Source organism: Achromobacter sp. SIMBA_011 (assembly GCF_046535435.1).
Taxonomy (GTDB): Bacteria; Pseudomonadota; Gammaproteobacteria; order Burkholderiales; family Burkholderiaceae_B; genus Achromobacter; species Achromobacter dolens.
In genome coordinates this window covers 624049-680156 of sequence record NZ_JAWRWN010000001.1, presented here as the reverse complement: position 1 = coordinate 680156, position 56108 = coordinate 624049, and the positions used below count along the sequence as shown (strand labels likewise).

57 protein-coding genes (2 of these 57 only partly in view) are annotated in these 56108 nt (G+C 63.6%); 28 read left to right on the top strand and 29 right to left on the bottom strand.

The annotated features are described in order from the left end of the window. Positions 1 to 126: the beginning of a rod shape-determining protein MreC gene (gene mreC, locus SB816_RS03205; RefSeq protein WP_049076925.1), read on the bottom strand. The gene continues 759 nt to the left of window position 1, outside the view; 126 of the gene's 885 nt are visible here — the first part of the coding sequence; it begins with the start codon at positions 124 to 126; its stop codon lies off the left edge, out of view. Between the two features lie 84 nt (positions 127 to 210). Next, entirely contained in the window at positions 211 to 1254 is a 1044-nt protein-coding gene (locus SB816_RS03200; protein ID WP_006391829.1) for a rod shape-determining protein, read from the bottom strand. A 226-nt stretch (positions 1255 to 1480) separates the two neighbouring features. On the opposite strand from SB816_RS03200, the gene gatC reads away from it, so the two are divergent. The 5 genes from gatC (at position 1481) to SB816_RS03175 (ending at position 5739) form a co-directional block, all read left to right on the top strand. Further along, positions 1481 to 1789 carry an Asp-tRNA(Asn)/Glu-tRNA(Gln) amidotransferase subunit GatC gene (gene gatC / locus SB816_RS03195; RefSeq protein ID WP_054500381.1) on the top strand — a complete coding sequence of 103 codons (309 nt, stop codon included), beginning with the start codon at positions 1481 to 1483 and terminating at the stop codon, positions 1787 to 1789. Positions 1790 to 1792: 3 nt separating this feature from the next. Next, on the top strand, positions 1793 to 3331 hold the full coding sequence (gatA, locus tag SB816_RS03190; protein WP_054500380.1) for an Asp-tRNA(Asn)/Glu-tRNA(Gln) amidotransferase subunit GatA: 1539 nt from the start codon (positions 1793 to 1795) through the stop codon (positions 3329 to 3331). A 2-nt stretch (positions 3332 to 3333) separates the two neighbouring features. Beyond that, positions 3334 to 4791 carry an Asp-tRNA(Asn)/Glu-tRNA(Gln) amidotransferase subunit GatB gene (gatB, locus tag SB816_RS03185; RefSeq protein WP_410546492.1) on the top strand — a complete coding sequence of 486 codons (1458 nt, stop codon included), beginning with the start codon at positions 3334 to 3336 and terminating at the stop codon, positions 4789 to 4791. A 127-nt stretch (positions 4792 to 4918) separates the two neighbouring features. Beyond that, entirely contained in the window at positions 4919 to 5170 is a 252-nt protein-coding gene (locus tag SB816_RS03180; protein WP_054500378.1) for a hypothetical protein, read from the top strand. Continuing rightward, on the top strand, positions 5167 to 5739 hold the full coding sequence (locus SB816_RS03175; RefSeq protein ID WP_081273661.1) for a type II toxin-antitoxin system VapC family toxin: 573 nt from the start codon (positions 5167 to 5169) through the stop codon (positions 5737 to 5739). Before SB816_RS03180 ends, SB816_RS03175 begins: the two co-directional genes overlap by 4 nt. Here SB816_RS03175 and pyrE read toward each other — a convergent pair. After that, on the bottom strand, positions 5654 to 6343 hold the full coding sequence (pyrE, locus tag SB816_RS03170; protein WP_064528428.1) for an orotate phosphoribosyltransferase: 690 nt from the start codon (positions 6341 to 6343) through the stop codon (positions 5654 to 5656). The genes SB816_RS03175 and pyrE overlap by 86 nt on opposite strands. 134 nt (positions 6344 to 6477) lie before the next feature. Between pyrE and SB816_RS03165 the strand changes: the two genes are divergently transcribed. Together SB816_RS03165 and gdhA are read left to right on the top strand one after the other, a co-directional pair. Then, on the top strand, positions 6478 to 7266 hold the full coding sequence (locus tag SB816_RS03165; protein WP_049076940.1) for an exodeoxyribonuclease III: 789 nt from the start codon (positions 6478 to 6480) through the stop codon (positions 7264 to 7266). 451 nt (positions 7267 to 7717) lie between these two features. Further along, positions 7718 to 9064 carry an NADP-specific glutamate dehydrogenase gene (gene gdhA / locus SB816_RS03160; protein ID WP_054500375.1) on the top strand — a complete coding sequence of 449 codons (1347 nt, stop codon included), beginning with the start codon at positions 7718 to 7720 and terminating at the stop codon, positions 9062 to 9064. 98 nt (positions 9065 to 9162) lie between these two features. On the opposite strand, the gene SB816_RS03155 is transcribed toward gdhA, so the two are convergent. Both SB816_RS03155 and SB816_RS03150 read right to left on the bottom strand, forming a co-directional pair. Next, entirely contained in the window at positions 9163 to 9654 is a 492-nt protein-coding gene (locus SB816_RS03155) for a copper chaperone PCu(A)C (RefSeq protein ID WP_054500374.1), read from the bottom strand. A gap of 19 nt (positions 9655 to 9673) precedes the next feature. Then, positions 9674 to 10573, bottom strand: a complete 900-nt coding sequence (locus tag SB816_RS03150) for a LysR family transcriptional regulator ArgP (RefSeq protein ID WP_064528424.1) — start codon at positions 10571 to 10573, stop codon at positions 9674 to 9676. Positions 10574 to 10722: 149 nt separating this feature from the next. Between SB816_RS03150 and SB816_RS03145 the strand changes: the two genes are divergently transcribed. From SB816_RS03145 to SB816_RS03115, 7 genes are all read left to right on the top strand, one after another. Further along, positions 10723 to 11355: a LysE/ArgO family amino acid transporter gene (locus SB816_RS03145; protein ID WP_054500373.1), complete on the top strand. Its 633-nt coding sequence runs from the start codon at positions 10723 to 10725 to the stop codon at positions 11353 to 11355. A 5-nt stretch (positions 11356 to 11360) separates the two neighbouring features. Beyond that, complete coding sequence (locus SB816_RS03140) at positions 11361 to 11726, top strand: antibiotic biosynthesis monooxygenase family protein (RefSeq protein ID WP_064528422.1); 366 nt, start codon at positions 11361 to 11363, stop codon at positions 11724 to 11726. 52 nt (positions 11727 to 11778) lie between these two features. Then, entirely contained in the window at positions 11779 to 12720 is a 942-nt protein-coding gene (locus tag SB816_RS03135; RefSeq protein WP_063569609.1) for a LysR substrate-binding domain-containing protein, read from the top strand. A 333-nt stretch (positions 12721 to 13053) separates the two neighbouring features. Further along, positions 13054 to 14217, top strand: coding sequence for an ABC transporter substrate-binding protein (locus SB816_RS03130; RefSeq protein WP_049076952.1), 1164 nt, complete (start codon positions 13054 to 13056; stop codon positions 14215 to 14217). Positions 14218 to 14359: 142 nt separating this feature from the next. Continuing rightward, entirely contained in the window at positions 14360 to 15232 is an 873-nt protein-coding gene (locus SB816_RS03125) for a branched-chain amino acid ABC transporter permease (RefSeq protein WP_049076953.1), read from the top strand. 3 nt (positions 15233 to 15235) lie between these two features. Continuing rightward, complete coding sequence (locus SB816_RS03120) at positions 15236 to 17161, top strand: branched-chain amino acid ABC transporter ATP-binding protein/permease (RefSeq protein ID WP_054500370.1); 1926 nt, start codon at positions 15236 to 15238, stop codon at positions 17159 to 17161. A 16-nt stretch (positions 17162 to 17177) separates the two neighbouring features. Continuing rightward, positions 17178 to 17900: an ABC transporter ATP-binding protein gene (locus SB816_RS03115; protein WP_175168403.1), complete on the top strand. Its 723-nt coding sequence runs from the start codon at positions 17178 to 17180 to the stop codon at positions 17898 to 17900. Positions 17901 to 18383: 483 nt separating this feature from the next. On the opposite strand, the gene SB816_RS03110 is transcribed toward SB816_RS03115, so the two are convergent. The 3 genes from SB816_RS03110 to SB816_RS03100 all read right to left on the bottom strand — a co-directional run bounded on the left by SB816_RS03110 (position 18384) and on the right by SB816_RS03100 (position 20340). Beyond that, a complete protein-coding gene (locus SB816_RS03110) occupies positions 18384 to 18812 on the bottom strand; it encodes an organic hydroperoxide resistance protein (protein WP_024070675.1) in 429 nt (142 codons plus the stop codon). Between the two features lie 155 nt (positions 18813 to 18967). Beyond that, positions 18968 to 19429: a MarR family winged helix-turn-helix transcriptional regulator gene (locus SB816_RS03105; protein ID WP_054500368.1), complete on the bottom strand. Its 462-nt coding sequence runs from the start codon at positions 19427 to 19429 to the stop codon at positions 18968 to 18970. Between the two features lie 203 nt (positions 19430 to 19632). Next, entirely contained in the window at positions 19633 to 20340 is a 708-nt protein-coding gene (locus SB816_RS03100) for a Crp/Fnr family transcriptional regulator (protein ID WP_054419840.1), read from the bottom strand. A gap of 169 nt (positions 20341 to 20509) precedes the next feature. Here SB816_RS03100 and SB816_RS03095 point away from each other — a divergent pair, with 169 nt between their 5' ends. The 7 genes from SB816_RS03095 (at position 20510) to SB816_RS03065 (ending at position 29236) form a co-directional block, all read left to right on the top strand. Further along, positions 20510 to 22486, top strand: a complete 1977-nt coding sequence (locus SB816_RS03095; RefSeq protein ID WP_410546491.1) for an AMP-dependent synthetase/ligase — start codon at positions 20510 to 20512, stop codon at positions 22484 to 22486. Positions 22487 to 22491: 5 nt separating this feature from the next. Further along, a complete protein-coding gene (locus tag SB816_RS03090; protein WP_054419837.1) occupies positions 22492 to 23388 on the top strand; it encodes an ABC transporter ATP-binding protein in 897 nt (298 codons plus the stop codon). A 10-nt stretch (positions 23389 to 23398) separates the two neighbouring features. Further along, a complete protein-coding gene (locus SB816_RS03085; protein WP_049078187.1) occupies positions 23399 to 24328 on the top strand; it encodes a branched-chain amino acid ABC transporter permease in 930 nt (309 codons plus the stop codon). Positions 24329 to 24351: 23 nt separating this feature from the next. Continuing rightward, complete coding sequence (locus tag SB816_RS03080) at positions 24352 to 25416, top strand: branched-chain amino acid ABC transporter permease (RefSeq protein ID WP_049076964.1); 1065 nt, start codon at positions 24352 to 24354, stop codon at positions 25414 to 25416. 227 nt (positions 25417 to 25643) lie between these two features. Continuing rightward, positions 25644 to 26984, top strand: coding sequence for an ABC transporter substrate-binding protein (locus SB816_RS03075; RefSeq protein WP_080977525.1), 1341 nt, complete (start codon positions 25644 to 25646; stop codon positions 26982 to 26984). Positions 26985 to 27042: 58 nt separating this feature from the next. Beyond that, a complete protein-coding gene (locus tag SB816_RS03070; RefSeq protein ID WP_049076966.1) occupies positions 27043 to 27885 on the top strand; it encodes an ABC transporter ATP-binding protein in 843 nt (280 codons plus the stop codon). Positions 27886 to 27967: 82 nt separating this feature from the next. After that, complete coding sequence (locus SB816_RS03065; RefSeq protein ID WP_410546490.1) at positions 27968 to 29236, top strand: phenylacetate--CoA ligase family protein; 1269 nt, start codon at positions 27968 to 27970, stop codon at positions 29234 to 29236. A 77-nt stretch (positions 29237 to 29313) separates the two neighbouring features. Here the strand turns inward: SB816_RS03065 and SB816_RS03060 are convergent, their stop codons facing one another. Genes SB816_RS03060 through SB816_RS03045 form a run of 4 tightly spaced genes read right to left on the bottom strand, consistent with a single transcriptional unit; the run spans position 29314 to position 31768 of the window. Further along, positions 29314 to 30552, bottom strand: coding sequence for an FAD/NAD(P)-binding oxidoreductase (locus SB816_RS03060; RefSeq protein WP_410546489.1), 1239 nt, complete (start codon positions 30550 to 30552; stop codon positions 29314 to 29316). A 13-nt stretch (positions 30553 to 30565) separates the two neighbouring features. Next, the gene (locus SB816_RS03055; RefSeq protein ID WP_054500364.1) at positions 30566 to 31003 is read right to left on the bottom strand and encodes a YeeE/YedE family protein; all 438 of its coding nucleotides are present in this window, start codon (positions 31001 to 31003) and stop codon (positions 30566 to 30568) included. A 1-nt stretch (position 31004) separates the two neighbouring features. After that, positions 31005 to 31433 carry a YeeE/YedE family protein gene (locus SB816_RS03050; RefSeq protein ID WP_064527756.1) on the bottom strand — a complete coding sequence of 143 codons (429 nt, stop codon included), beginning with the start codon at positions 31431 to 31433 and terminating at the stop codon, positions 31005 to 31007. Then, positions 31430 to 31768, bottom strand: coding sequence for an ArsR/SmtB family transcription factor (locus SB816_RS03045; protein ID WP_006389825.1), 339 nt, complete (start codon positions 31766 to 31768; stop codon positions 31430 to 31432). Before SB816_RS03045 ends, SB816_RS03050 begins: the two co-directional genes overlap by 4 nt. Before the next feature lie 121 nt (positions 31769 to 31889). On the opposite strand from SB816_RS03045, the gene SB816_RS03040 reads away from it, so the two are divergent. The 5 genes from SB816_RS03040 to nhaA all read left to right on the top strand — a co-directional run bounded on the left by SB816_RS03040 (position 31890) and on the right by nhaA (position 36587). Beyond that, complete coding sequence (locus SB816_RS03040) at positions 31890 to 32753, top strand: MBL fold metallo-hydrolase (protein WP_410546488.1); 864 nt, start codon at positions 31890 to 31892, stop codon at positions 32751 to 32753. Positions 32754 to 32851: 98 nt separating this feature from the next. Next, the gene (gene pap, locus SB816_RS03035; protein WP_054500361.1) at positions 32852 to 34318 is read left to right on the top strand and encodes a polyphosphate:AMP phosphotransferase; all 1467 of its coding nucleotides are present in this window, start codon (positions 32852 to 32854) and stop codon (positions 34316 to 34318) included. A gap of 19 nt (positions 34319 to 34337) precedes the next feature. Beyond that, positions 34338 to 34787: a GNAT family N-acetyltransferase gene (locus SB816_RS03030; RefSeq protein WP_054500360.1), complete on the top strand. Its 450-nt coding sequence runs from the start codon at positions 34338 to 34340 to the stop codon at positions 34785 to 34787. Next, positions 34784 to 35248, top strand: coding sequence for an HIT family protein (locus tag SB816_RS03025; RefSeq protein WP_054500359.1), 465 nt, complete (start codon positions 34784 to 34786; stop codon positions 35246 to 35248). The genes SB816_RS03030 and SB816_RS03025 overlap by 4 nt, the downstream gene beginning before the upstream one ends. 118 nt (positions 35249 to 35366) lie before the next feature. Further along, entirely contained in the window at positions 35367 to 36587 is a 1221-nt protein-coding gene (nhaA, locus tag SB816_RS03020) for a Na+/H+ antiporter NhaA (protein WP_410546487.1), read from the top strand. A 75-nt stretch (positions 36588 to 36662) separates the two neighbouring features. On the opposite strand, the gene SB816_RS03015 is transcribed toward nhaA, so the two are convergent. The 3 genes from SB816_RS03015 to SB816_RS03005 all read right to left on the bottom strand — a co-directional run bounded on the left by SB816_RS03015 (position 36663) and on the right by SB816_RS03005 (position 39605). Continuing rightward, positions 36663 to 37511 (bottom strand): lysozyme inhibitor LprI family protein, encoded by an 849-nt coding sequence (locus SB816_RS03015; RefSeq protein WP_410546486.1) that lies wholly within the window; start codon positions 37509 to 37511, stop codon positions 36663 to 36665. Between the two features lie 30 nt (positions 37512 to 37541). Next, entirely contained in the window at positions 37542 to 38735 is a 1194-nt protein-coding gene (locus SB816_RS03010) for a hypothetical protein (RefSeq protein ID WP_240317338.1), read from the bottom strand. Between the two features lie 159 nt (positions 38736 to 38894). Then, a complete protein-coding gene (locus tag SB816_RS03005; RefSeq protein ID WP_175188811.1) occupies positions 38895 to 39605 on the bottom strand; it encodes an N-acetylmuramoyl-L-alanine amidase in 711 nt (236 codons plus the stop codon). Between the two features lie 368 nt (positions 39606 to 39973). On the opposite strand from SB816_RS03005, the gene SB816_RS03000 reads away from it, so the two are divergent. Beyond that, positions 39974 to 40759 (top strand): 3-hydroxybutyrate dehydrogenase, encoded by a 786-nt coding sequence (locus tag SB816_RS03000; RefSeq protein WP_049076994.1) that lies wholly within the window; start codon positions 39974 to 39976, stop codon positions 40757 to 40759. Positions 40760 to 40936: 177 nt separating this feature from the next. Further along, positions 40937 to 41599: a thiaminase II gene (tenA, locus tag SB816_RS02995; RefSeq protein ID WP_269872907.1), complete on the top strand. Its 663-nt coding sequence runs from the start codon at positions 40937 to 40939 to the stop codon at positions 41597 to 41599. Positions 41600 to 41645: 46 nt separating this feature from the next. Here the strand turns inward: tenA and SB816_RS02990 are convergent, their stop codons facing one another. From SB816_RS02990 to SB816_RS02925, 14 genes are all read right to left on the bottom strand, one after another. Continuing rightward, positions 41646 to 41993, bottom strand: a complete 348-nt coding sequence (locus tag SB816_RS02990) for a CZB domain-containing protein (protein ID WP_269872905.1) — start codon at positions 41991 to 41993, stop codon at positions 41646 to 41648. 515 nt (positions 41994 to 42508) lie between these two features. Next, positions 42509 to 43966 carry a TonB family protein gene (locus tag SB816_RS02985; protein ID WP_410546485.1) on the bottom strand — a complete coding sequence of 486 codons (1458 nt, stop codon included), beginning with the start codon at positions 43964 to 43966 and terminating at the stop codon, positions 42509 to 42511. Positions 43967 to 43970: 4 nt separating this feature from the next. Then, entirely contained in the window at positions 43971 to 45701 is a 1731-nt protein-coding gene (locus tag SB816_RS02980; protein ID WP_410546484.1) for an Hsp70 family protein, read from the bottom strand. A gap of 87 nt (positions 45702 to 45788) precedes the next feature. Next, the gene (locus tag SB816_RS02975; protein ID WP_410546483.1) at positions 45789 to 46181 is read right to left on the bottom strand and encodes a hypothetical protein; all 393 of its coding nucleotides are present in this window, start codon (positions 46179 to 46181) and stop codon (positions 45789 to 45791) included. A gap of 439 nt (positions 46182 to 46620) precedes the next feature. Further along, positions 46621 to 46860: a hypothetical protein gene (locus SB816_RS02970; protein WP_410546482.1), complete on the bottom strand. Its 240-nt coding sequence runs from the start codon at positions 46858 to 46860 to the stop codon at positions 46621 to 46623. Positions 46861 to 47178: 318 nt separating this feature from the next. After that, positions 47179 to 47559, bottom strand: a complete 381-nt coding sequence (locus SB816_RS02965; RefSeq protein WP_410546481.1) for a hypothetical protein — start codon at positions 47557 to 47559, stop codon at positions 47179 to 47181. Between the two features lie 471 nt (positions 47560 to 48030). After that, positions 48031 to 48420: a hypothetical protein gene (locus SB816_RS02960; RefSeq protein WP_410546480.1), complete on the bottom strand. Its 390-nt coding sequence runs from the start codon at positions 48418 to 48420 to the stop codon at positions 48031 to 48033. A 163-nt stretch (positions 48421 to 48583) separates the two neighbouring features. Further along, entirely contained in the window at positions 48584 to 48841 is a 258-nt protein-coding gene (locus SB816_RS02955) for a colicin immunity protein (protein ID WP_269872962.1), read from the bottom strand. A gap of 75 nt (positions 48842 to 48916) precedes the next feature. Further along, the gene (locus SB816_RS02950; protein WP_410546709.1) at positions 48917 to 52111 is read right to left on the bottom strand and encodes a hemagglutinin repeat-containing protein; all 3195 of its coding nucleotides are present in this window, start codon (positions 52109 to 52111) and stop codon (positions 48917 to 48919) included. A gap of 73 nt (positions 52112 to 52184) precedes the next feature. Further along, entirely contained in the window at positions 52185 to 52775 is a 591-nt protein-coding gene (locus SB816_RS02945; protein WP_410546479.1) for a hypothetical protein, read from the bottom strand. A 48-nt stretch (positions 52776 to 52823) separates the two neighbouring features. Further along, positions 52824 to 53504, bottom strand: coding sequence for a hypothetical protein (locus SB816_RS02940; RefSeq protein ID WP_336236189.1), 681 nt, complete (start codon positions 53502 to 53504; stop codon positions 52824 to 52826). 584 nt (positions 53505 to 54088) lie between these two features. After that, positions 54089 to 54274 carry a hypothetical protein gene (locus SB816_RS02935; RefSeq protein ID WP_336236188.1) on the bottom strand — a complete coding sequence of 62 codons (186 nt, stop codon included), beginning with the start codon at positions 54272 to 54274 and terminating at the stop codon, positions 54089 to 54091. Positions 54275 to 54344: 70 nt separating this feature from the next. After that, positions 54345 to 54764, bottom strand: a complete 420-nt coding sequence (gene cdiI / locus SB816_RS02930) for a ribonuclease toxin immunity protein CdiI (protein ID WP_336236187.1) — start codon at positions 54762 to 54764, stop codon at positions 54345 to 54347. Between the two features lie 8 nt (positions 54765 to 54772). Continuing rightward, positions 54773 to 56108, bottom strand: partial view of a hemagglutinin repeat-containing protein gene (locus SB816_RS02925; RefSeq protein WP_410546478.1) — the 3' portion only. Its footprint extends 7004 nt past the window's final position; the window shows 1336 of its 8340 coding nt (coding positions 7005-8340); its start codon lies beyond the right edge, outside the window; it ends in the stop codon at positions 54773 to 54775.

Genomic DNA, 56108 nt, shown 5'->3' with positions numbered 1-56108 from the left:
CGGTTCCAGCATGCGCCACTGCGAATCCATGATGATCAGAGCCAGTGCCAGGACGACCAGGATGACCAGCCGCACCTCCGCGGGAGGGCCGCGCCTGAATAGGGGGGGAGTCCCTTGTCGTTGCATGAATCTCAGCCCGGGCGCCCGCGCCCGCAGCCCCCGCAGCGGCCGGAGCCTGGAAAAAGCGGGGCTCCGGGCTGGCGGGCGGAATTAGTCGTTGATGAAGATCGCGCCCAGTTTCTCAAGATGTTCCAGCGCCTCGCCGCAGCCGCGCACGACGCAGGTCAGGGGATCATCGGCGACCACCACCGGCAGGCCGGTCTCTTCCTGCAGCAGGCGGTCGAGGTCGCGCAGCAGCGCGCCACCGCCGGTCAGGGCAATGCCCTTGTCGGTGATGTCGGCGCCGAGTTCGGGCGGGGTCTGCTCCAGGGCGATCTTGACGGCCGAGACGATCTGGTTGAGCGGATCGGTGAGCGATTCCAGGATTTCGTTGGACGACACCGTGAAACTGCGCGGCACGCCTTCGGCCAGGTTGCGGCCCTTGACTTCGATTTCGCGGACCTCGGAACCCGGGAATGCCGAGCCGATTTCCTTCTTGATGAGTTCGGCGGTGGGTTCGCCGATCAGCATGCCGTAGTTGCGGCGGATGTAGTTGACGATGGCCTCGTCGAACTTGTCGCCGCCGACGCGCACCGAACCCTTGTAGACCATGCCGCCCAGCGAGATGACCGCCACTTCGGTGGTGCCCCCGCCGATGTCCACGACCATGGAGCCGCTGGCGTCGGAGACGGCCAGGCCGGCGCCGATGGCCGCGGCCATGGGTTCTTCGATCAGGAACACGTGCGAGGCGCCGGCGCCGAGAGCCGATTCGCGGATGGCGCGGCGTTCAACCTGGGTGGAACCGCAGGGCACGCAGACGATGATGCGCGGGCTGGGCGCCAGCATGTTGCGCGGGTGCACCATGCGGATGAACTGCTTGAGCATCTGCTCGGTGACCGTGAAGTCGGCGATAACGCCGTCCTTCATGGGCCGGATGGCCTCGATGTTGCCGGGCACGCGACCCAGCATCTGCTTGGCCTCCTGGCCGACGGCCTGGATGATTTTCTTGCCGTGCGGCCCGCCTTCATGACGGATAGCGACCACGGAGGGCTCATCGAGCACGATGCCCTTGCCGCGGACGTAGATCAGCGTATTGGCGGTACCGAGGTCGATCGCCATATCGCTGGAAAAATAACTGCGCAGGAATCCGAACATGGGAGCTCAGCTAAATTCTGGGGGGAATTGGGGTCATGCCGCGGGGCGTACGGCCCAGGAAAGCCTGGGTGCGCCTGTCATCACGGCGATTAAACCGTGAATCATAACTTATAATTTCCCCGGAAATAGCGCATAAATGCAGGCTATTCAAGCTTTGTAACGGGTTTGGCATGTGCATACTGCCCAGTCCCCCCTCGGCCTCCGCTTCTCTATATTTGCAATCCCCATGGCGCTCAATGACACAGATGTGGCCCGCATTGCCAGGCTGGCCAGAATCGAACTGACCCCGGACCAGCGCGGCCACGCGCAGGCCGAGCTCAATGGCATCCTCCACCTGATCGAACGGCTGCAGGCCGTCGACACCCAGGGCGTCGAACCCCTCGCCCACCCGCTGTCGGCCCACGAGGACATCGTGCTGCGCCTGCGCCAGGACGCCGTGACCGAATCCGCCTCGGAGGCCCGCCGCGCCGAACTGCTGGCCAACGCCCCCGATGCCCAGGACGGTCTTTTCCTGGTCCCCAAGGTTCTCGATTAAGCCATGACCCAACCCGCCCTGCACACCCAATTCGAGGGGATCGCCGCCCTGCGCGCGGCCCTCGCCCAACGCCAGGTCAGCGCCGTCGAGCTGGCGCAAAGCTCGCTCGCGGCCGCCGAAGCGGCCAGCGGCCTGAACGCCTTCTTACATATTGACGCCGAATTAACGCTGGCCCAGGCCCGCGCCGCCGACGCCGCGCTGGCTGCCGGCAATGCCGGCCCGCTGGCCGGCGTGCCCATCGCCCACAAGGACGCCTTCGTCACCCGCGGCTGGCGCACCACCGCCGGCAGCAAGATGCTGGACGGCTACGTCAGCCCGTTCGACGCCACCGTGGTCGAGCGCCTGCAGGCCGCCGGCGCCGTGTCGCTGGGCAAGCTCAACTGCGACGAGTTCGCCATGGGCTCGGGCAACGAGAACTCGGCCTACGGCGCGGTCCGCAACCCCTGGGATCCGGCCGCCGTGCCCGGCGGCTCGTCGGGCGGTTCGGCCGCGGCCGTCGCCGCCCGCCTGGTGGCCGCCACCACGGGCACCGACACCGGTGGCTCGGTCCGCCAGCCCGCCGCGCTGTGCGGCGTCAGCGGCATCAAGCCGACCTACGGCACCGTGTCGCGCTACGGCATGGTCGCCTTCGGCTCCAGCCTGGACCAGGCCGGCCCGCTGGCCCCCAGCAGCCGCGATCTGCTCGAACTGCTGGACGTCATCAGCGGCTTCGACCCGCGCGACGCCACCAGCCTCGAGAAATGCGACGCCGCCATCAACGAACCGGGCCGCGTGCGGCGCGATTTCGACGCCGCGCAAGGCAAGTTCGACGCCGCCGGCAGCCAGCCCCTGAAGGGCCTGCGCATCGGCGTACCCGAGGAATACTTCGGCGCCGGCCTGGCCCCGGACGTGGCCGCCGCGGTGCAGGCCGCTCTGGCCCAGTTCGAAGCCCTGGGCGCGGTGCGCGTGCCGGTGTCGCTGCCGCGCACCGAGCTGGCCATCCCCGCCTACTACGTCATCGCCCCCGCCGAAGCGTCGAGCAACCTGGCGCGCTACGACGGCGTGCGCTACGGCCACCGCGCCAAGCAGTACGGCGACCTGAACGAGATGATCAGCCGCTCGCGCGCCGAAGGTTTCGGCGACGAGGTCAAGCGCCGCATCCTGATCGGCACCTACGTGCTGTCGCACGGCTATTACGACGCCTATTATCTGCAGGCCCAGCGCCTGCGCCGCATGATCGCCCAGGACTTCCAGCGCGCCTTCGCCGGCCAGTGCGACGTCATCATGGGCCCGGTGACCCCGACGGTGGCCAAGAACATCGGCGACAACCGCGACGACCCCACCGCCGACTGGCTGGCCGACGTCTACACGCTGGGCGTCAGCCTGGCGGGCCTGCCGGCCATGTCGGTTCCGTGCGGTTTCGGAGGAAGCGAGAATCTCCGCCCCGTCGGCCTGCAGATCATCGGCAATTACTTCGACGAAGGCCGCCTCCTGGCCATCGCCGACCGCTACCAACAAGTCACGACGTGGCACAAGGCCACGCCGGCCCAGCAGGACGCCTAAGCATGAACTGGGAAATCGTCATCGGCCTGGAAACGCATACCCAGCTTTCCACCGACTCCAAGATCTTTTCGGGCAGCAGCACCGAGTTCGGCGCCGCGCCCAACACCCACGCCAACGAAGTCGACCTGGCCTTGCCGGGCAGCCTGCCGGTCATGAACCGCGGCGCCGCCGAACGCGCCATCCGCTTCGGCCTGGCGGTCGGCGCCGAGATCGCGCCGCGTTCGGTGTTCGCCCGCAAGAACTACTTCTACCCCGACCTGCCCAAGGGCTACCAGATCAGCCAGTACGAACTGCCGGTGGTGGTGGGCGGTTCGCTGTCGTTCTTCGTCGGCGAGGAAGAAAAGACCGTCAACCTGACGCGCGCGCACCTGGAAGAAGACGCGGGCAAGTCCTCGCACGACAATTTCACCCTGGCCAACGGCTCGCCGGCCAGCGGCATCGACCTGAACCGCGCCGGCACGCCGCTGCTGGAAATCGTCACCGAACCGGAAATGCGCTCGGCCGCCGAGGCCGTGGCCTACGCCCGCGCCCTGCACAGCCTGGTGGTGTGGCTCGGCATCTGCGACGGCAACATGCAGGAAGGCTCGTTCCGCTGCGACGCCAACGTCTCCGTGCGTCCGGTCGGCCAAAAGGAATTCGGCACCCGCACCGAGATCAAGAACGTCAACTCGTTCCGCTTCCTGGAACGCGCCATCACGTATGAAGCGCGGCGCCAGATCGAGCTGATCGAGGACGGCGGCACCGTGGTCCAGGAAACCCGCCTGTACGACGCCGACCGCGACGAAACCCGCAGCATGCGCAGCAAGGAAGACGCGCACGACTACCGTTACTTCCCCGATCCCGACCTGCCCACGCTCGTGATCTCGCGCGAATGGGTCGACCAGGTCCGCGCCGCCATGCCCGAACTGCCGGCCGCCCAGCGCGCCCGCTTCGAGTCCGAGTATGGCCTGCCGGCCTACGACGCCGCGCAACTGACCGTCAGCCGCGATCTGGCCGCCTATTTCGAGGCCGTGGCGCACGCGCTGCCGGCCGGCCAGGCCAAGCTGGCCGCCAACTGGATCATGGGCGAAGTGGCCGCCACGCTGAACAAGGAAGAAAAGGCCATCGCCGATTCGCCGGTGCAGGCCCCTGCCCTGGCCGCGCTGATCAACCGCATCATCGACGGCACGATCTCCAACAAGATCGCGCGCGAAGTGTTCGGCGCCATGTGGGCAGGCGAAAACGGCGGCCAGCCCGACGCCATCATCGAGGCCCGCGGCCTGAAGCAGATCAGCGACACCGGCGCCATCGGCGCCATGATCGACGAGGTGCTGGCGGCCAATCCGGCCATCGTCGAGGAATACCGCGCCGGCAAGCAGAAGGCGTTCAACTCGCTGGTCGGCCAGATCATGAAGGCCGCGCGCGGCAAGGCCAACCCGCAGCAGGTCAACGACCTGCTCAAGCAGAAGCTGGACAACTGATCCCTCTGCGCCACCCCGACCTCGAGGCGGCGCGCAAGATCAGACCACTCCTATGGCCGCGGCATCTTGTCGCGGCCTTTTGCTTGGCCAAGAATGATCCGGTCAATTCCGACTGGAGATTTCGGCCATGAACGCCCCCTACCTATCCATCCCACGCGAACAAGTTGCGGATCGACTCGACGAAATGATCCAAGCCGCAAACGATGGTGTGTTCGTTGTCATCACCCATGACGGTCTGGCGCAAGCGCAGCTCAGGCGGGTCAATCCCCTGATGACCGAAGCGGGTCACAATGCGATAGAAGAACTGAAACGGTTCCCGGCCATCCCGTACACCGACGAAGCCACCTGGTGGTACGCCGTCAAAGGGGTCCGCGAATGAAGCTCGTGCTCGATGCCTCGGTTGCGTTGAGCTGGCTGCGATTGCCCAGTCAAACCTGCAGCGAACAGGCGTTTGCCATCCTGGACGACCTGAACGGCGAAGCCATCCTTGTCCCGCAGATCTGGCCAATGGAAGTGGCTCAAGGCACCTTGCGCGTCGAGCGGCAGCAACAGGCCACGGCAGCCATATTGGCCAAATTCTCTGCCGTGCTGAACAGCGTACCCGTCGTCAACGAATCGCGCCCCTCTACCGCCTGGTTGCCTCAATGCGAGCGGCTCGCCCGCGAACACGGGCTTACCGTTTACGACGCCTCGTACCTGGAACTCGCGTTATGGCGCGGTGCGGCGCTGGCCACGTTCGACAAACGTCTGGCGCAAGCGGCACATGCGAGCGGCGTGTTGGTCGTTGGGCATGAGCCGACCCACAGGCTTGACGAGCCTGTCGCGCGATACGGTGGCCGGCAATGCCTTGGCCGACTCGCGCTTACTTCACCCCGTACTTCGTCCGGTACGCCTGCACCGCCTCGCGGTGCTCGGCGAACGCGGCGTCGTCCTGCAGCAACGCCATGATGTCCGCCAGCGATGCAATCGCCACCACCGGAATGCCATAGGTCTTGGCCACGTCCTGCACCGCCGAGTGCGCCGACAGCGCGTCGTCGGCGCCCGCGCGTTCCATGCGGTCCATGGCGATCAGCACCGCGGCCGGCTCGGCGCCGGCGCTGCGGATGATCTCCACCGACTCGCGCACCGAGGTGCCCGCAGTGATCACATCGTCGATGATGACGACCTTGCCCTTGAGCGGCGCGCCCACCAGGGTGCCGCCTTCGCCGTGGTCCTTGGCTTCCTTGCGGTTGTAGGCAAACGGCACGTCGCTGCGGCCCTGCATCTCGGGATGGCTGGCCAGCGCGACAGCGGTTGCCGTGGCCAGCGGGATGCCCTTGTAGGCCGGGCCGAACAGCATGTCGAAGGCCACGCCCGAATCCAGGAGCGCCTGGGCGTAGAAACCCGCCAGCTTGCCGACCGATGCGCCGCTGTTGAACAGGCCCGCATTAAAGAAATAGGGACTGATACGACCGGACTTCACCTTGAAGCTGCCAAAGCGCAGCACGCCTTCGTTCAGGGCGAAGCGGACAAAGTCGAGCGAGGTGGCGGAGGCGGTGTGGGCGGCAGACATGCGAAGAGGATCCGGGAGGTGGCAAACCCCGGCATTTTATCCGCTGTCGGGGCCTTTCCCGGACAACGTCGCCCAGTCGGTTAAATTCCTGGCATTGTTCCGGCCGTTTCCGGCCGCTCTACAGGAGTCCCGCTTTGCTGCGCATCACGTCGATCAACCTCAATGGCATCCGGTCCGCCTTCCGCAAGGGCCTGCAACCCTGGATGGAAAAGCACGCCGCCGACGTGCTGTGCCTGCAGGAAATCAAGGTGTCCGACGAGGACCTGACCGACGACCTGCGCCACCCGCCGGGCTACACCGGCCACTTCCACCATGCCGTCAAGAAAGGCTACAGCGGCGTCGGCATCTACCTGCGCGACGCGGCCGAGCGCGTCAACATCGGCCTGGGCTGCGAGGAGTTCGACCCGGAAGGCCGCGTCATCCGCGCCGACTGGAAAAACCTGTCCGTGATCAGCGCCTACCTGCCCTCCGGCTCCAGCGGCGACGAACGCCAGCAGGCCAAGTACCGCTTCCTGGACCGCTTCGGCCCATGGATCGACGAGTTGATGCACGAACACAAGAAGACCGGCCGCGAATTCATCATCTGTGGCGATTGGAACATCGCCCACAAGGAGATCGACCTCAAGAACTGGAAGGGCAACCTGAAGAACTCCGGCTTCCTGCCCGAGGAACGCGCCTGGCTGACCGACGTCTTCGACAAGCGCGGCTTTGTGGACGTGTTCCGCACCATCGACGACCGCCCCGACCAATACACCTGGTGGAGCAACCGAGGCCAGGCCTGGGCCAAGAACGTCGGGTGGCGCATCGACTACCAGATCGCCACGCCGGGCATCGCCGCCCGCGCGCGCAGCGTCGCCATCTACAAGGACGAACGCTTTTCCGACCACGCGCCGCTGACCATCGACTACGACGCCACGCTCTGAAGACGCGGGCGGCGGGGAGCCGAAGTCCGCCGCCCGAGCATGATTCTGTTCAAAATAAAATTAGGGACATATAAAGCAGAACTGACCTCGCAAGATGAGGACCATATCCCGCCAAAAGGCCGGATTCCCCTATGAGGCGGCGATCCCACACCGCGCCCGAGATCTCAATTATATTGGGGACATATAAATTTTCCCTGTGAATTCAATGCCCCATGGCTTCACCTATGAAATCTCGGGTTCTCCGCCCACTCGCCAAAGTCTAATGCGACCCCAATAAAGTAAGAAAAAAGTGCTTTGATATCAAGATGATGGCGCGCCTCCCGGCTTTGCGCAGGGCAACAAATTAGCCCTACAATCTCGCACCAAGCCGGTGCGTATTGCACCAATCCGGAGATTAGACGCCCCAAAAAAGCGCATCTCCGCACTCATTCGAAGCGCCCCCAAGGAGATCATGTTGAAAGTGCAGCGTCTGGACGACTTCCTGCGTAGCGTCGCCGTGCGCGATCCGCAGCAACCGGAATTCATGCAAGCCGTCCAGGAGGTGATGCTGAGTCTGTGGCCTTTCATCGAAAAGCACCCCCACTACGCCGAGCACGCCCTGCTCGAGCGCCTGGTGGAACCGGAACGCGTGATCCAGTTCCGCGTGTGCTGGACCGACGACAAGGGCCAGGCGCAGGTCAACCGCGCTTTCCGCATCCAGCACAGCTCGGCCATCGGCCCGTTCAAGGGCGGCATGCGTTTCCACCCCTCGGTGAACCTGTCGATCCTGAAGTTCCTGGCGTTCGAGCAGACCCTGAAGAACTCGCTGACCACGCTGCCCATGGGCGGCGGCAAGGGCGGCTCCGACTTCGACCCCAAGGGCAAGTCCGACGCCGAAGTCATGCGCTTCTGCCAGGCCCTGATGATCGAGCTGTACCGCCACCTGGGCCCGGACACCGACGTGCCGGCCGGCGACATCGGCGTGGGCGCGCGTGAAGTCGGCTTCATGGCCGGCATGATGAAGAAGCTGTCGAACTCCACCGCCAGCGTCTTCACCGGCAAGGGTCTGACCTTCGGCGGCAGCCTGATCCGCCCCGAAGCCACCGGCTACGGCACCGTCTACTTCGCCGAGGAAATGCTCAAGCGCGTCGGCAAGTCGTTCGACGGCCTGCGCGTGTCGGTCTCGGGCTCGGGCAACGTGGCCCAGTACGCCATCGAGAAGGCCATGGCGCTGGGCGCCAAGGTCGTGACGGTGTCCGACTCGAACGGCACGGTGGTCGACGAAGCCGGCTTCAACCACGAGAAGCTGGTGGCGCTGATGCACGTCAAGAATGACCTGCGCGGCCGCCTGGACGCCTACGCACGCCAATTCGGCCTGGTCTACGAACCCGGCAAGCGCCCGTGGCACGTGCCCGTGGACGTGGCCCTGCCCTGCGCCACCCAGAATGAGCTGGAACTGGCCGACGCCGAAACGCTGATCAAGAACGGCGTGCAATGCGTGGCCGAAGGCGCCAACATGCCCGCCACCCTGGACGCCGCCAAGGCCTTCATCGCCGCCCGCGTGCTGTACGCCCCGGGCAAGGCCAGCAACGCTGGCGGCGTGGCCGTGTCGGGCCTGGAGATGGCCCAGAACTCGGCCCGCCTGGCGTGGACCCGCGAAGAAGTGGACACGCGCCTGCACGCCATCATGCGCGACATCCACGAGAATTGCGTGCGCCACGGCCACAGCGAGCGCGAATACGTGAACTACCTGGACGGCGCCAACATCGCCGGCTTCGTCAAGGTCGCCGACGCGATGCGCCAGCAAGGGCTGTATTGATCGACATGCCGGCGCCCCGTGCGCCGGCTGGCGGCAAAAGAAAGGCGGCAGGCTCGAACAGCCTGCCGCCTTTCTTTATTCCGGACCGCCTGGCGGGATCAGTGCTTCATCGCCCCGTGGTCATGGCTCATGCCGGGATTGTGCGAAGCCGGCTTGACCTTGAACTGCACCGCCACCTCGCCCGCCTTTTCAAACTTGAGCGTGGCTGGCACGGTGGCGCCCTCGGCGAACGGCGCCTTCAGCTTGATGAACATGACGTGATAGCCGCCCGGCGAAAGTTTGACCTCGCCATTGGCCGGCAGCGGGATGCCGCCCTCGACCTGGCGCATCTTGGCCACGCCGTTGGCGGTTTCGACCGTATGCAGCTCGACGCGCTCGGCGGCGTCGGAAGAGATCGATAGCAGGCGGTCGGGCGTCTTGGCATCGTTGTCGATATCCATGTAGCCGGCGCCGTTGGACTGGCCCGGCGCGGACGCGCGCACCCAGAGATCATCGACCTCGACCTCGCCAACCTTGTAGTCCTTGGCCCAGGCGGACCCGGCCGCGCACAGGCCCAGGATGGCGACAGCGGCGAACTTGCGGATGTTCATGAGGTGTTCTCCTAAAGGGTTAACGCCGCCGGACCAGGCTGCGGGCGGCTGACAGAACCGAGTCGGTCAAAGCTTCCATGGCCTCGGAGTTTACCCGCCAATGCTGCCAATACAGGGGCACATCCTCCCAGGCGCGGCCCCGCAGCAGCACCAGATGACCTGCGTCAAGATGTTCCTGCACCAGCGGCAGCGGATTCATCGTCCAGCCCAGCCCGCCCAGCGTAGCCTGCACGAAGGCGCGCGTGGACGGCACCCACCAGACCGGCGGCTGCCACGGCGCCGGGTCGGAGATCTTGTGGGCGAAGCGGGCCTGCAAGGCGTCCTTGCGGTTGAACACCAGCACTGGCGCCTGCGCCAGCGTCTGCGCGTTCACGCCTTGCGCGAAGTAGCGTTTGTGGAAAGCCGGCGTGCACGTCGCTACGTAGCGCATGCTGCCCAGCGCATGGATGCGGCAGCCCTGCACCGGATCGGCCAGCGTCGTCACCGCGCCCAGCACCGAGCCGTTGCGCAGCAGCGCGGCGGTGTGGTCCTGGTCTTCGGACTGCATGTCGAGCGTGGCGCGGGTGCGGTTGGAAAACTGCAGCGCCGCGTCGACGAACCAGGTCTCCAGGCTGTCGTGGTTGACGGCGATGGGGATGCTGGCGTGCGGCACATCGTCGTCCGCCACGCCCAGCCGGTTCAGCGCGTCGTGCTCCAGCAGCGCGGTCTGCTCGGCCAATTGCACCAGTACCTGACCGTCGGCGGTGGCGGCGGCCGGCACGGTGCGCTGGACCAGCAGCCGGCCCATGCGGTCTTCGAGCGCCTTGATCCGCTGCGACACCGCCGACGGCGTCACGCTCAACGCCAGCGCGGCCCGTTCGAAACTGCCTTCGCGCACCACCGCGGCCAGGGCGCGCAGGTTGCCATGATCGATTTTCATTGGATTAGTTTTGCTTAATATAGTGAAGGAAAATTAGCTGTATTTCATATTGGCGGCAAGCGAAAATGTTGCATTGCCGGCATGCGCAACGCTGCCGGCCCGGTATTCAAGCGCCGCCACAAGGCGTTGCAGTCAAAAGGTTCGCAGTCATGTTCGCCACGTTGTCCTCCCCCCTCTTCCTCACCGCCTGGGCCAGCGGCACGGCCACCGGGCTGGGCCTGTTCGCCGTCGTCGGCGCGCAGAGCGCATTCATCCTGCGCCAGGGATTGATGCGCGCGCACCTGCTGTCGGTGGTCGCCATCTGCGCCCTGATCGACGCCATCTTCATCTTCGCCAGCGTCTCGGGCCTGCAGGCCCTGACCGCCTGGTTCCCGTGGCTGACCACCGCGGTGCTGTGGTTCGGCGTGGCGTTCCTGTCCTGGTACGCGCTGCAATCGGCGCGCCGCGCCTGGACCGCCACCGGCGGCCTGGCCGCCGCGCGCGACGTGGTGCCCTCGCGCCGCGCCGCGATGCTGGGCGCGCTGGGCTTTTCGCTGCTGAACCCGCATTTCTGGCTCGACATGGTGGTGGTGGGCTCGCTGGCCCACGGCTTCGAGGACGCCCGTATGGCGTTCGCCGCCGGCGCCTTCACCGCCAGCCTGCTGTGGCTGGCCGTGCTGGGCATCGGCTCGCGCCTGTTCGCGCGCTTTTTCGCCAGCGCCTCGGCCTGGCGCGTGCTGGACGGCGTCATCGCCGTGGTCATGGCCGGCCTGGCGATCAGCCTGGCGGTCAAGGGCGTCTGACGGCCATGCCCGATACCGCCGCCTGTCCTGCTGGCCCCGCCCACCCGGGGCCGGCGCGCTACACCGCCACCTTCATCTTCGCCAAGAAGCAGTTCGACGACGACTTCCACCGGCTCGACCAGGCCATCGCCACGGCGGCGCGGACCACTCCGGGCTACCTGGGCGAGGAAGCCTGGGAAGATCCCGCGCGCGGCCTGTACGCCAATGTCTACTACTGGGAATCGCTTGAAGCCCTGGAAGCCCTGATCCGCCACCCCGCCCACCAGCAGGCCAAGGCCGCGCAGTCGCGCTGGCTGGACGGCTACCGGGTGATCATCGCCCAGGTGCTTAGGGAATACGGGGACGGACTGCCCGGTCCAGCACTTTTATAATCGCCGGGTTGCCACTCTTTCGTCGGGCGCATGGCCGGCCCGCCAGACGATCATGCGCGGACCCTCCCCTTCCAAAGACGTGCGCCTGCCGCCGCTGGCCGCCATCCAGGCCTTCGAGGCGGCCGCCCGGCTCGGTTCGTTCGAGCGCGCCAGCGAAGAACTCTTCGTCACCGCCAGCGCCATCGGCAAGCGCATCGCCGCGCTGGAAGCGCAGCTCGACGTCACCCTGTTCATCCGCAGCAGCCGAGGCGCCACCCTGAGCGCCGCCGGGCGCGAATACCTGGAGCAGGTGCGCACCGCGCTCGACCTGCTGTCGGACGCCTCGCTGCACAAGCGCGGCGAACCCAAGCTCGAGCCCCTGCGGGTCGTTTCCACGCCCACCTTCGCCCGCCAGGTGCTGATCCCCGCGCTGCCCGGTTTCACCGCCGCCCATCCGGACGTCGAGCTGGAGATCATGCTGTCGATTCCCTACCTGGACATCACGCCGCCAAACGCCGATGTCTGGATCCGCTTCGGCAGCGGCAAATACCCCGGCCTGCATGCCCGGCCGCTGACCACCGACCCGGTGTTCGCCGTGTGCTCGCCGGCCTATCGCGACGCCCACGGCCCGTTCGACCGTCCCCAGGACCTGGCGCGCGCCGCGCTGCTGCGCTGCCCGATGGAACCCTGGCGTCCATGGCTGGCCGCGGCGGGATTGGACTGGCCCGAGCCCGCCCGCGGCGTCTGGCTGGTCGACCTGGGCATGATGCTGGCGGCGGCCCGCGCCGGCCAGGGCATCGCCTTGACCCGCCGCACCCTCGCCGCCGAATGGCTCGATGAAGGCAAATTGCTGCGCGTGCTCGACATCGAAACACCGGGTGAATCCCAGTACCACCTGTGCACCGAAATCTCGCGCCCGCCCGGCGGCGCGGCCCAAGCGTTTTCCCTATGGCTGGCCGAGGTCTGCGAACGCGCATCCCAATGGCCGCGCGGCCTGCCGGCCAAGCCGGAATAAATTTCCAGCCCCGGGCGGAAGGAAATTCCGCGCACCCTGGCGCATCGCTGGCTAGGATGCGCCGAATATGGCCGCGCGCGACAGGCTGGCGTCGCGTCTCGGCGTTGCCGGATCTTTTTCCATCGCATGCTGCATCGCAGCGCCCGAATCCGGCGCCCGTGCGCCCGTACTAGGTATTTACGCGGAAAAACCCCGCGCGGTCAGATTCGCGTAAGCGATTAAGCAGACAGTCACAACACGCAACACAGGAGCGCGCCACCAACCTCTTTCCTCGCCGCCTGGCGCCGGCACACGGTTTTCCACGCAGTTCTACTAATTACAACGGAGACATCCATGGATTTTCGTTTGAAGCTGCTTGCAGGAACCCTTGCTTTTGCCGTATCGGCCGCGGGCTACGCCGCCGACCCCATCAAGATCGGCGTGGCCGGTCCCTACACCGGAGGCTCGTCCTCCATGGGCGTCAGCATGCGCGACGGCGTGCGCCTGGCCATCGAGGAAATCAACAAGAGCGGCGGCGTGCTCGGCCGGCAACTGGTCGCGGTGGAGCGCGACGACGAAGCCAAGAACGAACGCGGCGTGCAGATCGCCCAGGAGCTGATCAACAAGGAACAGGTCACGGCCACGGTCGGCTACATCAATACCGGCGTGGCGCTGGCCTCGCAGCGCTTCTATCAGGACGCCAAGATTCCGGTGTTCAACAACGTCGCCACCGGCAGCGTCATCACGCACCAGTTCAAGGCGCCGGAATACCCGGACAACTACGTGTTCCGCAACGCGGCGCACGACAGCATCCAGGCGCCGATGATCGTCGAAGAAGCCATCACGCGCCGCGGCTTCAAGAAGGTCGCGATCCTGGCCGACTCGACCAACTACGGCCAGCTCGGCCGCGAGGACCTGGAAAAGGCCCTGGACGCCAAGGGCATCAAGCCGGTGGCCGTCGAGAAGTTCAACATCAAGGACGTCGACATGACGGCCCAGTTGCTCAAGGCCAAGGCCGCGGGCGCAGAAGCCGTGCTGACCTACGGCATCGGCCCCGAGCTGGCGCAGATCGCCAACGGCATGGCCAAGCTGGGCTGGAAGGTGCCGATCATCGGTAGCTGGACGCTGTCGATGGCCAACTACATCGACAACTCCGGCGCCAATGGCGAAGGCGCGCGCATGCCGCAGACCTTCATCCAGGACCCGGACACGCCCAAGCGCAAGGCGTTCATCGACGCCTACCTGGCCAAGTTCAAGCCCAAGAACAACCGCATCGACTCGCCGGTGTCGGCAGCCCAGGGCTATGACTCGATCTTCCTGCTGGCCGCGGCCATCAAGCAGGCCAACTCCACGGATGGCCCGAAGATCCGCGAGGCGCTCGAAAACCTGCAGACGCCCGTCGAAGGCGTGGTGATGACCTACAACAAGCCCTTCACCCACGACAACCACGACGCGATTACCGCCAAGGAAGTGGTCATCGGCGAGGTCAAGGGCGGCCGCGTGGTCAAGGCCAACTAAGTTCGTCCGCAGCAATGCGGCGGCGGCTGCCCGGCCGCCGCCGCCGGCGTCCCCGTGCGCGGGGCGCCGGCATGCAGTCGCCTGACAACAGCGTTCTGCCCAAGGGGGTTGGGACGGAACACAGCGCCTCACGACACATACCATGATTCTTCTACAGCTTATCTATAGCGGTATCGCGCTAGGCATGATCTATGCCGTCATCGCGTTCGGATACCAGCTCACCTTCGCCACATCCGGCACCCTGAACTTCGGCCAGGGCGAAGCCCTGATGCTGGGCGCGCTGGTCGGGCTCACGCTGGTCGGACTGGGCGTGAACTACTGGGTCATGATCCCCATCGTCTGCATCTTCGGCTTCGCGCAAGGCGTGCTGGTCGAACGCGTCGGCGTGCGGCCCGCCATCAAGACGCGGTCGGAGTTCGGCTGGATCATGGCCACCATCGCGCTGGGCATCATCTTCAAGAACGTGGCCGAGAATGTCTGGGGCCGCGACGACCTGCGCTTTCCCTCGCCGCTGCCCGAGGCGCCGATCCAGGTGCTGGGCGCCAACGTGCTGCCGATGGAGCTATTGGTGGTGTTCGGCGCGCTGGCGATGATGCTGCTGGTGGAAGTGTTCAACCGCAAATCCATCTACGGCAAGGCCTTCGTCGCCACCTCCAATGACCGCGACGCCGCCGGCCTGATGGGCATCAACACCGGCATGGTGATCACGTTTTCGTATGCCCTGTCGTCGCTGACCGCCGCCTTCGCGGGCGTGCTGGTGGCGCCGCTGACGCTGACCGGCGCCACCATGGGCGCGGTGCTGGGCCTGAAGGCCTTCGCGGTCGCCATCATCGGCGGCCTGTCCAGCGGCATGGGCGTGGTGGTGGGCGGCCTGATCCTGGGGATCGCCGAAACCACCACCGGTTTCTATCTTTCGACGGGGTACAAAGACGTGCCGGGACTGGTCCTGCTGCTGCTCGTACTGACCTTCAAGCCCGCCGGCCTGTTCGGCAAGACCGCGATCAAGAAGGTGTAATCGATGAAACCCCTGCACCTTCTGCTATCCATCGTGGCCGTGGCCTGCCTGGCCGCCGTGCCGCTGGGCGTGACCAACACATACTACCTGCACCTGATCGAAACCATCATGATCTATTCGATCCTGCTGTTCGGGCTCGATATCGTGGTGGGCTATACCGGCCAGGTGTCGCTGGGCCACGCCGGCCTGTTCGGCATCGGCTCGTATGTGGCCGGCGTGCTGTTCTTCCACCTGCAGATGCCGATCTGGGTCACGCTGCCGGCGGCCATCCTGATCGCGGCGGCGTTCGGCGCGGTGCTGGCGCTGCCGGCGCTGCGGGTCACCGGCCCGTATCTGGCGATGGTGACGCTGGCGTTCGGCACCATCATCCAGATCCTGATCAACGAGATGACCTTCATGACCGAAGGCCCCCTCGGCATCAAGATCCCCAAGCCGTCGATCGGCGGGCACATCCTGACCAAGAGCGAGTACTTCTGGCTGGTGGCGGCGTTGCTGGTGCTGTCGCTGATCGTGGTGCACCGCATCCTCAAGTCGCACCTGGGCCGCTCGTTCGAGGCCCTGCGGGACAGCCCGATCGCATCGGACTGCATGGGCGTGTCGGTCTACCGGCACAAGGTGTTCGCCTTCGTCATCAGCGCCGGCTTCGCCGGCCTGGCGGGCGCGTTGTACTCGTATTCCGAGCAGTACATCTCGCCCAACACCTACAACTTCGAGCTGACCATCCTGTTCCTGCTGGCCATCATCATGGGCGGACGCAAGAGCCGCACCGGCGCGCTGCTGGGCGCGTCGATCATCGTGCTGCTGCCCAAGATGCTGGACGACATCGGCACCTTCCGCCTGATCGCGCTGGGCGTGGCGATCCTGGTGACGGTGGGCAGCGCCATCGCCATCTCCAAGGGCCGCACCGAGGCCCGCCGCGTGGCGGTGCCGGTGGTCGGCACCATCCTGCTGGCGATCTTCTCTTACTGGCTGGACGCGGTGACCGACTGGCGCCTGACGATCTTCGGCGCCATGATCCTGTTCGTCGTGTACTACCTGCCCGACGGCATTGTCGGCTTCGTGCGCAACCTGTTCTTCTCGACCCGCCGCGCGGCGCTGTCGGTCAAGAAGGACCTGGTCAAGGAGCAGGAGGCAGTCGCGCCCGAAAGCGCGCGCGGCCAGGGCGAGACCCTGTTGGCGGCCAAGCAGGTGCTGATGCAGTTCGGCGGCCTGAAGGCGCTCAACCAGGTCGACCTGACCATCAAGCGCGGCACCATCCACGGGCTGATCGGCCCGAACGGCTCGGGCAAGAGCACCATGATGAACGTGCTGACCGGCATCTACGTGCCGACGGCCGGCTCGGTGGAGTTCTCGGGCAAGTCGCTGGTGGGGCTGGCGCCGGCCGACATCGCCGCATCGGGCATCGCCCGCACGTTCCAGAACGTGCAACTGTTCGGCGAAATGACGGCGCTGGAGAACGTGCTGGTGGGCCTGCACCATACGTTCACCACCGGGCTGGCGGGCATCGCGCTGCGCACGTCCAAGTGGAAGGGCGAGGAGCAAGGCGCCCGCGCCCGCGCGCTGGCGCTGCTGGAGTTCGTCGGGCTGGACAGCATGGCCAACGAGGAGGCGCGCAACCTGCCCTACGGCAAGCAGCGGTTGCTGGAGATCGCCCGCGCGCTGGCGCTGGATCCGCAATTGCTGCTGCTGGATGAGCCGGCGGCCGGCCTGACGGCGCCCGACATCGTCGAGCTGCTGGCCATCATCCGCAAGGTGCGCGACCACGGCATCACGCTGATCCTGATCGAGCACCACATGGATGTGGTGATGGGAGTGTGCGACACCGTGTCGGTGCTGGACTTCGGCCAGAAGATCGCCGAGGGGCTGCCCAACGAAGTGCAGAGCAACGCCAAGGTTATCGAGGCGTATCTGGGCGGCGCGCCCGCCTGACGCCAAGGACGACAACATGCTATCGATCAAGAATCTGGAAGCGGGCTACGGGAAGGTGAAGGTGCTGCACGGCATCAGCATGGAGGTCCCGAAGGCCAAGGTGGTGACGCTGATCGGCTCGAACGGGGCCGGCAAGACGACGACGATGCGGGCGCTGTCGGGGATGATCCGGCCGACCGCGGGCGAAGTGACGCTGGGCGGCAAGCGCATCGACGGGCTGGAGTCGCATCGGATCGCGCGGCTGGGGTTGGCGCATTCGCCGGAAGGACGGCGGGTGTTTCCTACGCTTTCCGTCACCGACAATCTGCTGCTGGGCGCATTTCCCCGGTTGACGGGGAGCCGGCCCAAGGGCGACGTGCAGGCGGACCTGGGGCGGGCGATGGATCTGTTTCCTCGGCTGAAGGAACGGCGCGATCAGTTGGCGGGAACGCTGTCTGGCGGCGAGCAGCAGATGCTGGCGATGGCGCGGGCGGTGATGCTGAATCCGGAGCTGGTATTGCTGGATGAGCCGTCGATGGGGTTGGCGCCGATCCTGGTGGAGGAGGTTTTCCGGATCATTGCGCGGCTCAAGGATGAAGGGGTGACGATGTTGCTGGTCGAGCAGTTTGCGGCGGCGGCGTTGAATGTCGCGGATTATGGGTATGTGTTGGAGAATGGGCGGATTTCTGTGCATGGGAGTGCGGAGAAGTTGAAGCATGATCCGGCTGTGGTGGCGGCTTATCTTGGGGGGGCGCATTAGTTCTTTTGCGGTTGCGTGGGATTGAGTTCTTGAGACGCACGGCGGGGCGGCGGGCGGTGGCGGGCGGGGCTACGATTGCGGTCCGGAGCGTTCGCTCCGGACTGCCCCTGCGTCAACCTCGTACGCCTTCGGCTCCCTACGGTTTCCCTCGGGCGCATCTACACGCCCCGCCCGCCACCGCCCGCCACCCCACCGTGCTCGCGATTGCTTTGGTTCCTGCGTTGCAGTGACGGGTGGTGTGCTTGGCGTTTTTATGGCGCGAGTGCTTATCGCCGAAGATCTTGCGGGGCCCGCCCAAAGGCGGCCGCGCGGGCGGCCTTTTTGGGCTTACGCGCTGGTTTTGCGTTGGCGGATGACGCTGCGCGCGGGTGACGGACGGCTTAGTGGGCCGCCTGTTCTTGGGAGTGGGGCGGATGAAAAAAGGCAGGATTGCGCTTGGCGCAATCCTGCCTTTGCTTTTGGCGCGCGGGACGCGCGCTTTGCTTAGACGGTGATGGTCAGGGTGACGTCGATGTTGCCGCGGGTGGCGTTCGAGTAGGGGCAGACGATGTGGGCGGCGGCGACGAGTTTTTCGGCTTCGGCGCGGTCCATGCCGGGCAGCGAGATCTTCAGTTCGGCTTCGATGCCGAAACCGGTGGGGATGGGGCCGATGCCGACCGAGCCGTCGATGGTGGCGTTGGCGGGCATGGCGATCTTGTCGCGGCCGGCGACGAACTTCATGGCGCCCATGAAGCAGGCGGAGTAGCCGACGGCGAACAGTTGCTCGGGGTTGGTGCCGGCCGCGCCGGCGCCGCCCAGTTCCTTCGGGGTGGTCAGCTTGACGTTCAGGTTGCCGTCGCTGGAGACGCCAGTGCCTTCACGGCCGCCGGTGACGTGGGCGTGGGCGCGGTAGAGGACTTTTTCGATGGACATGGTGCTTTCCTTTTGGATGAAGGTGGGGGGACTGCCGGGCTGGCGGGACCGTTCCCGCTTCGACCCTTACTGAATTGATAGCGCACGATTACATCGCGCACTATTTATAACCGGGAATGACAGCGATTGCCATCATCCTCCGCAAAGACTGCGAATCAAAGACTGCTGACCAACTTTTCCCGCAATTCGTGCAACGACTTCATGGTGCCCTGCGCCTCTTCCAGCGAACACTGGGCCGCTGCGGCGATGGCGTGGGGCACGGCTTCGGCCTGGTTGCGCAGGTCGCGGCCCTGCCGGGTCAGGGTGACGATGACCTGGCGTTCGTCATCCTGCGCGCGGGTCCGGGTGACCAGGCCTGCCGCCTCCAGCCGCTTGAGCAGGGGCGTCAGGGTGGCCGAATCCAGGAACAGGCGTTCGCCGATGTCGGTGACCGTGATTGCGTCGCGTTCCCACAGCACCAGCATGACCAGGTACTGCGGATACGTCAGATCCAGGCCGCGCAGCAGCTTGCGGTACACCTTGTTCATCGCCAGGGAGGTCGAGTACAGGGCGAAACACAGTTGGCTATCTAGCAGCAGCGGGTTGAACGCGCTTTTGGGCTGGGATCTGGATTTCATTGTGCAATATTAAATAGCGCGCTATTTATCGTCAAGCACTTTTTTGGCTTTTGTATCCGCCATGGTAATTGGGCAGTTGGCGTCCCCTCGCCTGTTGCGCTGCGGCAGGGAGATCCCGTCGAAGAGGGGGACGGGGATCAGGCGACACCCCCAGCGCCTGCGCCCCGCGCCGTGTCGACCAAGGCTGGCGTCTCGGCCGCCGTTCAGGCGGCGTGCTCGCCTTCCAGCGCCCCGCGGTCGGAACCGTAGCGCTTCAAGCCGTCCAGGTCCAGCACCCGCACGGCGCCGTACTCGACATTCAGCAGGCCGGCCTCTTCCAGCTTGCGCAGCGCCTGGTTGGCGCGCTGGCGCGAGACTCGCGCGAGGTAACCGACCTCTTCCTGCGTGATCGTCAGGCGCATGCCCATGCCGGGGTACAGCAGCGGGTTGAACAGCTCGGCCAGGCAGCGCGCCACGCGCGCATCCGGATCGAGCAGACGGTCGTATTCGGCCTTGCCGATGAACTGGGCGACGCGTTCGTTCAACTGGTGCAGCAGGTAGCGGTTGAAGGGAATGCTGGTGTCCAGCAGCCAATCGAAAGTGGCTGCCGGCAGGCGCGCGACGACGGAATCGCGCAGCGCCACGATGTCGTACTTGCGGACTTCGCGCTTGAGCAGCGAACCCTCGCCGATCCAGCCGCCGGCGGGCACGCCGGTCAGCGATGCGACCTTGCCTTCGGCATTTCCCACCGACACCTTCACCAGGCCGGCCAGCACGCCGATCCAAGCCTGGGCGAGTTCGCCTTTGCGCTCTATGATCGACCCGGCGGCAACCTGCTGCACGGACAGGTCTCGCTCGACGCGCGCTTGCTGCTCGGCGTCGAGTACGCGAAACCAGGCCGCGGCCAGTTGCAGGGAGTCGGATAGCTGCATCGGGAATACCCTAAAAGTTCCTTGAATGTCGCGATGGTGACAGTTGGTAGCAACCCAACCTTATACCTTAACTCCTGCCGTAAATCTAAAACCAACTGGTCAAGCGCAACCGCTCGCGCGCCGCGTCTCGCGGCAACGGGCGCGATGTGCCCAAACCGGAGGAGACAACGTGGCACATTCATCGCCCGCATCCGCAACGATGCCGGCGGCGCTGGATACTTTTCCGGCGCTGCTGTTCGCGCATGCCGACGTACGCGGGTCGCGGCCCGCGATACGTGAGAAAGACCTGGGTATCTGGCAAACCCTTACCTGGTCGCAAGTGGCGGAGCACGTGCGCCAGGTCGCCCACGGGCTCGCATCGCTGGGCATCCAGCCCGGCATGCACGTGGCCGTGATCGGCGAGAACCGGCCGCGCCTGTACATGGCCATGATGGCCACGCAATCGCTCGGCGCCATCCCCGTGCCGCTCTACCAGGACGCCGTGGCCCAGGAAATGGTCTACGTCCTGCAGGACGCCGAGATCAGCGTCGCGGTGGTCGAGGACCAGGAGCAGGTCGACAAGATGCTGGAAGTGCGCGAGCAATGCCCCGCGCTCAAGCACGTGGTCTATGACGATCCGCGCGGCCTGCGCCACTACACCGATGCGATGCTGCTGTCGTACGACCGGCTCGAGGAGATTGGCCGCGAGTACGCCACGCAGCATCCCGACTTCTTCGCCCGCGCCGTGGCCGCGGTGCAGCCGCACGACGCGGCCGCGATGTTCTATACCTCCGGCACCACCGGCAAGCCCAAGGGCGTGGTGCTGACGCACCATGCGCTGATCGACCGCGCCCGGGCCGTGTCCGAGATGGAGAACCTGACCGACCGCGAGGACGTGCTGGCCTACCTGCCGCCGGCCTGGATCGGGCAGAACATGTTCTCGTACACGCAACTGCTGGTCACGGGCTTCACCGTGAACCATCCGGAGTCGCCCGATACCGTGTCGATCGACATGCGCGACATCGGCCCCACCTACTACTTCGCGCCGCCGCGCGTGCTGGAAGGCCTGCTGACCCATGTGATGATCCGCATGGAGGACGCCGGCTACCTCAAGCGCAAGCTGTTCCATGCCTGCATGAAGCTGGCGCGCCGCGTCGGCACCCGCATCCTGGATGGCGAATCGGTCAACGCCTGGGATCGCCTGCGCTACGCGCTGGGCAATGTGCTGATCTACGGTCCGCTGCGCAATGCGCTGGGCATGAGCCGCGTGCGAGTGGCCTACACCGCCGGCGAGGCGATTGGCCCCGACCTGTTCGTGTTCTATCGCTCCATCGGCATCAACCTCAAGCAGCTCTACGGCTCCACCGAAACCTCGGTATTCGTCTGCGTGCAGCCGGACGGCCAGGTGCGCGACGACACGGTCGGCCCGCCCGTGGCCGGCGTGGAGATCCGCGTGGCCGACAACGGCGAGATCCTGGTCAAGAGCCCCGGCCTGTTCAAGGAGTATTACCGCAACCCGGACGCCACGCAGGAAGCGCGCAGCGCCGACGGCTGGTTCCACACGGGCGACGCGGGATACCTGGACACCGACGGCCAGCTCAAGATCATCGACCGCGCCAAGGACGTCGGCAAGCTGGCCGACGGCAGCCTGTTCGCGCCCAAGTATCTCGAGAACAAGCTCAAGTTCTTCCCGCACATCAAGGAAGCGGTGGCGTTCGGCGCCGGCCGCCAGGACGTGTGCGCCTTCATCAACATCGACCTGGAAGCCGTGGGCAACTGGGCCGAGCGCCGCGGCCTGCCCTACGCCGGCTATACCGACCTGGCGGGCAAGGACGAGGTCTACCAGCTCATCGCCGATTGCGTCGAACAGGTCAATGCCGACCTGGCCACCGATCCGAAGCTGTCGGCCTCGCAGATCAGCCGCTTCCTGATCCTGCACAAGGAACTGGATCCGGATGACGACGAACTGACGCGCACCCGCAAGGTGCGGCGCGCCTTCATCGCGCAGAAGTACGGCGTGCTGATCGACGCCCTGTTCGAAGGCAAGCAGTCCCAGTACATCGAAACCGAAGTGAAGTTCGAGGACGGCCGCAGCGGCAAGATCGCCGCCGACCTGAAGATCCGCCCGGTCAAGACGTTCCCCGCCATCACCGCCCGAGCCGCGTAGAGACCATGAGCAACAACGACCGCGACCAGCGCATCGGCGACGTGATGCTGGACATGCAGAACATCTCGCTGTCCTTCGGCGGCGTCAAGGCGCTGACGGACATTTCCTTCAATGTGCGCGAGCATGAGATCCGCGCCATCATCGGCCCCAACGGCGCGGGCAAGAGTTCGATGCTGAACGTCATCAACGGCGTCTACACGCCGCAGCAGGGCGGCATCGCCTTCCGCGGCGAGCGCTTTTCGCGCATGAATCCGCGCCGCGCCGCCGAAATGGGTATCGCGCGCACCTTCCAGAACCTGGCCCTGTTCAAGGGCATGAGCGTGCTGGACAACATCATGACCGGCCGCAACCTGCGCATGAAGTGCGGGCTGCTGGCGCAGGCCTTCCGCCTGGGCGCCGCCGAACGCGAAGAGATCGAGCACCGCCAGTTCGTCGAGAACATCATCGACTTCCTCGAGATCCAGGCGTATCGCAAGACGCCCGTGGGGCGCCTGCCCTACGGCCTGCAAAAGCGCGTCGACCTGGGCCGCGCGCTCGCCATGGAACCACGCCTGCTGCTGCTGGACGAGCCGATGGCCGGCATGAACATCGAGGAGAAGCAGGACATGAGCCGCTTCATCCTCGACGTGAACGACGAATTCGGCACCACCATCGTGCTGATCGAGCACGACATGGGCGTGGTCATGGACATCTCCGACCGCGTGGTGGTGCTGGACTACGGCAAGAAGATCGGCGACGGCAAGCCCGATGAGGTGCGCGCCAACGAAGACGTCATCCGAGCGTACCTTGGCGTCGGCGGCGAAGCCGCCGTCACCCAGGACGCCGAAGCGCAGGCAACAGCCCCCGCCCCTAACCCTCCCCCCGAGGGGAAGGGAGAAAACTCACTGGCTGCACGGACTTAAGGGGCGAATGATGGGATTTTTTCTGGAAACCTTGTTCGGCGGCCTGATGAGCGGCATGCTGTACGCCCTGATCGGCCTGGGCTTCGTGCTGATCTTCAAGGCGTCGGGCGTGTTCAACTTCGCGCAGGGCGCCATGGTGCTGGTGGCGGCGCTGTCGATGGCGCGCTTCTCGGAGTGGATACCGCGCTGGTTCGGCTTCGAAAACATGATCCTGGCCAACGTGCTGGCGTTCATCGTCAGCGCCATCCTCATGTTCCTGCTGGCCGTGGCGATCGAGCGCTTCGTGCTGCGCCACCTGGTCAACCAGGAGGCCACCACCCTGCTCATGGCCACCCTGGGCATCAGCTATTTCCTCGACGGCCTGGGCCAGATCTCCTTCGGCAGCTCGGTCTATTCCATCAACGTCGGCATGCCGAAGGATCCGTTGATGATCCTGGACTCGGTGTTCGAAGGCGGCCTGCTCATCAACCTCGAAGACCTGACCGCCGCCGTCATCGCCGCGCTGCTGGTGGCCGCGCTGGCGCTGTTCTTCCAGTTCACCTCCACCGGCCGCGCGCTGCGCGCCGTGGCGGACGACCACCAGGCGGCGCAGTCCATCGGCATTCCGCTGAACCGCATCTGGGTCATCGTCTGGAGCGTGGCCGGCCTGGTGGCGCTGGTGGCCGGCATCATCTGGGGTTCCAAGTTCGGCGTGCAGTTCACGCTCTCGACCGCGGCGCTGCGGGCGCTGCCGGTGGTGATCCTGGGCGGCCTGACCTCGGTGCCGGGCGCCATTCTCGGCGGCCTGATCATCGGCGTGGGCGAAAAGCTGTCCGAAGTCTACCTGGGGTCGCTGGTGGGCGGCGGCATCGAAATCTGGTTCGCCTATGTGCTGGCGCTGGTGTTCCTGCTGTTCCGTCCGCAAGGGCTGTTCGGCGAGAAGATCATCGACCGCGTCTGACCACGGCCTTCTAGGATAAAAACATGTTCTATCGCGAAAACGGCCAATTCAAGACCAGCTATCGCGCCGACCAGCAGATCTTCCCGATCCGCCAGGACCGCGTCTTCATCTGGCTGTTGCTGGCGGTGGCGTTCATCGCCATCCCGGCGCTGTCCAGCGACTATCTGCTGCGCGCCATCCTGATCCCGTTCCTGATCCTGTCGCTGGCCGCCGTCGGCCTGAACATCCTGGTGGGCTATTGCGGCCAGATCTCGCTGGGCACGGGCGCCTTCATGGCGGTGGGCGCGTATGCCGCCTGGAACTTCGGCGTGCGCTTTCCCGGCATGCCGCTGATCGTCCAGATCCTGCTGGGCGGGTGCTTCGCCACCATCGTCGGCGTGATCTTCGGCATTCCCAGCCTGCGCATCCGCGGCCTGTACCTGGCCGTGGCCACGCTGGCGGCGCAGTTCTTCGTCGACTGGGCGTTCCTGCGCATCCCGTTCTTCACCAACTACTCGTCGTCGGGCAACGTCTCGGTGCCGCCGCTGACCGCCTTCGGCCTGCCGGTGCAGAGCGCGCTGGAAAAGTACCTGTTCGTGCTGATCCTGGTGGTGATCTTCAGCCTGCTGGCCAAGAACCTGGTGCGCGGCGCCATCGGCCGCCAGTGGATGGCGATCCGCGACATGGACGTGGCCGCCTCGGTCATCGGCATCCGCCCGATGTACGCCAAGCTCACCGCGTTCGCGGTCAGCTCGTTCATCGTCGGCGTGGCCGGCGCGCTGTGGGGCTACATCCACCTGGGCTCGTGGGAGCCGCTGGCCTTCGACCTGACGCGTTCGTTCCAGTTGCTGTTCATGGTCATCATTGGCGGCCTGGGCTCCATCATCGGCAGCTTCTTTGGCGCGGCCTTCATCGTGCTGGTGCCGGTGGCGCTGACCAACGTGCCGCACATGCTGGGCCTGTCGCTGTCGGTGGACACCGCCGCGCACGTCGAGCACATGGTGTTCGGCGCGCTGATCGTGTTCTTCCTGATCGCCGAGCCGCACGGGCTGGCGCGGTTGTGGAGCATCGGCAAGGAGAAACTTCGCATCTGGCCGTTCCCCCACTAATGATGGGCCCACCCCCGAAAGCGCCTGCGGCGCTTCCCCCCTCAAGGGGGCGCCGCTGGGGACCGGCAAAGCCGGATCCGCCGCGGCCCGGACGGTGCGGCTCCCGTTGTGATCATCGTCGGTAGTAGCGGTATCCGCGCCACGACCGACATCCTGAATACCCGGCTCCAGACCGGGCCAACCCCGGTGTCCGAGGGTTTATGACCCAAACACCACGCAGGAGGTAAATGGAGATGAAGCGTCTTAACCTGAAGTTGGCGGCAGCCTTGGTGGCCGCAGCCGGCGCCGTGGGCGCCGTGGCCACGCCGGCAATGGCGGCGGAAGAGCAGTTCGTTCCGTTGCTGGTGTACCGGACTGGGTCGTTCGCGCCGCTGGGCATTCCCTGGGCCGACGGCAAGCTGGACTACCTGAAGCTGGTCAACGAACGCGACGGCGGTGTCAACGGCGTCAAGATCACCTACGAGGAATGCGAAACCGCCTACGCCACCGACCGCGGCGTCGAGTGCTACGAACGCCTGAAGGGCAAGGGCACCGGCGCGTCGGGCTTCGACACGCAATCGACCGGCATCACCTTCGCCGTCAGCGACAAGGCCATGGTGGACAAGGTGCCGGTCGAGACGATGGGCTACGGCCTGTCGCAATCGGTCGACGGCAGCGTGTTCGAGTGGAACTTCCCGCTGCTGGGCACCTACTGGACCGCCGCCGACGTGATGATCCAGGACATCGCCAAGAAAGAAGGCGGCATGGACAAGCTCAAGGGCAAGAAGATCGCCCTGGTCTACCACGACTCGCCCTACGGCAAGGAACCGATCCCGCTGCTGCAGAAGCGCGCCGCCAAGGAAGGCTTCGAGCTGCTGCTGTATCCAGTGACCGCCCCCGGCGTGGAACAGAAGTCCACCTGGCTGCAGATCCGCCAGGCGCGCCCGGCCTATGTGCTGCTGTGGAGCGCGGGCATCATGACGCCCACCGCCATCCGCGAAGCGCAGGCCAGCGGCTACCCGCGCGACAAGATGTACGCGATCTGGTGGGCCGGCTCCGAAGGCGACGTCAAGGATCTGGGCGATGTCGCCAAGGGCTACAACGCCATCACCATCCACAACAGCGGCGCCGACCACGACAAGGTCTATGACGATCTGAAGAAGTACGTCTACGACAAGGGCCAGGGTTCGGACAAGACGGGCAAGACCACGCTCGGCACCATCGCCCACACCCGCGGCATGATGATCTCGATGCTGCAGGTCGAGGCGATCCGCACCGCGCAGGAAAAGTTCGGCAAGGGCAAGGCGCTCACGCCCGACCAGGTGCGCTGGGGCTTCGAGAACCTGAACCTGACGCAGGAACGCCTGAACCAGCTCGGCTTCGGCCAGATCATGCGCCCGGTCAAGACCTCGTGCAGCAACCACAAGGGCGACGACTGGGCCCGTATCGTGCAGTGGGACGGCGCCAAGTTCAAGGTCGTCTCGGATTGGTACCAGGCCGACAAGACCCTGCTGGACCCGATGGTGAAGGAAGCCGCGGCGAAGTACGCCAAGGAAAAGAACATCACGCCCCGCACTTGCGAGAACTGATGTGAACCGGCGGCCGGCGCCCCACGGCGTCGGCCGCCACCAAGCCGCAGGAACCGCCATGACCGCAGCAACGACTACCGCTACTACCGCCGACACCCCCAAGGTACTGCTCGATGTGAACGGCATCGAGGTGATCTACAACCACGTCATCCTGGTGCTCAAGGGCGTGTCCCTGCAGGTGCCGGAAGGCCGGATCGTGGCCCTGCTGGGCGCCAACGGCGCCGGCAAGACCACCACGTTGCGCGCCATCTCGAACCTCCTCAAGGGCGAGCGCGGCGACGTCACCAAGGGCCACATCCAGTACCGCGACCAGCGCATCGAAAAGCTGTCGCCGGCCGAACTGGTCAAGCGCGGCGTGGTGCAGGTGATGGAGGGCCGCCATTGCTTCGCCCACCTCACCATCGAAGAGAACCTGCTGACGGGCGCCTACACGCGCGACCTCAGCCGCGGCGACACCAGCGCGGCGCTGGAGCGTGTCTATCAGTATTTTCCGCGCCTGAAGCAGCGCCGCGCCAGCCAGGCCGGCTACACCTCGGGCGGCGAACAACAGATGACCGCCATCGGGCGCGCGCTGATGGCCAACCCCAACATGATCCTGCTGGACGAGCCGTCCATGGGACTGGCGCCGCAGATCGTCGAGGAGATCTTCGAGATCGTGCGCGACCTGAACCAGCGCGAGCGCGTCAGCTTCCTGCTGGCCGAGCAGAACACCAACATCGCGCTGCGCTATGCCGACTACGGCTACATCCTGGAGAACGGCCGCGTGATGATGGACGGCGCCGCGCAGGACCTGGCCCAGAACGAGGACGTGAAAGAGTTCTACCTGGGCATTTCCAGCGGCGAGCGCAAGAGTTTCCGCGACAACAAGTTCTACCGCCGCCGCAAACGCTGGCTGGCCTGATCCCTGGAGCGGCGACGCCGGCGCGGTCCGGCTCGCCGCCGGCAACGACACCGCAGTACGGCACACGAGAGGGTGCGATCCCATGTCCGAGTTTTTCGATGTCCTGGAAACCCGAGCGCCCGAGCAACGCGAGCGCGACCTGATGGCGGCCCTGCCCGACGCCATCGCCCGCGCCATCGCCCGCGCGCCGGCCATTGCCGAGCAACTGCGCGGCATCGACCCCGCCGCGGTCACCTCGCGCGCCGCGCTGGCGCGCCTGCCGGTGCTGCGCAAGCACGAGCTGCTGGAACGCCAGCAGCACAGCCGCGAACAGGCCGCGCAACCGGCCGGACCGCAAAAGGCTTTCGGCGGCTTCTCGGCCATCGGCTGGGGCGAAGCCATGCGCGTGTTCGCCTCGCCCGGCCCGATCTATGAACCTGAAAGCGCCCGCGCCGACTACTGGCGCTTTGCCCGCGCGCTGTACGCCGCAGGCTTTCGCGCCGGCGAGTTGGCCTACAACTGCTTTTCCTATCACTTCACGCCAGCCGGCTCGATGATGGAGACCGCCGCGCACGCCGTCGGCTGCACCGTGTTCCCCGGCGGCACCGGCCAGACCGAACAGCAGGTGCGCGCCATCCAGGACCTGGCGCCCAGCGGCTACACCGGCACGCCCAGCTTCCTGAAGATCATCCTGGAAAAGGCCGACGAGCTCGGCGTGAAGCTGGATTCGCTGCGCCGCGCCCTGGTGTCCGGCGAGGCCTTCCCGCCGTCGCTGCGCGACTGGCTGGCCGCGCGCGGCATCGAGGGCTACCAGGCCTACGGCAGCGCCGACCTGGGCATGATCGCGTTCGAGACGCCGGCGCGCCAGGGCCTGGTGCTGGGCGAGGACATCATCGTCGAAATCGTGCGCCCCGGCACCGGCGAACCGGTGCCCGATGGCGAAGTGGGCGAAGTCGTGGTCACCACGCTGAACCCCGACTACCCGCTGGTGCGATTCGGCACCGGCGACCTGTCGGCGGTGATGCCGGGCATCTCGCCCTGCGGCCGCACCAACACCCGCATCAAGGGCTGGATGGGACGCGCCGACCAGACCACCAAGGTGCGAGGCATGTTCGTGCATCCCTCGCAGGTGGCCGACGTGGTGCGCCGCCACCCGGAAATCCTGCGGGCACGCCTGGTGATCAGCGGCACCACCGGGTCGGACAAAATGGTGCTGCGCGTGGAATCACGCGTGCGCGGCGAAGACCTCGGCGCCCGCATCGCCGAATCAGTGCGCGACGTGACCAAGCTGCGCAGCGACGTCGAATGGGCCGAGGCCGGCTCCCTGCCGAACGACGGCAAGGTCATCGACGACATCCGCACCTACGAATAGCAAGGATAAGAAGCAGAAAGGCGCGCGCCCGGGACCGGCACAGCCCGGGCGCGGCATCGCCGCCGGCAACGGCAGGCTCAATTGCCCAGCGGACGGGCCAGCCACTCGCGGCCCTTGAGCATGCCGTTCCAGTAGATCCACGGCAGCATCGTCGCCTTCAGGAACCAGGCGCTCTTGCGCGGCACGGTCGGGTCCAGCGGGAAGGTGGGCAGCAGCTTGCCGCCATAGCCGAACTCGGCCAGCACGATGCGGCCGCGCTCGACCGTCAGCGGGCACGAGCCATAGCCATCGTACGTGACCGGCAGCGCATGCCCTTCGCGCACCGCCAGCAGGTTCTCGGCCACCGTGACGATCTGCTTGCGCGCCGCCGCCGCGGTCTTGGCGTTGGTGGTGCTGATGCCATCGCCCAGCCCGAAGATGTTGTCGTAGCGCACATGGCGCAGCGTGGCCGGATCGACCTCGCACCAGCCGGCCGCATCGGCCAGCGCGCTCTGGCGCAGAAATTCGTGCGGCACCTGCGGCGGCACCGCGTGCAGCATGTCGAATGACTTCTCGACACGGGTCACCGCCCCCTCGGCGTCCTTGACGTCGAACCAGGCCTTGCGCGCCGGGCCGTCCACCGCCCCCAGCGCCGAATTGAACGCCAGCGAAATGCCGTAGCTTTCCACATAGCGCATCAGCGGCGGCACGAAGGTCGGCACGCCGAACAGCACCGCGCCGGCCAGGTCGAATTCCACCTCGATGCGATCCAGCACGCCGCTGCGGCGCCAGTGGTCGCACGCCAGGTACATGGCCTTCTGCGGCGCGCCGGCGCACTTGATCGGCATGGCCGGCTGCGTGAACAGCGCCTTGCCGCCCTTCAGGCCGCGCACCAGCTCCCAGGTGTAGGGCGCCAGGTCGAAGCGGTAGTTGGAACTGACGCCATTGCGGCCCAGCGTTTCCGACAGGCCCTCGACCTTGTCCCAGGCCAGGCGCAGGCCCGGGCACACGATCAATTGCTGGTAGCTGACCGCGCTGCCATCGGCCAGCCGGACCTGGTTGGCCTCGGGTTCGAAACCGGCCGCCGCGACCTGCAGCCAGGTGGCGCGGCCCGGCATCACCGCCCTTGTCGGCCGCACGGTCTTGGTCACATCGAACGCGCCGCCGCCGACCAGCGTCCAGGCCGGCTGGTAGTAGTGCTTGTCGCTGGGTTCGATGACCGCGATGCGCAGGTCCGGACGGCGGCGCAGCAGGCTGGCGGTCACGCCGATGCCCGCCGAACCGCCTCCGACCACCACCACGTCGAAATCGCGCCGCGCCTGTGCTGCCGTCTGCATGCTCGTCTCCCTGCTATCGACCGGTCCGGGACGGCCGGTTCGTCATATATTGAATTGCCGAGTACAGCGCCATGCCGGCCACCATGGCCGCCACGAAGATCAGTGCCTCCCGCACGCCGGCCGCCGCCGCCACCAGCGCCGGGCCGGGGCAGAAACCCGCCAGCCCCCAGCCCGCGCCGAACGCCAGGCTGCCCAACGCCAGCCGCGGATCGATACGCGTGGCCGTGGGCCAATGCAGCGGCTCGCCGGACAGGCTGGCACGGCGACGGCGCAACCAGGCAAAGCCCGCTGCCGTCACGGCCAGCGCACCGCCCATCACCAACGCCAGCGAAGGATCCCAGCTTCCCGCCAGGTCCAGGAAGCCCAACACCTTGGCGGGGTTGGCCATGCCGGAAACGAGCAGTCCCAGCCCGAACACCAATCCCGAGAGAAACGCGAACAAGGCCACCATGTCAGCCTCCGATCAGGTGCCGCGCGACATACACGGTGGCAAACCCCGCCGCCATGAAGAGCGCCGTCGCCGCCAGGGAACGGCGCGAGCCGCGCGCCAGCCCGCAGACGCCGTGGCCGCTGGTGCACCCCGACGCGAAACGCGTGCCGATGCCAACCAGCAGGCCGGCCGCGATCAGCCTTGCATTGCCCGCTTCCACCACGATCGGCGGCAGCGCGCTGCCCCACCGATACAACCAGGGAGACAGGCACAACCCCAGCAGGAACGCCAGGCGCCAGCCGGCATTTCGATCAGGCGGCAACAGCCCGCCGAGGATGCCGCTGATGCCGGCGATGCGGCCCGCGCCCAGCATCATGAGAACGGCGGCCACGCCAATGACCGCGCCGCCGCCGAGCGCGCTTGCGGGCGTGAAGGCGGACAGGTCGATCATGACGCGAGCGCCGCCATGGCACGGCCGCAATACAGGCTGGACAGCGTCTTCATGACCTGGTTGACCTCGAAACTGGCCAGTTGGTAGTACACGTACTTGCCCTGGCGCCGGGTGCTCACCAGGCCCTCATCGCGCAGCACGCCCAGTTGCTGCGACAGCGTCGGCTGGCGGATGCCGGTCAGGGATTCCAGTTCGCCGACGTTGCGCTCGCCCTGCACCAGTTGGCACAGCAGCAGCAGCCGGTCTTCGTTGGCCAGCGCCTTGAGCAGCGCGCAGGCCTGGGAGGCGGATTCGCGCAGCGCGGCGACCTCGCAATCGTTCAGGGCAGTCAGCATTTGATGGGGGTCAATCGGCGGAAAAGAGTTTGATCATTATATTGACCGATAAACTATCCAACAATATTATTGAAAAATATATATTGTTCTGCGCACACCCTCCTCTGCTCCAGGCGCCCCCATGAACCCGCATATCCAGGCCTTCTTCGACCCGGCCACCGCCACCGTTACCTATGTGGTGCACGAGCCCGCATCCGGCGGCGCCTGTGCCATCATCGATTCGGTGCTCGATTACGACCCCAAGTCCGGCCGCACCAGCACCGTCAGCGCCGACCGGGTAGCCGCCTACGTCCGCGAACGCGGCCTGCGCACCGACTGGCTGCTCGAGACCCACGCGCACGCCGATCACCTGTCGGCCGCGCCCTACCTGCAGCGCCAGTTGGGCGGCGTCATCGCCATCGGCCAGAGCATCCGCACCGTGCAGGGCGTGTTCAAGAAGATCTTCAACCTCGAGCCGCAGTTTCAGCTCGACGGCTCGCAGTTCGGCCGCCTGTTCGCCGATGGCGAAACCTTCCAGATCGGCGCCCTCACGGCGAGCGCCATGCACGTACCCGGCCATACGCCGGCCGACATGGCCTACCGCATCGGCGACGCCGTCTTCGTCGGCGACACGCTGTTCATGCCGGACGTCGGCACCGCGCGCTGCGACTTTCCCGGCGGCGACGCCCACCAGTTGTACCGCTCCATCCGGCACCTGCTGAGCCTGCCGGACGACACCCGCCTCTACATGTGCCACGACTATCCGCCCGCCGGCCGCGAGGCCGCGTGGCAGACCACCGTGGCCGAACAGCGCCGCGCCAACATCCACGTGCGCGACGGCATCGGCGAAGACGACTTCGTCGCCATGCGCACGCGGCGCGACGCCACCCTGTCCATGCCCACGCTGATCCTGCCCGCCATCCAGGTCAATATCCGCGCCGGCCATTTCCCGCCGCCGGAAGACAACGGCGTGCGCTACCTGAAGATCCCCGTCGACGCCCTCTAGCCAGCGCCCGCAAGGTTCCCGCGGCGGCGCACTTGCGCGCCGCCGGGATATCCCGCAAGATCGGCCGGTCACAAGATCGCCGATCCCACGGAACCCCCATGTTCGCCGAAGCCGAAGCCGACCCCGTTCTGTCCAAGGAAGCCTTCAAGCCGCTGGAAGCCCGGCTGCGCGTCGCGCTGCTGAACGCGCAGTACCAGCGCCTGCAGAAGGCCGAGAAATCCCTGCTGGTGGTGGTGGCCGGCATCGACGGCGCCGGCAAGGGCGCCACGATCAACCTGCTCAACGAATGGATGGACCCGCGCCACATCAGGACGCTGGCCTATGGTCCTCCGGAAGGCGACGAGCTCGAGCGTCCGCCCATGTGGCGCTACTGGAAAGATCTGCCACCCAAGGGCAGCACGGGCATCGTCTTTGGCTCCTGGTACACGCCGCTGATCCGCGAAGCCGCGCGCAAACACCCCAATCAGGACAGCATCGAGGCGCAGTCGGTCGCCATCCGCCGCTTCGAGGCAATGCTGGCCGCCGAGGGGGTGCAGATCCTCAAGCTCTGGTTCCACCTGTCATCGGAGGCCCAGCAGGCGCGGGCCAAGCGTCTGCTGGCCAGCCCCGAGACCTCCTGGCAGGTGAGCCCGATCGACCTCAAGGTGCACAAGAAATATGACCGCATCCGCAACAGCGGCCAGGTCGTCATCAACCACACCGACAGCGGCCATGCGCCGTGGGTGGTGATCCCCAGCGCCGACGAGAACATGCGCGCCGCGCGCACCGCCGAGGCCGTGCTGGCCGCCATGCGCCAGAACCGCGTGCCGCGCATCCCGGCGTCGTTCGTGGCCCACACCGGTCCGGCCCGCATCCTCGACCGGCTCGGCCAACTGGACTACGACGCCAAGCTCGACCGTGACGACTACGAATCCGAACTGGGACTGCTGCAGGGCCGGCTGGCGCGCGCGGCCCGTTCCAGGAAATTCCAGGAACGTTCGCTGGTGTTGGTGTTCGAAGGCCAGGACGCCGCCGGCAAGGGCGGCGCCATCCGCCGCATCACCCACGCGCTCGATGCGCGCCAGTTCGACATCACCCCGGTGGCCGCGCCCAACAGCTACGAGTTGTCCCGCCCTTACCTGTGGCGCTTCTGGCGCCACGTGCCGCGCCAGGGGCGCATCGCCATCTTCGACCGCTCCTGGTACGGCCGGGTGCTGGTCGAGCGAGTCGAGAAAATCACCCCGCCCGCCCACTGGCGCCGCGCCTACGCCGAGATCAACGACTTCGAGGCGCAACTGGCCGGCAGCGGCGCGCTGGTGCTGAAATTCTGGCTGGCGATCACCGCCGACGTCCAGCTCGAACGCTTCAAGGACCGCGAGAAATCGCCCTTCAAGAACTTCAAGATCACGCCCGACGACTGGCGCAACCGCGACAAATGGAAGGAATACGCCGCGGCCACCAACGAAATGCTGGCGCGCACCGATGTCAAGCATGCGCCGTGGCACCTGGTGTCGGCCAATGACAAGCGCTACGCTCGCCTTCAAGTGCTGCGACATATCGTCGAAGCCCTGGAAAACCAACTCTGACCCGCAGGAGACCTTGCCCATGAGCTCGGCTGAAATCCGTCCCGTCGTCGCCGCCGATTTTGATGTCTGGCTGCCCCTCTGGAAGGGGTATCAGGACTTCTACCGCGTCGACATCGCCGACGCCGTCACGCGCAACACCTGGGCCCGTTTCCTCGATCCGGCCGAGCCGGTGAATGCCGCGCTGGCCTACGACGGCGGCCGCGCGGTCGGAATGGTCCATTGGATCTTCCACCGCTCGACCTGGACGGCGGGCGACTACTGCTATCTGCAGGACCTTTACGTCGATCCGGAAACCCGCGGCACCGGCGCCGGCCGCAAGCTGATCGAACACGTCTATGCGCAAGCGGCCGCCGCCAACTGCGCCCGTGTCTACTGGCTGACCCACGAGACCAACGCCACCGCGATGCAGCTATACGACCGCATCGCCGACCGTTCCGGCTTCATCCAATACCGCAAGGTGCTGCCTTGAGCGCGCGCGACCCCGACTGTCCGCTGTGCCAGACCGACGGCGGCACCTTGCTGTGGCGCGGCCCGCACCTGCGCCTGATCGAGGTGGACGACCCCGACTACCCCGGCTTCACCCGCGTCATCTGGAACGCCCACCTGGCCGAGATGACCAGCCTGTCGACCCACGGCCGCGACCTGCTGATGCGCGCGGTGTACGTGGTCGAGGAAGCGCAGCAATCGATCCTGGCGCCCGACAAGATCAACCTGGCCTCGCTCGGCAACATGGTGCCGCACCTGCACTGGCACGTGATTCCGCGCTGGCGCGGCGACCGCCATTTCCCCGACCCGATCTGGGCGTCGCCGCGCATCGCCGCCGGCGCCGAGCCGGCCGAATGGTCCGAACGCCAGGCGCGCGTGCGAGCACTGCTGCCGCGCTATCGCAACCGGCTGGTCGAGGCCATGAACGCGTTGCTGTGGCATTGAATTGTCGAGGCGATCACGCCAAATCCTATAGAAATCAAGACCTTCCGCTCCTCGCGACGCATGCAATTCAGGTAAAATTCAGGTTTTACGCTGTATCGCAGCACGCAAGGAGTGAATAGTGACCCTGCAGGCCTCGCCCCCGTCCCGGCCCGTCTCTTTCCTGCAGGCGTTCCTGCGTTCCGAAGCCCTCGGCGGCTACGTGCTGATGCTGGCGGCGGTGGTCGCCCTGATCGTCGCCAACAGCCCCCTGGCGCCCGGCTACTTCGAGATCCTCGGCGCCAAGCTCGGCTTCGAGGCCGGCCCCGTGCTACTCAAGGAATCGGTGCTGCACTGGATCAACGATGGCCTGATGGCGGTGTTCTTCCTGCTGGTCGGCCTGGAGATCAAGCGCGAGGTGCTGGACGGCCAGTTGCGCGGCGCGGCTCGCATCGTGCTGCCTGGCATCGCCGCCCTGGGCGGCATGGCCATGCCGGCGCTGATCTACGTGCTGCTGAACCTGGGCAGCCCCGACACCCTGCGCGGCTGGGCCATCCCCGCCGCCACCGACATCGCTTTCGCACTGGGCATCCTGGCCCTGCTGGGCAGCCGCGTGCCGACCTCGCTGAAGGTCTTCCTGACGGCGCTGGCGATCCTGGACGACCTGGGCGCCATCGTCATCATCGCGCTGTTCTATACCTCCGAGCTGAACCTGTTCGCGCTGGGCATGGCAGGGGCCCTGCTGGCGTGCCTGTTCTGCCTGAACCGGGCCGGCGTGCTGCGCCTGGCGCCCTATCTGCTGATCGGCGCGGTGCTCTGGTACTTCGTGCTGAAGTCCGGCGTCCATGCCACGCTCGCGGGCGTGGCGCTGGCGCTGACCATTCCGCTGCGTCCGCGGAACCAGGGCCGCGCGGGCGAGCATTCGCCGCTGCATTCGCTGGAACACGCGCTGCACAAACCCGTGGCCTTGCTGATCGTTCCCCTGTTCGGCTTCGCCAACGCCGGCGTGTCGTTCGCCGGCATGGGGCTGTCGAGCCTGGCGCAGCCCGTGCCACTGGGCGTGGCGCTGGGCCTGTTCCTGGGCAAGCAACTGGGCGTGTTCGGCTTTGCGTGGCTCGCCATCCGCACCGGCTTGGCCAGCCTGCCGCGCCACGCCAGCTTCACGCAACTGTACGGCGTGGCCCTGCTGTGCGGCATCGGCTTCACCATGAGCCTGTTCATCGGCGCGCTGGCCTTCAGCGATCCAGCGGCGGTCGATGCCACCAAGATCGGCGTCCTGACCGGCTCGCTGGCCTCGGCGGTGGCGGGCTTCCTGCTCTTGCGCACTGGCGGCTCGTCGGTGCCAGCCGCCGCCAAGGCCTGACGCCAGGCACCACCGCAAGCGCCTGGCCCGGGCCGCCGCCGACGACGCTGCCTGACGCGGCCCGGCCCGGCCCGGCTAGCGGCCGGCGTCCTTCGGATTAGACAGCGGGAACGACGCGTCGCTCAGGCAGGACTTGAGCCAGCCATACTCATCGTCGTCGTGCACTTCGCCGTCCACCTTGGGCAGCGGCTTGGAGGAGTAGTCCACCTTGTGCACCTCGGGGCCGGTGTTCCAGTGCGCGTCATCGGCAATGCTGCCCGGGCAGTTGGCGTCGTTGCCATTGAACGAGCAGGACGCCACCGGCACCGGTTTGTTGTCGACCACCTTGGCCACGTAGCGTTGCACGTAGACCGAGCCCGTGGCCCAGTATTCCTCCACGCTGCAGATGCGGTCGTTGTTCTGGTAATGCCGGGTCGCGAAACAGGCGTAGTACTTGTAGTCCGGCGGCAGGATGTCGCAGGACACGTCGAAACCGGCATAGGGGCCGCCCGTGAACTGCTTGTTGAACTCCCGCTGGCGCAGCGCCGCGGCGATCATGGCGGGCAGCTTGTCGCCCTTCCTGATCTCCTTGAGCGCGGCGACGCGGTTGAGGATCATGTCCGCCGCGAGGCCGCCCGGCGTCTGGTCGTCCTGCAGCGCATCGGAATCATCGGTCAGCCCGTTCAGCGCCTGGTCGCGGGCCTCGATCCAGCGCCGCTGGCTATCCACCAGCATCTTGCGGATCTCCTCGTCCGGCGCCTGCTTCAGCACCGCCGCATAGGCGCGGTTCAGCTCGCCATCGGCAGCCACCGCCTTGCGATCCGAACAGATCAGCTTCTCGGAGGGAGTGCTGGCCTTCTGGCAGTTGATCGCCAGGGCCGGCGCCGCCGCCACGCCCAATCCCGCCAGGCACAGCAACTGCGCCGCGCGATTCCTGAAACTCATTGCAGTTCTCCCTGGCATCGGGCCGCTGCGTCAGCGGCTGATGACCTCGCTGTCTTCCATGACGATGCGGTAACGGTTGCGCAGGTCAAGGACGTAAGTGAAATTCGACGTGCCGGTCGCGGTCTTGCCGCGCTCCGGGCTCGATACCTTGTAATCGTAGAGGCCCTTGACCATGCACATCTGGTCCTGGCACTTGGCCCGCAGCGAACTCTGGTCGACCACGAAACGCCGCACCGGCCAGCGCGCGAAGTACGCCTCCTTGTCCGCCAGAATCTCGGATTTCGGCCGCTGCTTCTTGAAGTAGTCGACCGAATCGGCGTAGAACTCGCGCGTGAACTTCAGCGCTTCCTCGTTGGTGCCGCTGCCCGCCTGGATCATCAGGGCCGCGGCGTTGATCGCCTTCTGCTCATCCGTGATCGCGGCCGGCGCGGTTTCCTTGGGCATGTACGGATTTGCCACGGGGCCGGCCGGCGCCGGCGCGGCATCCGGCGAAGCCGGCTTGCGCGGCGGCAACTTGGCATCCCCGGGCGACTGCGCCTGCGGCGCGGGCGCCGCGGCAGGCGCCGTGGCCGGGGCCGCGCGCTGGCCCGTGCCCGGCTGCACGTCATTGCTGGCCGTCCTGACGTTGCCGGTGCGGTTGATGCCGTACTTGATGATCTCCTGCGGCGAGAAGAAATACATCTCCTTGGACGGCGTGCTGAACATGATCCCCAGCACGTCGGCCGACACGCCGTACTTCGGCAGGGTCGCGACGATGTCCGACACGCCGAACTGCGCCTGTTCGCCCGTCATCTCGGGCGCGGAAATCTGGTGCACGCCCAGGCGGCCTTCGGCCAGGCGCTGGCGGCCGGCGAAGAACACAAACGAACACGCCGACGCGCAATAGCTGTCCTTCGGGATATAGGTGTTCAGCCCGCGCTCGTAAACCTCTTCGGCCACCACCAGGCCGATATGCACCAGGCCGCCGCCATTGTTCTGCAGGATCAGGGTGGAGATGGTCGGATGCTCGCGCAGCGCTTTCTTCAGATTGAGCATGTCGTTGGCGCCCACCGCGCCCACGTAGACCAGCAGATTGGGCTGGCTGGGCAGGAAGAAGAACGGGCCGTAGCGCTCGGGTTCCTCCTGCTGCGCCGCCGGCGCCTGCGTCTGCGCCACCGCAGCGGACACTCCGGCCATGGACAGCGCCAGGCCCGCGGCCAACATCGTCAGTTTTCTTTTCAGCATCATCAGTCCTTGTTCTCGGAACGCATGCCATGGACGGCATCGACCCCGCCCTGCGCAACCGCGTCGCCCCGGGCGCGGCGGCCCGCCGGTCGAATGCCGGATTTTATCCATCCCCAGCCATTTCATCCCGCATTCGTCCGCCAGCCGCCCCGCGCCGCGCTAACGCCGCTGGCAGGCGTGCGTGCCGTCCGCGATCGCTCGCGCCAGGCGCTGGATTGTCTCGGGCCGCGCCAGGCGCGCCTCTTCGTCGGGATTCACGATCACGCCAGCCTCCACCAGCACCGCTGGCATCGCCGCCGTCTTGAGCACCGCCAGCCCATCGTAGCGATGCACGCCCAGGCGACGATCGAGCAAAGGCCGGTTCTCGCCCGCGATGGGCTCGGCGTGGTACAGCGACGGCTTTTCGCCCGCTGCCACCAGCGCCTCGCCGATGGCCTTGGCGCATCGCAGGCTGTCCTCGTAGCGGGGATTGAGCTGCGAGACAAAGATGGCGAAGCCCGCGAATTCCCGCTGACGGCCGGCATCGATGTACTTCTGCTGCATCGAATCGTGGTGGATAGAGATGAAGAAGTCCGCGTCCGGCGCGGTCAACGCGCGCCGGCCCAGCGCAATCTCGGCGCCATCGGCCGACACGCGCGTCACGCGGTCGCCCAGCGCCAGCAGATCCGTGGCCACCGCGCCGCTCAGGTCCAGGTTGTACTGGTACTCCACCCGGCCGCTGGCGCCCGTGGCGCCCGGCTGCTTGGGCGTGTGGCCGGTGTCCACCACCACGTAGGCCGCCTGCGCCGACAGCGCCGCCACCCCCAGCAAGGCCGCCGCAACGCCGCGCGCCCATCCTGCCGCCCCTTGCTTGCCCGCTCGACCGTTCATGACTGTTGCCACGCTTGAATTCGCTTTGTAAGAAACCAGGCCCCCACCCACCGAGACAGGACCGAATGCGGCGGATTCTCGCGCAGCCCGGCGCCACCGGCAATGGCGGAATGCGCCGCGTGGCGCGCGTTGGTAACAAACTCCGCCTGGCATGGCCGTCGGCATGGCGCCGAAGACATGCACCTTGCGCCCTCACCGCGACAGCGCGCCCGCGCCGGGCGGACACGCGGCGGAAGCAAATGACATAGAAAGTTACCCGCGTTGTCGCGTTCAGGCTGCGCTCATCCTGGAGCGCTACCATCAACCCATGCCCCTCGCATCCGCGGGCGCACCCCGGCCCGCGGCATCCTTACCCGGAGGTCCCCAGCATGAGCAATCTGAACGGAAAAGTCGCCGTCGTCACCGGCGCCGCCAGCGGCATCGGCAAGGAAATCGCGCTGACCCTGTCGCGCGCCGGCGCCGCGGTCGCCATCGCCGACCTGAACCAGGCCGGCGCCGACGCCGTCGCCCGCGAAATCGAACAGGCCGGCGGCAAGGCCATGGGCGTGGCCATGGACGTCACCAACGAAGACGCCGTCAACCAGGGCATCGACCGTGTCGCCGCCGCCTATGGCAGCATCGACATCCTGATCTCGAACGCCGGCATCCAGATCGTCAACCCCATCGAGAACTTCGCCTTCGCCGACTGGAAGAAGATGCAGGCCATCCACGTCGATGGCGCCTTCCTCACCACCAAGGCCGCGCTCAAGCACATGTACAAGGATGATCGCGGCGGCGTCGTGATCTACATGGGCTCGGTGCACTCGCACGAAGCCTCGCCGCTCAAGTCCGCCTACGTCGCCGCCAAGCACGCGCTGCTGGGCCTGGCGCGCGTGCTGGCCAAGGAAGGCGCCAAGCACAACGTGCGTTCGCATGTCATCTGCCCCGGCTTCGTGCGCACGCCCCTGGTTGAGAAGCAGATTCCCGAGCAGGCCAAGGAACTGGGCATCAGCGAAGAAGACGTGGTCAAGAAGGTGATGCTGGGCGATACCGTCGACGGCATCTTCACCACCGTCGAGGACGTGGCGCAGACGGCGCTGTTCCTGTCGACCTTCCCCAGCGCGGCGTTCACGGGGCAGTCGTTCGTGGTCAGCCATGGGTGGTACATGCAATAAGGGCAGCACGGAGCGAGAGCATCGCGGCCCGTCCCGAGGCCGCGGCCCGCCCAGCTATCGAGAGTCCGCCCACCGGCCTGCCGTGCGCGCAAACGCCGCCGGGAAGTCTTGATATCCTTGAACCGTAGCCACGGCGCTGCGCATGATGCGCCGTCCGACTTCGATTTGAGGATTGCCATGTCTTTCAGCACCGACGCCTGGGCGCGCAACGCCGCGCTGTACGAAAAAACGCGCACCATGCCGTTCAACCAGGAACTGGCCAGCGGCCAGCTCAGCGAACAGGCGTTCCGCCACTACATGATCCAGGACGCGCACTACCTGCTGGCCTTCGGCCGCGCCCTGGCGGTCGCCGCCGCCAAGGCCGACCATGCCGACGGCGTGGTGCAGTTCGCCGATGCGGCCAAGAACGCGGTGGTGGTCGAACGCAGTCTGCACGAAGGCTTCATGAAGCAATTCGGCATCGATGCAGAGACGTTCGCCAGCGCCCCGCTGTCGCCGGCCAGCCATCACTACACCAGCTTCCTCATCGCCACGGCGTGGAGCGCGCCGTATCCGGTGGCGCTGGCGGCGTTGCTGCCGTGCTTCTGGATCTATGCCGAGATCGGGCGCGACATCCACTCGCGCGCGACGCGTCCCAATCCCTATGGCGCGTGGATCGATACCTACGCCGGGGAAGAATTCCACAGCCTGGTGCGCGAAGTCATCGCCTCGGTGGATCAGGCGGCGGACAAGGCGTCCGCGCAAACGCGCGAGGATATGCACCGGGCGTATACGCATGCGGCGCAGTTGGAATGGATGTTCTGGGACTCGGCGTATCGGATGGGGGAATGGCCGGTGTGAAGCAAGACGCGGCGCCGGCCGTGCGGCAGGCGCCGCGTCCCACCCCTTACAGGTGCCGCTTGAACGCGATGATGGCCGCTCCCACCGCGCTGGAAGCCTGGGAATACGGCGTGCCCGTGCCCATCTCCTTTTCCGCCAACGCGTACTGATTGCTGTTTATCAGCCGGGCGATCTTGCCCGCCTCGGCATGAAACGCCTTGTGCCTCTGGATGATCGCGCCAAACTCGGGTTTCGCGCTGTACTTCAGCTTCCCTTCCCCATATAGCCAGACCCCGAGCTGGCAACAGTTGTCCTTGCCAATGGTTTCCGCATCCATCTGCTCCTTTCTACTGATGGCGGAACGGAACTTCAACTTCCATTCGGCGTGCTTTTGAATCGATTCATCCAGGTTCATGCTTGACTCCTTCAACAGGGGCGGCAACGATTGATTTTCCCCTTGTGGACAGGGTAGAAAATCGAGACCGGGCACGACTTGTCTGGTGTCATGAACCTGGATTGTGGGACGGAATATCGGACTGAAGGTAGATGTGGAGCAAGCGCGAGCCAACCATCAACTTACTCTTGTTCATCTTTACCGCGCGCTAGCCCTCCATTCCTATCCGCCAGCCACCCCGCGGGATAGGGCGCTCGTTCAAAGGGTCGAATATTCAACTGCGAGGCCCTGGCCGAATATCCACCGACTGCCGCGACAACGAGCCCTAGGTGGAACACGTCTCGGATGAAAAGCCGATCGGCAGTTTCCAGGATATTTTTCATATTCACCCAAAGCCTACGCCAAGCCGTTCAATCGCACTTGCGACATCGTTCTTATCTCTGGCGGTACAACTACACTACATAGCCACCAAAGATTACGCCCAGGCGCGGCAGGATAATCGCCTGGTCTCCAAGGACGGCATTGCCCCCCTTTTGTCATGGCGCCCCCACCGCGTAGTCGAACATCAACACCGCCTGGCTCGGAATTCCGCTCCCGTTCAACATTGCGGGCATCAGTTGCATTTGAGCCGCAGCCCTGACGGACGCATCGTCCAGCGCGCCATTGCCGGATGAGAACTGCATGGCGGTGCGCTGAACCTGGCCCTGCTCGTCAAGCAGCACGCGCACCCACACCTTGCCCTTTACCGCACGCAACTTGGCCTCGTAGGGATACGGCATCGGGGGCTTGCGCGTGATGACCAGCGTACTGGGCATCGCCGTCGGCCAGACCTCGGGCGTGGTCTCGTGCAACTGCGGTGCAGGGCAACCCAGAGGCGATGAAAGCAGATGCGGCACCGCGCAGGGCTTGGCCTCGGGCGCCGCGCGAATCGCCTGAACGGTAACCACCCCGTCAATCAGCTTTGCACCGGCCGGCGGGGGTTCCTTATAGGTCGTTCCATCGCGAGCATCCTGGTACATGAACACCAGACCTATGACGCACACAGCGGTCAACGCCAGCTTTACCCGGTTCTCGCTCAACCATCGCGGTATGTTTCGAATGCGCGCAACACGCGCGCACGCGCCTCGCCAGGCGTGGATGCGCGCGCCGCCCAGATCCAATACCGACAGGTCAGGCGCATGACTCAATAATTGCTCGAAAGCCTCACCGTGCCAGATTGCCTGCATCGTAGTGGGCTGGCTCGACCTGCGGGCCATCATCAGCACTGCATCCAGGCGCACGCGCAGCGGCAACGGCAGATGGCTATAGTGCTCGCTCTGGTCCACCAGCATCGCGATCCAGCCTGACAGCTCAAGATCATGCGGAAATGGTGCGTTCACGCCGTTCCAATCGAATACGCGGCGAGCGGTGTTGAACAGTGCCAGGCGACCGTCAGGCTGTTCACGCAAAGCCCGCGCCAGGCTGAACGCCAGACCGTCGCGCGCCTCCAGATGCCCCAACCGGATATCCGACAATGCGCTGTCCAGCAACTGCGCGACCTGGTCATCGGGCGCCTGCATCAGTTGGTGAGTCCAATGCGCGATACCTTCGGCAGACTCATCGGGCGAATGCGGCGTCGAGTCGGCATGAACGTCGGATTCCTGCGCCCGACTTGGCATCTCCGGCCGCTCCTGCGCGATACCCTCGGCCGACTCATCGGCCGAGGGCGGCGTCAACTCGGTATGAACGTCTGGTGTCTGCGCCCGACCTGGCATCTCCGGCCGCTCATGGCCATCGTCCGCGAAGGGGGCGCCAGAAAGAGCGAACTCGGCATCACCGGCCTGCTGGCGCTCGGCCCAGGCCCGCGCGAGTTCGTATGCACTGCGCAGCGCCGCAAAACGCTCCGGATCAGCCGCCTGGTCGATCTGCTTGAGCGCAACCGCATAGGCGCGGCGAATGGCTTTCTGATCGTCAGTGGGTTCAATACCAAGCGTGTCGAAAATCTCTGCGCGCATGGTCTTACTGCCCACCCTCGGAATCGAATTCGGGCGCGAAGACCGACGCTCGCTCAAGATAATCCACCACTCGGCGCAGCCGCTCACTGCCCCGTGCGACCGCGCGCTCTTCCTGTGTCTCAAGCGTCTGCTCGAACAACACGATTTCATTGGCCAGCAAATCGCGATCGTTGCCACGCGTCATCTGGTAGATGCGCTCGGCTTGCGCCAGTAGAGCACGATTGGCGGCCAGTTCACGCGGATGAATTTTCAACTGAGCCAACTCGGCCAGGCGTCGCTGGATATCCGCTGCGGTCATCTGCTTACCACCGCCTTGAATCACCAGGCGCTGCACAGCACCTCCCTGCTGCATCCCGGCTTCCACTTCCAGCAGACCATTCACATCATAGGTAAAGCGCACATTGACGGCGTTTTCATAGCGCGACCGGCGCGGCAACGGAACCTGAAGCACGCCGAGCAGGATATTGTCGCGAACCAGCCGGGACTCTCCCTGATAGACCTGCACTTCAATGCCCGCCTGCCCTTCCTCCATCGGATAATAGGTTTGCTGGCGGCTGACCGGTACGATCGTGTTGCGCTCAATTATGGGAGAAAACTGCCCGGGCAGATTCTGGCCAGCCGCCGTGGTGCGCGTCGTATTGATACCCAGCGTATACGGGCATACGTCAGTCATGACGATCTCTTCCAGGGCCTGGTCTTTCATCTTTAGACCCGCCATGACTGCCGCGCCAGCCACCACAACCTCGTCCGGATTCATCTCCGTGCTGGGAAAGCGGCCGAACATACGGGTGACGAGCTGCCGCACCAGCGGCATGCGCGTCGCGCCGCCCGCCAACACCACTGTGGCAATGTCGCTGCTCTTGATGTTGGCATCCCGCAGCGAACGCTCCACCGGCATGCGCAAGCGCGTGAGCAGGGGCGCGCTCAATTGCGCCAACAGCTCGGCGCTGAGATCCAGCGCGTAATCTTCCTCATTCCACCGCAACGCGATGCGCGCGGTCTGCTCGGCCGACAACCGGCATTTGGCGCTCTCGGCCTGCATCAACAGTTGCTGCATGAAGCGCCGATCATCTCGCGCCGATACCGGCAGCGCGTGGGTATCGAAGAACTTCTGGACAATCTCATTGACGAAGTCTTCCCCTCCCAGGAAATTGTCGCCCGCAGTGGAGCGAACCTCCATCACACCCTCGTACAGTTCCAGTACCGACACATCGAAAGTGCCACCGCCCAGATCAAAGACCAGGAATTGGGTTTCGTCTTCACTTTGATGCAGGCCATACGCCAGCGCCGCCGCCGTCGGCTCGTTGACGAGCCGCTCGACCTTCAGGCCAGCCAGTTCACCCGCGTCCCGGGTGGCCTTGCGTTGAGAATCGGAAAAATAGGCCGGCACGCTGATCACGGCCTCGCTGACCGCGTGACCCAGCATGGCCTCTGCGTCCGCTTTCAATGCCCGCAGCACCAGGGAGGACAGCTCTTCGGCGCGGAACTCCTTGTCGCCCAGGGTGAAGCGCTTGTCACTGCCCATGTAGCGCTTGAAAAGCGCGGCGCTACGTTCGGGATGCGTCTGCAGGCGCTCTCGCGCAGCCTGCCCCACCAGGACGCTGCCATCCTCATCCAGGCTGACGCACGACGGCGTCAGGTACCCGCCAAGCGGGTTGGGCACCAGTTGCGATTTGCCGTCGCGCCATATCGCCGCGAGGCTGTTCGTGGTGCCAAGATCGATACCGATAATCATCGTTGCTAAATCCTGTTGCGGTAAGGCGTGCGTTGCCCATCCATTCGAAATGCACCATCGACTAAGTGCTGCCGGTCAGCACGCCGATCAACGGTCGCGCTCCCATGGGTTCTTCAACGCTGGCTTGGCCACCGCAGGTTTTTCGCGCCGCAACGGTTGCGCGTCCTTGCCATATTTCCGGGCCGCCATGGCAAAACCGCATAGCGCCCCTGCCAGCGTTACCCCCACTCCCAACAGGAAACGTTGGCGCTGGTCCAGATAGACACCCATTCCGGACATGATCAGTTGCCTCAACAGCCAGGCAAGGCCCAAACCCAACACCGTCCCGATACCAGAGAACATCCTGGCATCTACCCAGAACGCGGCGCGGCGATAGCTTGCCGAGTCGTGCTCTGCGGCGTGCTGCAACGTCGACCCGCAGGCCGAGCAACGCAACGCAAGCGGTGAACTTTGAACTTGGCAATTGGGGCAGGCGGTCATGGAAACGCATCATCCATATCTATTGCACGCATACTCGTGCGTTGGGGCATACCAGGGACTGGGCACACTGTTAACGCGGAATCGGCACACCCTGTGTAGCGGCTAGTCGCCGTGGGTGTCGCGAGGCTCGACCAGTCCCGATAAATCGGACTGAGTTCACTGATCCGTCTTGACATGGCAAAAGCCCATATTCGGCGAACAGAACTCAACAAGCCGAACGCTGAGCCACGCTCAGATTTCTAACGGCACTCTGGTGCGAAAAATTAAGGCGATATCGCAGGAGCATGACGATTCGCGGCAGCGCTTTGCGTCAAGGCGCTGCAACCATTAAGAATAGGCCGGCTCGCGCATTAGATCGCCGCTGCAGGCAGAAAGATGAGCCGCGGTCCACGAGGCATAGGATTTGAGAACTTTTCGCCTGGTCCTGGATTCTTTGGCACTACTCGGATTTCTCTTGTTTTGGCGCCAAAGTGGGGTTATCAGAAAATGGTTTTATGCCCAGCATTGCGGCTTTCGACGCATACATCCCGACGCCGCCGATTAGGAAGCCCAACAGGATTACCAGATAGGAATCGTATCTGAGTCCCGAGTAAAGCAGCACGATACCCACCGATGAAAGGAGGAAGCGCACCCAGCGCTTGAAGTTGCCTTGTTCTATATATGCGTGCTTATCGAGCATGTTAATTGCCTGCCGCAACCATCCCGTTTCTGAAGTTTTTTATAACCCACTAAAATCAATAGCACATTGATGACAGCCAGATCGACATCGACGAGGCATACCATCGTCTGAACACGGAAAACCACCATTGAATCGCAGTAAAACTCAAATGAAAGATTCAATGCTATATCGTGTGGCCCGTACTGCTGGTGACCTCCGGAAGCTATTAAGCATCGTCCGATGCAATTATGTACAGCACACTGATCGCAGCTGCGTCTTCCTTCAAGCCTAGCCCGAGGCCATACTCTCTCAGTTCAAAGCGATTTGTTCAGAGCCACCTCAATCCTCATCGGACAGGCAAACTAACTCAGCCCCCCAAGAAGGCTCGATGCAAAACAGGCGCAACGATCCCGCGATCACGCCCTCTCTGGACTTTTTTATTACCATATCATCGACTCGAACGCTTCCATCTGACAGCATATATAACCAATTCAATCTATCAATAATAGTACTTTCGGATATTTTGTCAGCTTTCGAATCCAACACTCGGGAAACAACATTTTGCCCGATAAAGTCAGCCACGCGAAACGACTGAACCGAGCTTAAAATCAGCCGCTGTTTTTTTTCACCATTAAATTCAAATGTGAGAATTAATTTTTTATCTGAACGTATATGTTCAATTCCAACAAGAACAGAATCGTGAAATATTATTTCACTCATGGCACACCCTCAAAAATGGATCTATCGGCTTCCTGGCCATTTGGAGAAAGGACTCCCTTCACCACGAATCAATTCCCCATTTGGCCCTCGATCCCAATTTTGAGCATGCGGATTCCCCTGCCCGTGATCGTGGTCTGAATCGATATCAACACTGGGCTTGCCGTCGGCGCCATATTGACGCTCTTGACCACTCCCCGGGTTGGTGACCCAATTACCGGGTGTTCCTGTATTGGGTGTTTTTGAATCACGTTGCCCTGAATTGCTTTCGCTCAAAGCCGGACCAAACAGTCTATTCCATTGTTCTTGCAGTCCACGAGCTATATCATCGTTTATGTCTCTGGGCGATGGTTGGCGTCCCAACAAGCGATCCACCGAGCACCATCGTTAACAGATCAAAAATTCATTGGCTTTCGTAGACATACTAAAAAACACTCAACTACATCGTTGAAAGCCAATATCTATCGATCTTACTCACTTCACATCAAGGATAACTACTCGATACTTGTTTTGAATAAACTCAAGAAAACTGGAATCTTCCAAAAACTTCAACACCCCCCAATTCCGCAAGCCAAATTTATCCAAATCTCTAATCAAACTCTCAGTTCCAAAAAAATACAAGGAATTCCATACAACGTTCTCATCTAACTGGGAATTTCTAGCTGATCCGAGTCCCAGCAAGAAATCACCGACATTTACAGGATTCGAAGAAGAGGAAAATCTTTCCCAATTTGTAACCTTAATCAATCCACTCTGGACGCCTAGATCAAGGAACGCAGCAACTTCACGCTTCCAATCATTGACATTCTGACCATCCCTCCCCCCCCAAATAAGTGGGAAACACCCCATTCGGATTAAAGTCATCAAGACCTGCATATATAAGCTGACGCTGATAGTGCAGCCTAAGATTAGCATTCATATAAACTCTCAAAATGAGGGAAACTTGAATTTTGCATGCTTCCCAATATTTATATCTCGTATGGACTTATTGTTTACTTCTACAGTCGCCGGATTTTGCATCAAAACCCTAACCCGTTAGCTGTGGGGCCGTCACCACAAAGACGTCATGTACACCGCTCTCTGATCGAATGAACTCAGCCGCAGCCAGATTGTTTTTCTCCGCTGTGCCAACGTCAACCGGCGGATCGATTCCATCCCAAATGCAGTCCACTCTCGCTTCGAACCCGGGGAAATGCCAGATCCCTCCCTCAATCCGCGTGATAACTAAACCCCATTGCGTCGCGCGCTCGCAAATCGCAATTGCCGCGTCGACAGATAGCTTCATTACAACGCTCCCTCCGACTGAGAAGAAGTCGTCTAAAGAGTCGTAGCGTCGTTGGAGATCAATTTCCATTGCAACTTAGTTCCATTTGATTCGACTGTCCGGAATCCAGCTTGGATCGTTCTTGCCACTCACTTGGACAACTTCACCGGTCCGATCGTTGACGACAATGTAGCCGCTCTTAGAACCGTACACTGACGCGGAATCATTTCTCGGCAACCCATCGGGGGTCTTCCCCGAAGACCGTTTGTCTATTGTCGTCCCGACTGCGCCACTATTGACGACTTCCTGCACGTCTTGCAGCGTCCAGCCGCGAGGTCCAAGTTGATCACCGCTCTTGCTATCGACAATAACCTTGCCCGTTTTTGAAGCCTCATTGAGTATGATCACAGGCAATTGTTGTCCTGGCACAGGAGTAATGGTGGTAGTACCACCGCTGGGACCATGGTTCTCCTGCCCCGGCACGCCAACAGGTGTATGCCCATCACCCGGCTTGCCAGGCACCGAAACGTTTTCATTGACACCGGTCTGACCCGGGGGAATCGGCAACGGAGGTACCGGCTCGCCTGGCTTGCCTGGGATGGGTTCCATCGATGCAGGCGTCGTAATGTAGCGAGTCACTGCGAGCAGCAGTGCTTGGTTTTCATCCAGCTGAGGATTTGCAGCTCTGAGCGCAGCGACTGCTGCACTGATCGCGGCAAATGCCACCGGCCCGATCACCTTCTCTTGACACGTCGCCGACCTGAAACACAGCCCTATCAGCGCTGGCCCACCCCGCTTGAGCAACAAACCAACACCGTTGTTCTCAGTCTCCAAGCGGCCGCTATTGACTGCCCCTCCTGCGTCAAGACCGAGGCCAAACGCCACGCCTGCCAGAAGGTTTGACACCAGATTGGCGCGCGCTTCACGCTGCTCGACGCTAAGCCCCGACTCCGAACCGCGATCAGCGGCATCAAGCAACGCATTGACGACGGAAGCAGCCCCTGCTCCCAAGGCCGACGAGGAGCAGCCCGTCCCTTGCGCCGCTCCGCCCGCGCATCCCACAATCGCATGCAGCGCGGCGCGCGTGGCGTCGGCCTGCGGTGACGACCCCAGGCCGTCTGCAAAGAGCTTTACCTGCTGTGCAGTCAGCCCTTGCAGGTAGTTCACTGCACTCGCCCTCGCGGCCTCGGAAACACCTCCCGAGACGTTTCCGCTTATGCCGCCAAGGATGGCCGTCGAAATTAGACGATAGTCGCCACCGGGAGCCCACCTAAGGGCGCTATCCAGCTCATTCGCGAGTTGAGCGATTCGTTGCGCGTCGCCGCCGCCCGGCTTTTGCAGCTCCTTGGCCAGAGAAGAAGACAATGCATCCGCTTCCTTAGCCCGATTCGTCAAGAACTGCCCCAACTGCCGGCTGGCCTCCGACGCAATCTCGAACCCTGCCTCGATCTTCTCCTTGTCAAAGATCGGCTTCAGCGCATTCAACGTATCCGACGTATCCCGGTTCAGCGCCGCAATCGTCTCCGCCGCAGTCTTGCCTGTCAGCGCCCGTTGTCCTTCCTCATCCCGGATGATGATGGTGCCGCCACTGATGGCGCTTTGGGTCGTGGAACTGCTATTGCCGCTGGCCGCAACCACCGTCGGTAGATTGGCGGAAAAGCCCCCACTCGACGCCAAGGAAGTACCTGCGTCCTTGGTCGCACCGCCGGCCACCTGGTTGCCCTTGGTGGTGCCCAGACCCGCCGAACCTTCTTTCGAGGCCCCGCCGCCAAATCCGAAGCCTCCGCCTACCGCAATCTGATTGGCGCTGTAGCTGGCGGAGTTCTTGATGTCCTGCGTGACCAGGGTGCCCGTGCTGAGCTTGTTCAGGCCCTCCGCTACAGCCTTATCACTGCTGGCGATGACGCTGCCGATCAAGGTCGTGTTGTTCTTGACGTCGATCAGGAACCCGCCGTCGCCCGCCCACAAGCCCGTCTGTTCAGTGACGGACTTGTAGTTGCTGTTCATCTTGCCGGTACCGAAATTGCCGGATACCGAACTCTGGCCGTAGCAGTAGGGCGGAACGCATACCGTGAGGTTCACCCCGCCGCTGGTTTGTTTGGAGGTATAGGTGCTGGTGTCCTGCAAGCTCTCCAGCAACAAGTTGCCGCCAACCGAAGCCAAAATCTGCTCGGCCTTGCCCGACGCCCCTCTGAGCGTTGTATCGCCACCTGATTGCAGGGCAAGCACGTTGCCCGCGGTGACGAAGCTGTTGGTCCAGCTCTGGTCCCGGCCATTCTCGTTGCCGCGAGAGACGGATGCGCCCAACTCCAACGTCAACCCATTGGAGGTACCGGTGCTGTATCCGATACCGATATTGAACCCGCTGCTCTTGCTGTCCGTCTTCTGCTCGAAGACGTTCTTGGCTGCCTGCAGCAGGATATCGCCCTCGGCCTTCAGCACAGCGTTGTTGCCTGCGGACAGGTTGGAACCGGAAACCGTGATGTCCGACGCGCTTCCGGCGCCCTTGGCAACAATCGTCAGATCATTGCCCGCGGCGACGTTGGAACCGACAGATGTGGAGGAACTTCGATCAGTAGTGCTGCTGCTCTTGCTGCTGCCAAAACTGATTTTGATACTGCCGCCGCCCGCCTTGTCGATAGCGGTGGCGTTTTCAATAGCGCCGGCCGCCTTCACCGCATCGTAGGCATTGCTCGCCGCAAGCGCCGTGGTCGCGCCGGCCAGACCAGCCATAACGGCATTGCCTGACTTGCCCGCCGCCTCGGCCATGCGTGCGCCGGTCTGCATGGCGCTGACAACCGGCGTACTTGCGGTAATGGTGAATCCCGACTGCTTGACCTCGTGCACTTCACGCTGGCGCATGGTGTCGAAGCCACCCACGATGTTGACGTCTCGGCCGATCATGGTGATGTCACCTTGACGCGCCAGCACATCGCTGCCCACGGCATTCAGCGAGCCTCCGGCATTGATCAGCACATCCCCAGTTACGCTGCCGATCGTGCTGCCGGTATTGAGCCCTCGCTTGGTATCCACCCAGTCCGTCGTCTGGCGCGATCCATAACTGATACCGCCCAATGCGCCAAAACCGGATTTCTTGATTTTTTCGTATTGGTGCTCGTTGGCCGTGTTCTGTTCCGCAACGATGTTGACGTTGCGGTCCGCGGACATGACCAAGTCCCTCTGTGCGGCCACGTTGGAACCGACCACGTTCAAATCCCGCCCCGCCATCAGCACGGCGCTATCGCCGGTGAAGGTGGAGGACACCGCCTGGGTCCAGGACGATTCCTTGATGCGGTGCGTCGTCTTGCTGGAGAGGAACCCCTTCGTCTTGTAATAGATCTCCTTGTAGGCCCTACGACCGCGGTCAGACCTTCGGCATCACGGTCGCAGGGGGTTCCGGGCAGGGCGAAGCCGGCATCAACGGCACCTGCCGTTCCGCTGCGCTGACGCCGGGCACCGTGATGTCCTGCACCACTACCGCGCGCCGCTCCACATAGACCTCGTAGTCCTTGCCAGCGGCTGGCGTGAAATACCCGGCATTCTTCGTCTCGGGCCCGCTCGTGGTGATCACGGACCCATAAGGCCCGGCGTTTCTGTAAGTCCCGCCGACCTGACCGTAAATGGTTACCGGAATACCCGCCTTGATGATGAATTCGTCGAACACCAGGCCCGAGATGTTCGGCGAAGGCGGCATTCCAACGCTGCCGCTACCGCGCATGTGCGAACGCTGGATCGTTTCCAGGCCGTCGCCATGGCCGAACAGGCCCGATGCGGGCAGGAAGCACGTCCTGTCAAAATCCAGGCGGATGCGATCCGCCGTATAAACATACACGCGAACCCGCGCACTGCTGCCAGCGTCGTAATGGCTGAGGATATTGGGATTGGTGGCGGAGCAACCCGCCAAGGCACCGCCCAGCAACAAAGCGGGCGCCACGCAACGCAACACGGCAATCATCTACCACTCACTCAAAAGAAAAGAAATTAGCCAGGGCAAACGCGGTACTCACTTGCCATAGGCATCGCGAGGCTCAGCCAAGCGGAACAAGCCCGTCTTGCCGCATTGATAAGGATAGGCCTCGGTGCAACGCTTGCGCATCGTGCGCGCCAGCATTTGCGCCATATCCGCCGCGATCCGCAAGCCGTCTGCAGCCGGCCCCCGATTGGAGTAGTCGCGCAAGGAAATCGGATAGGTGTCTTCGGCGTAGCCGCGGTATTCACCCGATACGGCGTCATACAGGCGCACCTTGATGCTCACCGATGGGCCGTATTGCTGATAGCCACCAAAGCCATTGGGTTCGCCCAATGCCACCACATACTTTGCCCCGATGGCCGCTGCGTCTTCCTTCAAGGTCAACGGCCGCGCGGAATCCGGATTCACCTTGCGCAGCTTGAATGTCGCCTTGATGCCTGCCGCATCCATAGCGCCGGGTAGTTCGTTGTTCAGGGCCTTGCAGACCGCCTCGGCTGCATACAGCGCTGGCAGCGCAGTACGTGCGCCGATCCAGCCCGTGTCGTCGATTTTCTTCTGGTAATTGCAATCGGAGGTGTAGATCAGCACGGGAGTGATGACTTCGCCAGGGTCAGGGTTGGTGACAAGTGCCTTGGGAGGCGAACCCATGATGAAGGAGCAGCCTGACGTCAGCAGCAGCGAGGCCAAGGCAATAATTGACTTGATGCGGGTCATGTGATTCGGGAGATCGAAGCAAGATGAATTAGGACGAAGTAATAGACGCAGTGGTCCGATTTGTCTCAAGCGAAGCTTACCCAAGCATGACAAATAAAGGCACACCGGCAACTTTCAAACCTATATCTCTAACGACAGCAATGCGGTGAATTTAAGAGTCTATTTTTTTAGTGCTGGCGCAACACTTTCACGCCCTCGGATCTTCTCAACAAGAATGCCCAAATCCCTGCTGTTCCCATAGAGGGTCACGGGAATCCCTCTGAGCACAAGATTCAGCCTATTGCTCCCTGCCTCATATGGAAATCGAAGCCTTATCTCCCTATATTTGTATAGGACTGCACAGAACAAACATACCACCAGACAATTCTCATATGCGCTAAATCGGTAAAACCCTCCACCAAAATGCATCCCCCCTTTCCCAAAAAAAGCAACCACACGCACCTGAGCTAACAGTCCTCCCCCACTCTTCTCGCGCCCCCTCTTAATTCCGGGGATGACAATAAAAATAACGGAACAAGCCGCAAGCAGCACAAATAGCAATAACCAGCCATAGACCGGGGAAATTTCAGCAAAGTAGATTGGACTCATTCTTTACAGATGTGACATGCTGATAAAAAGACGTAATTCTGCTCAAGATCTAAATTAACCATCAGCACGCAGATGCGTAACCAACCCTTCGCGACAATTACTCCGGCACCGGGCAGATGAAATCCCTCAATATGCACCGCATGCACTAAACGCCCCTGGTCATTTTCCCCAGAAATTTTCATGGCTGCTTTGCACTCAGAGAAATATTAAGGCGCCTCGCCGACACAGCATCCGAAGCAAACAGCCCTGCCCCTACTCGTCCAAGGCTCCCCTCGCGTCCGAGATGGGCCTGACTTTGGGTCCCCCGCTTAAGCCAAGTTTCAAGTTTTCAATCACAGCATTAATTCTTTCCGAGCAATTCGGGTGCAACTCAGCATATTTCATACACGCCAACTTCGCGATTTCCAGGCACACACTCTCGCTAACGACTACCACGTCATCACCTGGAGAAACGCCAAATGAAAACTCCACCCCATCAAAGTGATTTTCTTTGAATAAACTATTTTTATCAGGAAAGCTGCAACTCACAGTATCAGTGCTAAAACCCCATTTTTTTGAAATATTTTCTATAGCATCAAAGAAATATCCATCTTTATATATAAAATCAAAATACGCTTTGACTATCCAAAACTCATCCGATAAATCGTAGGGTTGACCAAATATTTCTTTCATATGAAAACCTAATTAGGATGAAAATTCCTGATAACACCTGTGGATCTATCTATATACACTCTAAAATTAACACCTCCAAAAGAACTATCGTAGGCGTTCAATCCATTTTTTATTGCACTTTCATAGCCAGCCGCCGCAGCATTTTGCCCAAGCTCTAAAATTTTTTGATCGGAAAACACCTTCGGATCATAAATTGTTTTAACAAATTCTTGATTTTTATACCCAGCGGGATTGCCTCGTGCGTCATAAGCCGGAATCTGATATTTGACGTTATAGATTCCATCCACCCCTATAGAAACTTGCTCGTTTATTTTTATTCCATAGGTGGAAACCGCGTCCAGGAACGCTTCTTTGTTGTGAGCTCCCCCAATGCCTTTCTTCTGCGTAAGCCCGTCAAAATTACTCATATGAAATTTGATATTTAAATCAAAACTCATACCATCAGGATAATTTGACCGAGAACCATTATTACCGACCAGCCTGAATCCGGTAGTTTCGTATTCACCGGTCAGCGGATTCTGTCGAACCAAAACAGTCCCGTCATTGGCCAACACCTCCGCATTTCTGATCGTCTGCGCAGATCCGTCTTTCGAGTTAGCTGGGGATACCGACTGTCGGTCTATGCCAGATACCGCCTGAATCCTCGCTTTAGCCACCATTGCCCGCACCTGCGCAGCCGACAGGCGCCCACCATCCAACCCCGCCTGCAGTGCCATCCCCAACGCCTCACGCTGTTCCCACGTGAGATCTCGGAGATCGAACACTCCACCCTGTTCCATAAGGGTGATGTTCGTTAGCTTGTCATCTATAACGCGAACCAGGGTGAAATCCCGAGCAGCTTCCGCTTTGGCTCTTTCGTCTCGCAGGGCCTGGGCCACCTTCGCGACATCCTCGGGATTGTTGACATAGTTCGCGATGTCACGAGTCGCATCGGCAAGCGCCAAATTTGAACCCGACAGATTCGAGCGATGCTCCACGCCCTCCTGGAGACGCTTCCAAGCAAGATCGTAAAGCTCGGCTAGATCGGCATTGCCCTTGATGCCACCCGCGAACAAGAGTTGGTTTTCGAACGTAGCGTCAGCTCGTCCGTCGAAGAAGACGAAGCCCGTCCCTTGCGAACCCGTCATTTCAGCCAAGAACGAGCGGGCATTCTGATTTTCAATGTACCGTTCAGCCGCCACTGAATCCGTTTGCCTCAATGCCTGCGATGTAAGCTCGGCTTCGGCTTGAGCAATGGAGATCCCTTCCTTTTCGGCATAGCGCTTGGCATTTTTCTTGATCCAATCACCCTCGTCAGGGTGCAATTGCCGGTTGTACATGTCAGCCAGAGATGCTCCTGACGCG

Excerpts from the sequence above, each read along its gene's own strand:
- SB816_RS03200 (WP_006391829.1), bottom strand. The coding sequence starts at position 1,254 with ATGTTCGGATTCCTGCGCAGTTATTTTTCCAGCGATATGGCGATCGAC.
- gatC (WP_054500381.1), top strand. The coding sequence starts at position 1,481 with ATGGCGCTCAATGACACAGATGTGGCCCGCATTGCCAGGCTGGCCAGA.
- gatA (WP_054500380.1), top strand. The coding sequence starts at position 1,793 with ATGACCCAACCCGCCCTGCACACCCAATTCGAGGGGATCGCCGCCCTG.
- gatB (WP_410546492.1), top strand. The coding sequence starts at position 3,334 with ATGAACTGGGAAATCGTCATCGGCCTGGAAACGCATACCCAGCTTTCC.
- SB816_RS03180 (WP_054500378.1), top strand. The coding sequence starts at position 4,919 with ATGAACGCCCCCTACCTATCCATCCCACGCGAACAAGTTGCGGATCGA.
- SB816_RS03175 (WP_081273661.1), top strand. The coding sequence starts at position 5,167 with ATGAAGCTCGTGCTCGATGCCTCGGTTGCGTTGAGCTGGCTGCGATTG.
- pyrE (WP_064528428.1), bottom strand. The coding sequence starts at position 6,343 with ATGTCTGCCGCCCACACCGCCTCCGCCACCTCGCTCGACTTTGTCCGC.
- gdhA (WP_054500375.1), top strand. The coding sequence starts at position 7,718 with ATGTTGAAAGTGCAGCGTCTGGACGACTTCCTGCGTAGCGTCGCCGTG.
- SB816_RS03155 (WP_054500374.1), bottom strand. The coding sequence starts at position 9,654 with ATGAACATCCGCAAGTTCGCCGCTGTCGCCATCCTGGGCCTGTGCGCG.
- SB816_RS03150 (WP_064528424.1), bottom strand. The coding sequence starts at position 10,573 with ATGAAAATCGATCATGGCAACCTGCGCGCCCTGGCCGCGGTGGTGCGC.
- SB816_RS03145 (WP_054500373.1), top strand. The coding sequence starts at position 10,723 with ATGTTCGCCACGTTGTCCTCCCCCCTCTTCCTCACCGCCTGGGCCAGC.
- SB816_RS03140 (WP_064528422.1), top strand. The coding sequence starts at position 11,361 with ATGCCCGATACCGCCGCCTGTCCTGCTGGCCCCGCCCACCCGGGGCCG.
- SB816_RS03135 (WP_063569609.1), top strand. The coding sequence starts at position 11,779 with ATGCGCGGACCCTCCCCTTCCAAAGACGTGCGCCTGCCGCCGCTGGCC.
- SB816_RS03130 (WP_049076952.1), top strand. The coding sequence starts at position 13,054 with ATGGATTTTCGTTTGAAGCTGCTTGCAGGAACCCTTGCTTTTGCCGTA.
- SB816_RS03125 (WP_049076953.1), top strand. The coding sequence starts at position 14,360 with ATGATTCTTCTACAGCTTATCTATAGCGGTATCGCGCTAGGCATGATC.
- SB816_RS03120 (WP_054500370.1), top strand. The coding sequence starts at position 15,236 with ATGAAACCCCTGCACCTTCTGCTATCCATCGTGGCCGTGGCCTGCCTG.
- SB816_RS03115 (WP_175168403.1), top strand. The coding sequence starts at position 17,178 with ATGCTATCGATCAAGAATCTGGAAGCGGGCTACGGGAAGGTGAAGGTG.
- SB816_RS03110 (WP_024070675.1), bottom strand. The coding sequence starts at position 18,812 with ATGTCCATCGAAAAAGTCCTCTACCGCGCCCACGCCCACGTCACCGGC.
- SB816_RS03105 (WP_054500368.1), bottom strand. The coding sequence starts at position 19,429 with ATGAAATCCAGATCCCAGCCCAAAAGCGCGTTCAACCCGCTGCTGCTA.
- SB816_RS03100 (WP_054419840.1), bottom strand. The coding sequence starts at position 20,340 with ATGCAGCTATCCGACTCCCTGCAACTGGCCGCGGCCTGGTTTCGCGTA.
- SB816_RS03090 (WP_054419837.1), top strand. The coding sequence starts at position 22,492 with ATGAGCAACAACGACCGCGACCAGCGCATCGGCGACGTGATGCTGGAC.
- SB816_RS03085 (WP_049078187.1), top strand. The coding sequence starts at position 23,399 with ATGGGATTTTTTCTGGAAACCTTGTTCGGCGGCCTGATGAGCGGCATG.
- SB816_RS03080 (WP_049076964.1), top strand. The coding sequence starts at position 24,352 with ATGTTCTATCGCGAAAACGGCCAATTCAAGACCAGCTATCGCGCCGAC.
- SB816_RS03075 (WP_080977525.1), top strand. The coding sequence starts at position 25,644 with ATGGAGATGAAGCGTCTTAACCTGAAGTTGGCGGCAGCCTTGGTGGCC.
- SB816_RS03070 (WP_049076966.1), top strand. The coding sequence starts at position 27,043 with ATGACCGCAGCAACGACTACCGCTACTACCGCCGACACCCCCAAGGTA.
- SB816_RS03065 (WP_410546490.1), top strand. The coding sequence starts at position 27,968 with ATGTCCGAGTTTTTCGATGTCCTGGAAACCCGAGCGCCCGAGCAACGC.
- SB816_RS03060 (WP_410546489.1), bottom strand. The coding sequence starts at position 30,552 with ATGCAGACGGCAGCACAGGCGCGGCGCGATTTCGACGTGGTGGTGGTC.
- SB816_RS03055 (WP_054500364.1), bottom strand. The coding sequence starts at position 31,003 with ATGGTGGCCTTGTTCGCGTTTCTCTCGGGATTGGTGTTCGGGCTGGGA.
- SB816_RS03050 (WP_064527756.1), bottom strand. The coding sequence starts at position 31,433 with ATGATCGACCTGTCCGCCTTCACGCCCGCAAGCGCGCTCGGCGGCGGC.
- SB816_RS03045 (WP_006389825.1), bottom strand. The coding sequence starts at position 31,768 with ATGCTGACTGCCCTGAACGATTGCGAGGTCGCCGCGCTGCGCGAATCC.
- SB816_RS03040 (WP_410546488.1), top strand. The coding sequence starts at position 31,890 with ATGAACCCGCATATCCAGGCCTTCTTCGACCCGGCCACCGCCACCGTT.
- pap (WP_054500361.1), top strand. The coding sequence starts at position 32,852 with ATGTTCGCCGAAGCCGAAGCCGACCCCGTTCTGTCCAAGGAAGCCTTC.
- SB816_RS03030 (WP_054500360.1), top strand. The coding sequence starts at position 34,338 with ATGAGCTCGGCTGAAATCCGTCCCGTCGTCGCCGCCGATTTTGATGTC.
- SB816_RS03015 (WP_410546486.1), bottom strand. The coding sequence starts at position 37,511 with ATGAGTTTCAGGAATCGCGCGGCGCAGTTGCTGTGCCTGGCGGGATTG.
- SB816_RS03010 (WP_240317338.1), bottom strand. The coding sequence starts at position 38,735 with ATGCTGAAAAGAAAACTGACGATGTTGGCCGCGGGCCTGGCGCTGTCC.
- SB816_RS03005 (WP_175188811.1), bottom strand. The coding sequence starts at position 39,605 with ATGAACGGTCGAGCGGGCAAGCAAGGGGCGGCAGGATGGGCGCGCGGC.
- SB816_RS03000 (WP_049076994.1), top strand. The coding sequence starts at position 39,974 with ATGAGCAATCTGAACGGAAAAGTCGCCGTCGTCACCGGCGCCGCCAGC.
- tenA (WP_269872907.1), top strand. The coding sequence starts at position 40,937 with ATGTCTTTCAGCACCGACGCCTGGGCGCGCAACGCCGCGCTGTACGAA.
- SB816_RS02990 (WP_269872905.1), bottom strand. The coding sequence starts at position 41,993 with ATGAACCTGGATGAATCGATTCAAAAGCACGCCGAATGGAAGTTGAAG.
- SB816_RS02985 (WP_410546485.1), bottom strand. The coding sequence starts at position 43,966 with ATGCGCGCAGAGATTTTCGACACGCTTGGTATTGAACCCACTGACGAT.
- SB816_RS02980 (WP_410546484.1), bottom strand. The coding sequence starts at position 45,701 with ATGATTATCGGTATCGATCTTGGCACCACGAACAGCCTCGCGGCGATA.
- SB816_RS02975 (WP_410546483.1), bottom strand. The coding sequence starts at position 46,181 with ATGACCGCCTGCCCCAATTGCCAAGTTCAAAGTTCACCGCTTGCGTTG.
- SB816_RS02970 (WP_410546482.1), bottom strand. The coding sequence starts at position 46,860 with ATGCTCGATAAGCACGCATATATAGAACAAGGCAACTTCAAGCGCTGG.
- SB816_RS02965 (WP_410546481.1), bottom strand. The coding sequence starts at position 47,559 with ATGAGTGAAATAATATTTCACGATTCTGTTCTTGTTGGAATTGAACAT.
- SB816_RS02960 (WP_410546480.1), bottom strand. The coding sequence starts at position 48,420 with ATGACTTTAATCCGAATGGGGTGTTTCCCACTTATTTGGGGGGGGAGG.
- SB816_RS02955 (WP_269872962.1), bottom strand. The coding sequence starts at position 48,841 with ATGAAGCTATCTGTCGACGCGGCAATTGCGATTTGCGAGCGCGCGACG.
- SB816_RS02945 (WP_410546479.1), bottom strand. The coding sequence starts at position 52,775 with ATGATTGCCGTGTTGCGTTGCGTGGCGCCCGCTTTGTTGCTGGGCGGT.
- SB816_RS02940 (WP_336236189.1), bottom strand. The coding sequence starts at position 53,504 with ATGACCCGCATCAAGTCAATTATTGCCTTGGCCTCGCTGCTGCTGACG.
- SB816_RS02935 (WP_336236188.1), bottom strand. The coding sequence starts at position 54,274 with ATGAAAATTTCTGGGGAAAATGACCAGGGGCGTTTAGTGCATGCGGTG.
- cdiI (WP_336236187.1), bottom strand. The coding sequence starts at position 54,764 with ATGAAAGAAATATTTGGTCAACCCTACGATTTATCGGATGAGTTTTGG.